Annotated in this window: 48 protein-coding genes (1 of these 48 running past the window's edge); 31 read left to right on the plus strand and 17 right to left on the minus strand. The window is 60.1% G+C overall.

Features of this window, described 5'->3' with window-relative positions:
* The 10 genes from ACA073_RS18120 to ACA073_RS18165 all read left to right on the plus strand — a co-directional run.
* Window positions 1-70: the final stretch of a VOC family protein gene (locus ACA073_RS18120; protein WP_253430141.1), read on the plus strand. Its footprint begins 389 nt before the window's first position; 70 of the gene's 459 nt are visible here — the last part of the coding sequence; its start codon lies off the left edge, out of view; the stop codon is at window positions 68-70.
* A 215-nt stretch (window positions 71-285) separates the two neighbouring features.
* On the plus strand, window positions 286-1,161 hold the full coding sequence (locus tag ACA073_RS18125; protein ID WP_497398325.1) for an alpha/beta fold hydrolase: 876 nt from the start codon (window positions 286-288) through the stop codon (window positions 1,159-1,161).
* A 320-nt stretch (window positions 1,162-1,481) separates the two neighbouring features.
* A complete protein-coding gene (locus ACA073_RS18130; protein WP_497398327.1) occupies window positions 1,482-2,684 on the plus strand; it encodes a PepSY-associated TM helix domain-containing protein in 1,203 nt (400 codons plus the stop codon).
* Window positions 2,681-3,223 carry a PA2404 family protein gene (locus ACA073_RS18135; RefSeq protein ID WP_497398329.1) on the plus strand — a complete coding sequence of 181 codons (543 nt, stop codon included), beginning with the start codon at window positions 2,681-2,683 and terminating at the stop codon, window positions 3,221-3,223. The genes ACA073_RS18130 and ACA073_RS18135 overlap by 4 nt, the downstream gene beginning before the upstream one ends.
* Window positions 3,220-3,549: a hypothetical protein gene (locus ACA073_RS18140; protein ID WP_497398331.1), complete on the plus strand. Its 330-nt coding sequence runs from the start codon at window positions 3,220-3,222 to the stop codon at window positions 3,547-3,549. The genes ACA073_RS18135 and ACA073_RS18140 overlap by 4 nt, the downstream gene beginning before the upstream one ends.
* Window positions 3,546-4,118, plus strand: coding sequence for a DUF6162 family protein (locus ACA073_RS18145; RefSeq protein ID WP_497398333.1), 573 nt, complete (start codon window positions 3,546-3,548; stop codon window positions 4,116-4,118). Before ACA073_RS18140 ends, ACA073_RS18145 begins: the two co-directional genes overlap by 4 nt.
* A gap of 34 nt (window positions 4,119-4,152) precedes the next feature.
* Window positions 4,153-5,079, plus strand: a complete 927-nt coding sequence (locus ACA073_RS18150; protein ID WP_497398335.1) for a metal ABC transporter substrate-binding protein — start codon at window positions 4,153-4,155, stop codon at window positions 5,077-5,079.
* The gene (locus tag ACA073_RS18155) at window positions 5,076-5,921 is read left to right on the plus strand and encodes a metal ABC transporter ATP-binding protein (RefSeq protein ID WP_497398337.1); all 846 of its coding nucleotides are present in this window, start codon (window positions 5,076-5,078) and stop codon (window positions 5,919-5,921) included. Before ACA073_RS18150 ends, ACA073_RS18155 begins: the two co-directional genes overlap by 4 nt.
* Window positions 5,921-6,820 (plus strand): metal ABC transporter permease, encoded by a 900-nt coding sequence (locus ACA073_RS18160; protein ID WP_497398339.1) that lies wholly within the window; start codon window positions 5,921-5,923, stop codon window positions 6,818-6,820. Before ACA073_RS18155 ends, ACA073_RS18160 begins: the two co-directional genes overlap by 1 nt.
* Complete coding sequence (locus ACA073_RS18165; RefSeq protein ID WP_497398341.1) at window positions 6,821-7,723, plus strand: metal ABC transporter substrate-binding protein; 903 nt, start codon at window positions 6,821-6,823, stop codon at window positions 7,721-7,723. It begins immediately after the preceding gene.
* Between the two features lie 450 nt (window positions 7,724-8,173).
* Here the strand turns inward: ACA073_RS18165 and ACA073_RS18170 are convergent, their stop codons facing one another.
* The 5 genes from ACA073_RS18170 to ACA073_RS18190 all read right to left on the minus strand — a co-directional run bounded on the left by ACA073_RS18170 (window position 8,174) and on the right by ACA073_RS18190 (window position 12,682).
* Entirely contained in the window at window positions 8,174-8,401 is a 228-nt protein-coding gene (locus ACA073_RS18170; protein ID WP_497398343.1) for an MbtH family protein, read from the minus strand.
* A gap of 81 nt (window positions 8,402-8,482) precedes the next feature.
* Complete coding sequence (locus ACA073_RS18175; protein ID WP_497398345.1) at window positions 8,483-9,895, minus strand: aspartate aminotransferase family protein; 1,413 nt, start codon at window positions 9,893-9,895, stop codon at window positions 8,483-8,485.
* A 41-nt stretch (window positions 9,896-9,936) separates the two neighbouring features.
* Window positions 9,937-10,458: a GNAT family N-acetyltransferase gene (locus tag ACA073_RS18180; protein ID WP_497398347.1), complete on the minus strand. Its 522-nt coding sequence runs from the start codon at window positions 10,456-10,458 to the stop codon at window positions 9,937-9,939.
* Between the two features lie 218 nt (window positions 10,459-10,676).
* A complete protein-coding gene (locus ACA073_RS18185; protein ID WP_497398349.1) occupies window positions 10,677-12,002 on the minus strand; it encodes an ATP-binding protein in 1,326 nt (441 codons plus the stop codon).
* The gene (locus ACA073_RS18190) at window positions 11,999-12,682 is read right to left on the minus strand and encodes a response regulator (RefSeq protein WP_497398351.1); all 684 of its coding nucleotides are present in this window, start codon (window positions 12,680-12,682) and stop codon (window positions 11,999-12,001) included. The genes ACA073_RS18185 and ACA073_RS18190 overlap by 4 nt, the downstream gene beginning before the upstream one ends.
* A gap of 280 nt (window positions 12,683-12,962) precedes the next feature.
* On the opposite strand from ACA073_RS18190, the gene ACA073_RS18195 reads away from it, so the two are divergent.
* The 6 genes from ACA073_RS18195 (at window position 12,963) to dsbG (ending at window position 19,274) form a co-directional block, all read left to right on the plus strand.
* Window positions 12,963-13,685 carry a hypothetical protein gene (locus ACA073_RS18195; RefSeq protein ID WP_497398353.1) on the plus strand — a complete coding sequence of 241 codons (723 nt, stop codon included), beginning with the start codon at window positions 12,963-12,965 and terminating at the stop codon, window positions 13,683-13,685.
* A 143-nt stretch (window positions 13,686-13,828) separates the two neighbouring features.
* Window positions 13,829-14,563 (plus strand): hypothetical protein, encoded by a 735-nt coding sequence (locus ACA073_RS18200; protein ID WP_497398355.1) that lies wholly within the window; start codon window positions 13,829-13,831, stop codon window positions 14,561-14,563.
* Between the two features lie 252 nt (window positions 14,564-14,815).
* Window positions 14,816-15,769 carry an SEL1-like repeat protein gene (locus tag ACA073_RS18205; RefSeq protein ID WP_497398357.1) on the plus strand — a complete coding sequence of 318 codons (954 nt, stop codon included), beginning with the start codon at window positions 14,816-14,818 and terminating at the stop codon, window positions 15,767-15,769.
* Between the two features lie 156 nt (window positions 15,770-15,925).
* The gene (gene dsbD / locus ACA073_RS18210; protein ID WP_497398359.1) at window positions 15,926-17,662 is read left to right on the plus strand and encodes a protein-disulfide reductase DsbD; all 1,737 of its coding nucleotides are present in this window, start codon (window positions 15,926-15,928) and stop codon (window positions 17,660-17,662) included.
* On the plus strand, window positions 17,662-18,528 hold the full coding sequence (locus tag ACA073_RS18215; RefSeq protein ID WP_497398361.1) for a prolipoprotein diacylglyceryl transferase family protein: 867 nt from the start codon (window positions 17,662-17,664) through the stop codon (window positions 18,526-18,528). Before dsbD ends, ACA073_RS18215 begins: the two co-directional genes overlap by 1 nt.
* Complete coding sequence (gene dsbG, locus ACA073_RS18220) at window positions 18,504-19,274, plus strand: thiol:disulfide interchange protein DsbG (protein ID WP_497398363.1); 771 nt, start codon at window positions 18,504-18,506, stop codon at window positions 19,272-19,274. Before ACA073_RS18215 ends, dsbG begins: the two co-directional genes overlap by 25 nt.
* 121 nt (window positions 19,275-19,395) lie before the next feature.
* Here the strand turns inward: dsbG and ACA073_RS18225 are convergent, their stop codons facing one another.
* Together ACA073_RS18225 and ACA073_RS18230 are read right to left on the minus strand one after the other, a co-directional pair.
* Window positions 19,396-20,208, minus strand: a complete 813-nt coding sequence (locus ACA073_RS18225) for an alpha/beta fold hydrolase (RefSeq protein WP_497398365.1) — start codon at window positions 20,206-20,208, stop codon at window positions 19,396-19,398.
* A 193-nt stretch (window positions 20,209-20,401) separates the two neighbouring features.
* Entirely contained in the window at window positions 20,402-33,400 is a 12,999-nt protein-coding gene (locus ACA073_RS18230; protein WP_497398367.1) for a non-ribosomal peptide synthetase, read from the minus strand.
* Window positions 33,401-33,804: 404 nt separating this feature from the next.
* On the opposite strand from ACA073_RS18230, the gene ACA073_RS18235 reads away from it, so the two are divergent.
* The gene (locus ACA073_RS18235; protein ID WP_497398369.1) at window positions 33,805-34,353 is read left to right on the plus strand and encodes an RNA polymerase factor sigma-70; all 549 of its coding nucleotides are present in this window, start codon (window positions 33,805-33,807) and stop codon (window positions 34,351-34,353) included.
* A 125-nt stretch (window positions 34,354-34,478) separates the two neighbouring features.
* Here the strand turns inward: ACA073_RS18235 and ACA073_RS18240 are convergent, their stop codons facing one another.
* From ACA073_RS18240 to ACA073_RS18255, 4 genes are all read right to left on the minus strand, one after another.
* Window positions 34,479-35,483: a GNAT family N-acetyltransferase gene (locus tag ACA073_RS18240; protein ID WP_497398371.1), complete on the minus strand. Its 1,005-nt coding sequence runs from the start codon at window positions 35,481-35,483 to the stop codon at window positions 34,479-34,481.
* 80 nt (window positions 35,484-35,563) lie between these two features.
* A complete protein-coding gene (locus ACA073_RS18245; RefSeq protein WP_497398373.1) occupies window positions 35,564-36,397 on the minus strand; it encodes a sugar-binding protein in 834 nt (277 codons plus the stop codon).
* A gap of 174 nt (window positions 36,398-36,571) precedes the next feature.
* Entirely contained in the window at window positions 36,572-37,366 is a 795-nt protein-coding gene (locus tag ACA073_RS18250; protein ID WP_497398375.1) for a substrate-binding periplasmic protein, read from the minus strand.
* Window positions 37,367-37,455: 89 nt separating this feature from the next.
* Window positions 37,456-38,082: a TetR/AcrR family transcriptional regulator gene (locus ACA073_RS18255; RefSeq protein ID WP_497398377.1), complete on the minus strand. Its 627-nt coding sequence runs from the start codon at window positions 38,080-38,082 to the stop codon at window positions 37,456-37,458.
* A 175-nt stretch (window positions 38,083-38,257) separates the two neighbouring features.
* On the opposite strand from ACA073_RS18255, the gene ACA073_RS18260 reads away from it, so the two are divergent.
* The 8 genes from ACA073_RS18260 (at window position 38,258) to ppnP (ending at window position 47,579) form a co-directional block, all read left to right on the plus strand.
* Complete coding sequence (locus ACA073_RS18260) at window positions 38,258-40,048, plus strand: acyclic terpene utilization AtuA family protein (RefSeq protein ID WP_497398379.1); 1,791 nt, start codon at window positions 38,258-38,260, stop codon at window positions 40,046-40,048.
* 12 nt (window positions 40,049-40,060) lie between these two features.
* Entirely contained in the window at window positions 40,061-40,945 is an 885-nt protein-coding gene (locus ACA073_RS18265) for an SDR family oxidoreductase (RefSeq protein ID WP_497398381.1), read from the plus strand.
* A 3-nt stretch (window positions 40,946-40,948) separates the two neighbouring features.
* Entirely contained in the window at window positions 40,949-42,565 is a 1,617-nt protein-coding gene (atuC, locus tag ACA073_RS18270) for a geranyl-CoA carboxylase subunit beta (RefSeq protein ID WP_497398383.1), read from the plus strand.
* 24 nt (window positions 42,566-42,589) lie between these two features.
* Window positions 42,590-43,747 (plus strand): citronellyl-CoA dehydrogenase, encoded by a 1,158-nt coding sequence (gene atuD, locus ACA073_RS18275; protein WP_497398385.1) that lies wholly within the window; start codon window positions 42,590-42,592, stop codon window positions 43,745-43,747.
* Window positions 43,744-44,541 carry an enoyl-CoA hydratase/isomerase family protein gene (locus ACA073_RS18280; RefSeq protein WP_497398387.1) on the plus strand — a complete coding sequence of 266 codons (798 nt, stop codon included), beginning with the start codon at window positions 43,744-43,746 and terminating at the stop codon, window positions 44,539-44,541. The genes atuD and ACA073_RS18280 overlap by 4 nt, the downstream gene beginning before the upstream one ends.
* A gap of 108 nt (window positions 44,542-44,649) precedes the next feature.
* Window positions 44,650-46,611, plus strand: a complete 1,962-nt coding sequence (locus ACA073_RS18285) for an acetyl/propionyl/methylcrotonyl-CoA carboxylase subunit alpha (protein ID WP_497398389.1) — start codon at window positions 44,650-44,652, stop codon at window positions 46,609-46,611.
* A gap of 71 nt (window positions 46,612-46,682) precedes the next feature.
* Window positions 46,683-47,225, plus strand: coding sequence for a 3'-5' exonuclease (locus ACA073_RS18290; RefSeq protein WP_497398391.1), 543 nt, complete (start codon window positions 46,683-46,685; stop codon window positions 47,223-47,225).
* Window positions 47,226-47,294: 69 nt separating this feature from the next.
* Window positions 47,295-47,579: a pyrimidine/purine nucleoside phosphorylase gene (gene ppnP / locus ACA073_RS18295; protein WP_497398393.1), complete on the plus strand. Its 285-nt coding sequence runs from the start codon at window positions 47,295-47,297 to the stop codon at window positions 47,577-47,579.
* Window positions 47,580-47,650: 71 nt separating this feature from the next.
* On the opposite strand, the gene ACA073_RS18300 is transcribed toward ppnP, so the two are convergent.
* Together ACA073_RS18300 and ACA073_RS18305 are read right to left on the minus strand one after the other, a co-directional pair.
* Window positions 47,651-48,457, minus strand: coding sequence for an MOSC domain-containing protein (locus tag ACA073_RS18300; RefSeq protein WP_497398395.1), 807 nt, complete (start codon window positions 48,455-48,457; stop codon window positions 47,651-47,653).
* 185 nt (window positions 48,458-48,642) lie between these two features.
* The gene (locus tag ACA073_RS18305; RefSeq protein ID WP_008030297.1) at window positions 48,643-49,578 is read right to left on the minus strand and encodes a chemotaxis protein CheV; all 936 of its coding nucleotides are present in this window, start codon (window positions 49,576-49,578) and stop codon (window positions 48,643-48,645) included.
* 464 nt (window positions 49,579-50,042) lie between these two features.
* Between ACA073_RS18305 and ACA073_RS18310 the strand changes: the two genes are divergently transcribed.
* The 3 genes from ACA073_RS18310 to ACA073_RS18320 all read left to right on the plus strand — a co-directional run bounded on the left by ACA073_RS18310 (window position 50,043) and on the right by ACA073_RS18320 (window position 52,402).
* Window positions 50,043-50,513 carry a hypothetical protein gene (locus ACA073_RS18310; protein ID WP_497398397.1) on the plus strand — a complete coding sequence of 157 codons (471 nt, stop codon included), beginning with the start codon at window positions 50,043-50,045 and terminating at the stop codon, window positions 50,511-50,513.
* Window positions 50,514-50,852: 339 nt separating this feature from the next.
* Window positions 50,853-51,746 carry a sensor histidine kinase gene (locus ACA073_RS18315; RefSeq protein WP_497404140.1) on the plus strand — a complete coding sequence of 298 codons (894 nt, stop codon included), beginning with the start codon at window positions 50,853-50,855 and terminating at the stop codon, window positions 51,744-51,746.
* Window positions 51,743-52,402, plus strand: coding sequence for a response regulator (locus ACA073_RS18320; protein WP_497398399.1), 660 nt, complete (start codon window positions 51,743-51,745; stop codon window positions 52,400-52,402). Before ACA073_RS18315 ends, ACA073_RS18320 begins: the two co-directional genes overlap by 4 nt.
* Here ACA073_RS18320 and yegS read toward each other — a convergent pair.
* Entirely contained in the window at window positions 52,386-53,303 is a 918-nt protein-coding gene (yegS, locus tag ACA073_RS18325) for a lipid kinase YegS (protein WP_497404141.1), read from the minus strand. The genes ACA073_RS18320 and yegS overlap by 17 nt on opposite strands.
* Before the next feature lie 226 nt (window positions 53,304-53,529).
* On the opposite strand from yegS, the gene ACA073_RS18330 reads away from it, so the two are divergent.
* Complete coding sequence (locus ACA073_RS18330; RefSeq protein ID WP_497398401.1) at window positions 53,530-53,838, plus strand: hypothetical protein; 309 nt, start codon at window positions 53,530-53,532, stop codon at window positions 53,836-53,838.
* A gap of 66 nt (window positions 53,839-53,904) precedes the next feature.
* On the opposite strand, the gene ACA073_RS18335 is transcribed toward ACA073_RS18330, so the two are convergent.
* On the minus strand, window positions 53,905-55,092 hold the full coding sequence (locus ACA073_RS18335) for a molybdopterin molybdotransferase MoeA (RefSeq protein WP_497398403.1): 1,188 nt from the start codon (window positions 55,090-55,092) through the stop codon (window positions 53,905-53,907).
* A 22-nt stretch (window positions 55,093-55,114) separates the two neighbouring features.
* Window positions 55,115-55,654: a molybdenum cofactor biosynthesis protein B gene (gene moaB, locus ACA073_RS18340; RefSeq protein WP_461953826.1), complete on the minus strand. Its 540-nt coding sequence runs from the start codon at window positions 55,652-55,654 to the stop codon at window positions 55,115-55,117.
* A gap of 81 nt (window positions 55,655-55,735) precedes the next feature.
* Here moaB and mobA point away from each other — a divergent pair, with 81 nt between their 5' ends.
* Window positions 55,736-56,338: a molybdenum cofactor guanylyltransferase MobA gene (gene mobA, locus ACA073_RS18345; RefSeq protein WP_497398405.1), complete on the plus strand. Its 603-nt coding sequence runs from the start codon at window positions 55,736-55,738 to the stop codon at window positions 56,336-56,338.
* Between the two features lie 78 nt (window positions 56,339-56,416).
* Window positions 56,417-56,638, plus strand: a complete 222-nt coding sequence (locus tag ACA073_RS18350; RefSeq protein ID WP_461953824.1) for a YgdI/YgdR family lipoprotein — start codon at window positions 56,417-56,419, stop codon at window positions 56,636-56,638.
* A gap of 71 nt (window positions 56,639-56,709) precedes the next feature.
* On the opposite strand, the gene ACA073_RS18355 is transcribed toward ACA073_RS18350, so the two are convergent.
* Window positions 56,710-57,600, minus strand: coding sequence for a pseudouridine synthase (locus tag ACA073_RS18355; RefSeq protein ID WP_497398407.1), 891 nt, complete (start codon window positions 57,598-57,600; stop codon window positions 56,710-56,712).
* Between the last annotated feature and the right edge of the window lie 71 nt (window positions 57,601-57,671).

Here is a 57,671-nt window from a genome sequence, read left to right on the forward strand (position 1 = left end):
CACGCGCAAGGAGGATTTGACTCAGGAGCAGATTGAGCAGCGGGCGAAGGAGATGTTTCAGCAGGGTTGAGATCTTCGGTGGATATCAGGGCCTCTTCGCGGGCAAGCCTCGCTCCTACAGGATCGCGTGTTATTCGCGAACGACACATAACCTGTAGGAGCGAGGCTTGCCCGCGAAGAGGCCTCCGAAACAACACACTTCATGAACAAGCGCACCACGCTTTGCGCCTTGCCGTAACCGCTGAACACTTTCAGGATGCAGGCAACTACAACAAGGAGACCTCCATGTTCGCCGGATTCCTGAAAGACCAGCGCCACGTCAACGGTGTCGACATTGCCTACAGCATCGGCGGCAGCGGCCCGGGCCTGCTGTTGCTGCACGGCCACCCGCAGACCCACGTGATCTGGCACAAGGTCGCCGAACAACTGGCCGAGCACTTCACCGTGATCGCCGCCGACCTGCGCGGTTACGGCGACAGCGCCAAACCGCCGGCCAACGATCACCACACCAATTATTCCAAACGCGAGATGGCCAAGGATGCCGTGGCGCTGATGAACGCCATGGGCTTCGAGCAGTTCTCGGTGCTGGCCCACGACCGCGGCGCCCGTGTGGCCCATCGCCTGGCGCTGGATCATCCGGACGCCGTGCAACGCATGGTCCTGCTCGACATCGCCCCCACGCTGTCGATGTACGCACAAACCAACGAAGCCTTTGCCCGCGCCTACTGGCACTGGTTCTTCCTGATCCGCCCGGCGCCGTTGCCGGAAACCCTGATCGAAGCCGACCCCGAGTCCTATTTGCGCAGCGTGATGGGCAGTCGCAGTGCCGGATTCAAACCCTTCACCGCCGAAGCGTTTGGCGAATACCTGCGCTGCCTGAAACTGCCGGGCACTGCGCGCGGAATTTGCGAGGATTACCGCGCCAGCGCCAGCATCGACCTGGAGCACGACCGCGCCGACCTCGACGCCGGCCACCATCTGAACCTGCCGTTGCTGGTGTTGTGGGGCGCCGAAGGCACGGTCGGGCGCTGCTTCGAACCGCTCAAGGAATGGCAACAGGTCGCCACCGACGTGCGCGGCAAAGCGCTGCCCGCAGGACATTACATCGCCGAAGAAGCCCCCGAATTGCTGCTGGCCGAAGCGCTGGCTTTCCTGCGCTGACACCCGCACCTCGCTCACTGAAATCTGTGCCCGATGAAGATCAACTGTGGGAGCGGGCTTGCTCGCGAAGGCGGTGTGTCAGTCGACATTTTCTTTGACTGACACACCGCCTTCGCGAGCAAGCCCGCTCCCACAGGGGTTTTGCGTTCGCAGGAACGCGAAACATTTACTTTCATATCCCGGTTCGGGATTTCTGATTCTCATTCGTCTTATATAGATGCAGTCGGTTCGCGTAGGCAAAAGCCACGACCGTACTTTTCATGGACCCCACGCTGGGAAGCCCGCAGCAGAGGCCCTCTCATCGATACAAGACTTGAATCATGTCGAAGAAATCCCGTTCAAAACTCTGGTTTCTGGTCCATAGCTGGCTGGCACTGCCCATCTGGTTTTTTGTGCTGATCGTCTGCGTAACCGGCACGCTGGCGGTGATCAGCCAGGAAATCGTCTGGCTGGCCAACCCGCAGATGCGCGCCAGCCAACCCGCCGACGATGCGCCGCTGTTGAGCTATGACCAGCTCATTGCCGCGATCAAGCAGGCCGAGCCGCAGATCCTGGTCGAGAGCATCAGCCGACCTGACGAAACGCATTTCGCCCTGGACGTGGAAGTCACCTACCCCGACGGTCGCTCGGTGGTGGTCTACGTCAATCCGTACAGCGGCGTGATCCAGGGCACGGCTCCGCAATTCAACTTCAGGGCTTTCACCCGCGCCTTGCACGGTTGGTGGCTGGTGCCGTTCACCAATGGCTACAGCTGGGGCTGGTACCTGGTGTCGTTCCTCAGCCTGCCTTTGCTGGCGTCGTTGATTACCGGGCTGGTGGTCTATAAGCGCTTCTGGAAAGGGTTCCTGCGACCGACCTTGCGCATACGTCATGGCGCGCGGATTTTCTGGGGCGACTTTCACCGCCTCAGCGGTATCTGGTCGATCTGGTTCATCGCGGTGATTTCCGTGACCAGCACCTGGTTCCTGATCCAAGCGTTCATGTTCGATAACCAGATTACGATTTCCACCGCCCCGGTGGCGCCCGTGGTCCCGCGGGAAAGCGTGCCCCTCACCGCCGATGGTTCGCCAGCGCCGATGATCAGCCTGGAAACGGCGATCCGTGAAGCGAAGGCACGCATTCCCGGCCTCGAAGACAGCTTCATCAGCCTGCCCGCCAATGCCTACAGTTACCTCTCGGTGGGCGGCCGCAGTTGGTATCCGCTGATGTTCCAGACCGCCGAGATCAACCCGTACACCGGCGATGTCGCCGTGACCCGCCTGCTCTCGGACCGCTCGGGCCTGGAGCTGGTGACCGAATCGATGCGTCCGCTGCACACCGGTGATTTCGGCGGGATCTGGATCAAGCTGATCTGGTTCTTCTTCGGCCTGCTCCTGAGCATGATGGTGCTCAGCGGCCTGCTGATCTGGACCAAGCGCACCGCCCTGGCCACCGCTAACGCCCTGAAGCGCAGCAACAAACGTCCGCGCACTGCCGATGCCGCTCAAGCCACCAGCCGCAACACCACGGAGGTCAGCCAATGAGCCTGTTCGCCGCCGAAAAACCGGGTTCAAAACTGAGCCGCTTCTGGCACAAATGGCGCTTCCACATCAACGTCCTGCTGTTGCTGGTGCCGCTGGGCTTCATGCCTAAATACTTCGCCGATGCCGCGCTGTTTCGCGGGGACACCGGTCTGGGTGAGCGGGAAATCGGTGAAGTTCAGGTCGGGCCGTGGAGCCTGCGCCTGGCGGAATTTCGCAACGAAGCACCGCAGCTCGATGGCCCGGCCGGTTACATGAAGAGTTTCAATGCGGCGTTGTGCGACAGCTGCCGCGAGCAGGTCAAGGCGACGTACCTGCGCATTGGCAAACCCCGCAGCCTGCGCGCCGCCGGGGTGATTTTCTTTGGCACGCCTTACCGCATGGGCGCGATGCTGCCGATTCCGGAAAAAACCAGGGCCGACGCCGAGCTGTGGATCACCATGGAAGGCTGGGACGGCGCGATGCATCAAGCGTCCATTCCCCTGAGCCAGGCATCCCCCGCCACCCTTGAGTGGCTGAACGAACAAGGAGGCAAACCATGAGCAACGCATTTCGCCCTCTGCGCGCCGTTCTGCTGGTGCTGTGCGCCGGCTTCAGCGCCAGCGCCCTGGCCCACAACCCGATGTGCGAGTGCAAGGCCATCGACGCCGAGCAGATCCAGTGCACCGGCGGCTTTTCCGACGGCAGCGGCGCACCGGGCGTAACCCTCGATGTGATCGGCTACGACGAAACCGTCCTCGTGCCGGGCAAGCTCGGTGCCGATTCCAAACTGACCTTCAAGAAACCCAGCGCCGAGTTCTACGTGCTGTTCGACGCCGGCCCCGGCCACGTCGTCGAGATCGACCAAGCGGACATCCAAGCCCCATGAGTACGCCTACTACGCACGTCGTCCGCCCGGCCGGTGCCGGCCATGAAACCCTCTATGTGCTGCTGTTGTGCCTGATGATCCTGGCGGTCGCCGGCTCGGTGGTCGCCTGGCGCCATGAGTCCCAGGAGATCAGCAACGTCAGCAACCATCAACTGGATGCGCGCCGTGATCTGAGTGCCTCCGAGCAAGGTATCTACGCCGATTTGCGGGTGACGCTCGACGAGATTCACCTGCTGCGTCAGGAGCAGCAAACCCTGCCGACGCCTGAAGTTCTCGCCGACGAGGGCTTTGCGCCGTTCGCCCAGGACGCCAGTTCCGTCAGCCGTGGCGGCCATGCCTGGCAATTGCTCGACGCCAAGGGTTACTTCGGTCAGAGCCAGGCGCCCACCGTGGCCGGATCGTTTCTGATGCGTCTGACCGCTGAGGATGATGCCCCGGACATCTGGCTCAACCGTGCCACCGACCTCAAGGCCCCGACCGACATGGCCGACGCCGCGCTCGAAAGCGCTGGCTGGCAGCAGATCGTCGCGCAATTCGATGCTGGCGTGACCCGCCAGCACCGGCACTGAACCTCGCCTTCACCCGAGAGAAGACCGCTTTCCCATGCCTATTTCATCTCAACGCTCATTCCTGCGCCCGCTGCTGATCGGCCTGTTTGCCTTGCTGCTGACAACACTGGCCAGTGCCGACGACTCCAAGCGCCTGCGCATTGGCATCACCCTTCACCCTTATTACAGCTACGTGGCCAACATCGTCGGCGACAAGGCCGAAGTGGTGCCGCTGATTCCCGCCGGTTTCAACCCGCATGCCTACGAACCTCGCGCCGAAGACATCAAGCGCATCAGCGGGCTGGACGTGATCGTGCTCAACGGCGTCGGTCACGACGACTTCGCCGACCGTATGATTGCTGCCAGCGAAACGCCGAACGTGCCGGTGATCGAAGCCAACGAAAACGTACCGTTGCTGGCCGCCACCGGTGTCGCCGCGCGCGGTGCCGGCAAGGTCGTGAACCCGCACACCTTCCTCTCGATCAGCGCGTCCATCGCCCAGGTCAACAACATCGCCCGTGAACTGGGCAAGCTCGACCCGGCGAACGCCAAGACCTACACCCAAAACGCTCGCGCCTACGGCAAACGCCTGCGACAGATGCGCGCTGACGCCCTGGCGAAACTGACCCAGGCGCCGAACGCCGAACTGCGGGTGGCCACGGTTCACGCAGCTTACGACTACCTGCTGCGTGAATTCGGCCTCGAAGTGACTGCGGTAGTCGAGCCGGCGCACGGCATCGAACCGAGCCCGAGCCAGTTGAAAAAGACCATCGATCAACTGCGTGAACTGGACGTGAAAGTGATCTTCTCGGAGATGGATTTCCCGTCCACCTACGTCGACACCATCCAGCGTGAATCCGGGGTGAAGCTGTACCCGCTGTCGCACATTTCCTATGGCGAATACACCGCTGAAAAGTACGAAAAGGAAATGACCGGCAACCTCAACACCGTGGTCCGGGCGATTCAGGAGTCAGGCGCATGACGGCTAAAGAAACCATCACCACCCACTCCGAAACCCCTGTGGGAGCGGGCTTGCTCGCGAAGAGGGAGTATCAGTCGACATCAACATTGACTGACCCATCGCTTTCGCGAGCAAGCCCGCTCCCACAAAGTGCCGGGCCCACGCTGGATTTTGCGGAGGTCAGCCTGACGCTGGGCCGCACGACGATCCTCGACAAGGTGACCTTCCAGGTCCAGCCCGGCAGCGTGCATGCACTGGTCGGCCCCAATGGTGGCGGCAAGAGTTCATTGATCAAGACCCTGCTCGGGCAGATACCGCATCAGGGTCGCTTGAGCCTGCAATGGCCGGGCGAACCCGGCACCATCGGCTACGTGCCGCAAGCCCTGGAGTTTGATCGCGGCTTGCCGATGACCGTCGACGATTTCATGGCCGCGATGTGTCAGCGGCGTCCGGCGTTTCTCGGTTTGAGCAAGCATTACGCGGCGGCGATTGGCGAAGCGCTGGAACGGGTCGGCATGCAGGACAAACGCAAACGGCGCATGGGCGCGTTGTCCGGTGGTGAGCGTCAGCGCGTGTTGCTCGCGCAGGGGCTGATTCCGGCACCGCAGTTGCTGGTGCTCGATGAACCGATGTCGGCACTCGATGAGGCGGGCATTCAGGTGTTTGAACGGTTGCTGGGTGACTGGCGCCAGAGCGGGATTACCGTGCTGTGGATTGAGCACGATCTGGAAGCGGTCGGACGGCTGGCGGATCGCGTCACCGGGCTCAATCGCCGGGTGTTGTTCGATGCCACGCCGAAACAGGCACTGACGCCAGAACGCTTGTTGACGCTGTTTTCCTCCCATCCACGGAGCGCTGCCTGATGAGTTACGAAGCCTTTCGTTTGATGGTTCAGAGTTGGGCATCTTCAGGTTATCTGCCTGAAGCGCTGGCCTATGGATTTGTGGTCAACGCGCTACTCGCCGGTTTGCTGATCGGCCCGGTGCTGGGCGGTTTGGGGACGCTGGTGGTGGTCAAGCGCTTCGCGTTTTTCTCCGAAGCGGTGGGTCACGCGGCATTGACCGGTGTCGCCATCGGCATTCTGCTCGGTGAACCGTACACCGGGCCTTACGGCAGCCTGTTCGGTTACTGCCTGTTGTTCGGGATTCTGCTCAACTACCTGCGCAACCGCACGGGCCTGGCGCCCGATACGTTGATCGGCGTGTTCCTGTCGGTGTCGTTGGCGCTGGGCGCGAGTCTGCTGCTGATTCTGGCGGGCAAGATCAACGTGCACATTCTGGAAAACGTGTTGTTCGGCTCGGTGCTCACGGTCAACGGCAATGATTTGCTGGTGTTGGCCATCGTCGGTTCGCTGGTGATGGCGCTGGCCTTGCCGCTCTACAACCGCATCATGCTCGCGAGTTTCAACCCGCAACTGGCGGCGGTGCGCGGCGTGGCGGTAAAGACCCTGGATTACCTGTTTGTGATTCTGGTGACGCTGATCACCGTGGCGGCGGTGAAAGTCATCGGTGCGATTCTGGTCGGTGCCCTGTTGGTCATTCCGGCGGCAGCGGCGCGCTTGCTCAGCCAGTCGCTCAAGGGTTTCTTCTGGTGCTCGGTGCTGATCGCTACTGTCAGCACACTGTGCGGGATTCTTGTGCCGATCGTGTTCGACCTGCCTATCCCGTCCGGCGCCGCGATCATTCTGGTGGCCGGTATCGCCTTCGCCCTCGCCGCCATTGCGCGCGGCGTCGTCCCAAGTCTGAAAGGGAACCTCGGATAAATGTCATTTTCTCTGCGTCAACTGAGCCTGGCCGTCGCCCTCTGCGGTCTGGTCCACACCTCCTTCGCGGCGGACAGCGCCAAACCGCTGCATGTGCTGGCGTCCCTGCCGATCACTTACGGTCTGGGCGAAGTGTTGCTCAAGGGCACTAACGTCAATCTTGAACGTGCGGCGCCGGCGAATCTGCCTGGCAGCCGACAGACTGCTTATTTCACCGGGCGGGGTGCGCCGGCATTGGCGAAACTGGCGACCGACGCCGATGCGGTGATTGGCCTGCGTTCGCTGTGGGCGGATGATCCGCTGTACCCGATCTCCCGGCGCAGTAACATTCGCATCGTCGAAGTCGACGCCGCGCGCCCGGTGGACGGTGCCCTGCCCGGTATCGCCGTGCAGCCGGGCAACAAGGTGGATGGCTTGAACAGTCAGCCGTGGTTTTCCAGCAACAACATGGGGCGCATGGCGGATGTAATGGCTGCGGATCTGGTGCGTCTTGCACCCGAAGCCAAGCCGAAAATCGACGCCAATCTGGCAGCGCTCAAGCAGCGCTTGCTCAAGTTCAGCGCCGACAGCGAAGCGCGGCTGACCAGTGCCGACAACCTGAGCGTGATGAGCCTCAGCGATCACTTTGGCTATCTGATTGGCGGGCTCAATCTGGAGCTGATTGGCCTCGATGCGCGGCCGGATGCCGAGTGGACGCCGGAAGCGTTGAGGCAATTGGGTGCGACGCTGAAGGACAATGATGTAGCGGTGGTGTTGCATCACCGGCAGCCGTCGGATGCGGTGAAAGCGGTGATTACCGAGGCAGGGAGCCGGTTGGTGGTGTTGAGTGTGGACGCGGCGGATCCGGTGGCCGAGCTGGAAGGGAATGTGGATTTGGTGATCAAGGGGTTGAGCGGCGCGTAGCCGACCATTTTCTTTCGGGTGTACATATCCGTTTTTGCGGTAACGGCGGCTATTGGTTTCGCCCTTACGGCGAGTCACTTTCGAAAAGCGCGAAAGTAACCAAAGCGCTTTTGCCCCTTTCGTTCGGTGCCTCGCTAAGGCTCGGCATGCCCTCGCTCCGGTCCTGCTGAGCCACAGCGAGGCACCGTACGTCAGGGGCGCTGGCGCTTGGTTACTTGGCGCTCTTCCAAGTGACCCGCCGTAAAGGCGGAACCATTAGCCGCCGTTACCGCAGCAACAGATATGTACACCATCAAAAAATCGTCGCCTGATACACAGCCATCGCGGGCAAGCCCGCTCCCACAGGGATTAAGGCTGACTCACAAAGACCGTGCCAGGCAATAAATCGTCCAGCCCCAAAAAAGCCCGCTGACCTTACCGATCCAGCGGGCTTCTCTTTGCGCGAAGACTTTAGTGAGCCACAGCCGCCTGCTCTTCCATCTTCTTGCGCAAGCTCAACGGACGCATGTCCGTCCAGATTTCTTCGATGTAAGCCAGGCATTCCTTTTTCAGGCCGCTCTTACCGACGGTGCGCCAGCCTTCCGGCACGGCTTTGTAGTCGGGCCAGATCGAGTATTGCTCTTCATGGTTGACCACGACCTGAAAGAGGATGTCCTCGCGGTCGAATACTGACGTCATGGTGTCTCTCCATCGCTGTAAGGTGGGCTGCACTGCGTGCGCAGCCGTTATGTAGAAAGAACGTTCCGGGGCCCGGAAAATTTAGAGGCTGGCGGTAGCAGCGGCCATGGCCCGGCCGAAAATCTCCGCGACCCGATCGATTTCCGCGGCGGTGATCACCAGTGGCGGCAGGAAACGCACCACGCCGCCATGACGGCCGCCCAGTTCAAGAATCAGCCCACGCTTGAGGCATTCACGCTGCACCAACGGCGCCAGACGAGCAAAAATCGGCGGATGTCCCTGAGCATCCAGCGCGCCTGTCGGATCGACCAACTCCACACCAAGCATCAAACCGCGACCGCGAATATCGCCCAGTTGCGGGAAATCACGCTGCAGGATGCGCAGGTGTTCGCTCAAGCGGTCGCCCATGGCGGCAGCGTGCTCGCACACCTTGTGCTCGACCAGATAACGCATCACCGCCGAGCCCGCGGCCATCGCCATTTGATTGCCGCGGAAGGTGCCGGCATGGGCACCCGGCAGCCAGGTGTCGAGCCAGTCGCGATACACCACCACTGCCAGCGGCAGGCTGCCACCGATGGCTTTGGACATCACCACCACGTCCGGCATGATCCCGGCGTGCTCGAAGGCGAACATCTTGCCGGTGCGGGCAAAACCGCTCTGGATTTCGTCAACGATCAGCGCCACGCCCGCCTTCTCGGTGATGCGCCGCACGCCGCGCAACCAGTCAAGGTCAGCCGGGATCACCCCGCCCTCGCCCTGCACGACTTCCACGATCACCGCGGCTGGCAATTGCACGCCGGCCTCGGGATCGTTCAGCAAATTGTCGAGATAGTTGAGGTTGACCTGCACGCCCTGCGCACCACCGAGACCAAACGGGCAGCGGTAATCGTAGGGATACGGCATGAACTGCACGCCGCTGCTGAGTAACGCGCCCAAGGGTTTTTTCGGCCCCAGGCTGCCCATGAGGCTCAGCGCGCCCTGGCTCATGCCGTGATAACCGCCCTGGAACGACAGCACGATGCTGCGTCCGGTGGCGGTGCGCACCAGTTTCAACGCGGCTTCCACCGCGTCGGTGCCGGTCGGGCCGCAGAACTGGATTTTGGCTTCAGCGGCCAAGGCCGGCGGCAGCAGACCGAACAGGTCCTGAACGAACTGGTCCTTGACCGGGGTGGTCAGGTCGAGGGTGTGCAACGGCAGTTCATCGGTCAGCACTTGCTGGATCGCTTCGATCACCACCGGATGGTTATGCCCCAGGGCCAACGTCCCGGCGCCGGCCAGGCAGTCAATGAAACGGCGGCCTTCGACGTCTTCGACATAAATGCCCTTGGCACGCTTGAGGGCCAGGGGAATGCGTCGCGGGTAGCTGCGGGCATTCGACTCCTGCTGACGCTGGCGTGCCAGCAATGGCGATTCGTTGAACTGATAAAGCGTCTCGGCCGGCGCCGGAGTGATCCGGGCCGACTGATCTTCCATAAGGCTGGTAGCGACTGACATCTCTCGACCCCTCAATAAGGTTTTCCTGTTCTGGAAACGCATCAGCGCGCCGAGGATTTAGACCCTTGATCAGCTTTCCATGAAGGTGGTGTCAGTGCCTTGTGCATGGGGATGGCGTGGAGCCCGGCGACGGTGAAGGTTTCGGCGCAGGGCTGATAACCCAGATGACGGTAAAAGGCTTCGCTGGTTCGGGTGCTGTTGAGTCGGGCCTTGGTCAGGCCGTTGCCCATCAACCAGCTTTCGAGGTCGTGTACCAGCGCCTGCCCTGCACCGCGCCGGAACCATTCCGGTTGCACGTAACAGAACGCGACCTTGCCACTGACTGCCGCCATTGCTACGCCCACCGGTTTGTCCTGCAACAGGGCGATATTCAGGTACAACCGTGGGTCGCTCAACCATGGGTGAATATGCTCGACGGTTTTGTTGTGAGTCCAGGTGGCGACGGTTCGCGGGTCGTTGCGATGGTCGAGCGCACAGCCGACGCGGATCGAACGCTCGACGATCCGACTGATGATGCCTGCGTCGGCGGGGGTTGCCTTGCAGATATGTAAAGGTGCATCCATGGCGCTGTTACCTCAATCCATTGAGAAAAAGCTGTCGGGGACGATAGCGCTGGTGAGGACAGGAACGCCAATGGAGAGAGGTTACATTTGATGTGCAACACAAATCTCCTGTGGGAGCGGGCTTGCTCGCGAAGGCGTCAGGACAGTCAACATTGAAGTTGAATGTTATGACGCCTTCGCGAGCAAGCCCGCTCCCACAAGGGGTTTTGTGGTGTTGGTTAGATGGGTTGCAACGGCATGCTCAACTCAACCCGTAACCCATCCGGCCGACTGTCGAATTGCAGCGTGCAGCCACACCGCTGAACAATCGCCTGGACAATCGCCAGGCCCAGCCCGCAGCCGGTGCTCTGGCCGTTACGCCAGAAGCGTTGGGTCAGGTGTTGCAGATCGTCTTCGGCAATGCCCGGTCCATGGTCGCGCACCACGAACTGTACGCGGTTGCCGGTGGTTTCCAGGCTCAGTTCCACTGGTCCGTCGTTCGGCGTATGGCGCAGAGCGTTGTCCAGCAGATTGCGCAGCGCGGCAATCGACAGCACGGCGGGCATTTGCACCGGCGCGTGGGAGATCTTCGGGGGCACCTTGAATTTGATCCGCTGACGATCACCGCTGGCCGCGTCCTGAATCGCCAGTTTGGCCACTTGCTCGGCGCTGCATTGCACGCCGTCATCGAACGACAGACTGCCTTCGACCCGCGCCAGCAATAGCAATTGTTCAAGGGTGCGGTGCAGGCGGTCGGCGCCCTCCTCGGCGCGGGCCAGTGACTGATCACGTGCCGCGCCGTCGGTCATGCGTGCCACTTGCAGGTGGGTCTTGATCGCCGTCAGCGGGCTGCGCAGTTCGTGGGCCGCGTCACCGGTCAGCCGGCGTTCGCGTTCGATGGTCTTGCCGATGCGCTGGAGCAACTGGTTCTGGGTATCCAGCAATGGTTGCAATTCGCTGGGCAGCGGCTGGATCTGCAAAGGTTCGAGCGAGTCGGCGCTACGGCGCATCAAGGCATCGCGCATGCGGTTCAGCGGCGCCAGTCCCTGGCCGATGCCCAGCCAAAGCAGACACAGGCAACCGAGCAACGCCACGCCGACCGGCACCGAGGCGGCCAGCAGGATCGACATGTTCAGGGCTTCACGCTCGATCTGCCGATCAGCGGTGGTGATGCGCAGATCGCCACGGGCCAGCGTAAAGCTGCGCCACGGCGCGCCGTCGATCATCTGATCGTGGAAGCCCATTTTCTCGGCTTCCAGGGTTTGTTGCGGATCGGTGTGACTGCGGGCGAGGATTTCACCGCGCAGCGAGCTGACCTGACACGCCATGCCGCCCGGAATGTTCAGTTGTTCCGCGCTGAAATGGGTGCCTTCGCCCTTGGTCGGCAATGCCGGCAATTGCTCCATCAGGCCGGCGACCATCCGCGCCGAAGCCACCAGCCGCTGGTCGAGGGAAAACATCATCTGGTTGCGCAGGTCGCTGAGCATCCAGGCTGCCGCCAGGGCCCAGATCAGCGCAAAGGCGGCGCCGAGCGTCAGGCTCAGACGCAATCGCAGGCTCATCACTTTTTCAATTCCTCTGCGCCATCGGCCGGCCCCAGGCGATAGCCCAGGCCGCGCACGGTCTCGACAATGCCATTGCCGAGTTTGCGCCGCAGGTGATGGATGTGCACGTTGAGCGCGTTGCTTTCCAATTCGTCGTTGAAACCGTAGACGCTGTCTTTCAATTGCTCGGTGGACAGCACTCGGCCACGGTTATGCAGCAAGGCTTGCAGCAGCGACTGTTCGCGACGGGAAAGGTCTATCGGTTGACCGCCGAGCATGGTTTCCCGGCTGCTCGGGTCGTAGGTCAGCCGGCCGTGTTCGATCAGGTTGACGCTGCGCCCCGCCACCCGTCGCAACAGGGTGTGCAGGCGTGCGGCGAGTTCACGCAAGTCGAACGGCTTGAGCAGGTAATCGTCGGCGCCGGCCTGCAAACCATCGACGCGGTCAGTGACCGAATCCCGCGCAGTGAGAATCAGCACCGGGATTTCCAGACCGCTGTGGCGCAGCTGCTGCAACAGCTTTAAACCGTCTTCATCGGGCAGACCGAGGTCGAGCACCATCACGTCGAACTCGGCGACCTTGAGCATCGCCCGGGCAGCCGAGGCTGTGGCCACGTGCTCGACCGTCAGACCCTGAGCGTTGAGGCCGGCAACGATGCCGCTGGCGATCAACTCATCGTCTTCGCAAACCAGTACGTGCATGCGGGAGCTCCCTGAGCAAAAACGCGAGTCAAACAGGTGAGGATTAAGGCGCAATTATGTCAAACGCACCCGGTAACGAACAGCACTGCTTTCATGCACTACTTAGATCAAACAAGCTCGTACAACCTAGTTGCAAACCGAAACACTCAACCATAAAAAAACCCTATAAAAAAACCCACGCACACCTATAAGATTTGTTCCACACCAAAACAAATAACCCACCAAATCCAACAACTTCAAATCACAACAAAAACCCATCAAAAACCAAACGGAAAGAGTCATGTCCAAACTAAATAATTTCGTCGCCGTCGACTGGCGCTCGGGAAAAGATCGCTGCTATTTTTTCTTCAAAGACACAAACACCTTTTCACGATACGACAATAGCGAAGATAACGTTCCATCGAACTACCCCGCTGCGGTAAACCAAAACAGCTGGGGAGCATTCCATCCGCACGCAAAAAACTTGCGCTTCGGATTTTCCACAGACCGGATAGTTGGCAGCGACAGGCTTGGATGGGACGCTGATGTTCTCTGGTTATTTTATTACGATAAAAACACACCCATGGTGTGCGAATACGATCAGGATTCAGATATCCCTGTAAGTTTCACGCCAGTCAGTGACTCGATATGGAGCATACTACTGCCCTACTTCGATAATATTATTGCAGGCACCTTCTGGCAACGACCGTTTAGATTCACCGGCGAAACCATTTTCCGGTTCATTTTAAACAATGGCAAATACCTGCACCTTGACTGGCATAGTAAAAAAATCGTTCTCGACGAGATAAACAACACCACCTGGCCGGGGCTTGCATCGTATGCCGCTTATGCAGATCAATTTATCACCGCCGTACAGATTGATGGCGACGCACTTTCGCACAGCTATCTATATATCTTCATGACCGGAGATGTATACCTGAAATACAATATTAGTAACGAACGTCTGGAGGGCGGGGGTGTAAAAAATGTTGCCGATCACTGGAGTGGTTTGCTCCGCGGTTGAATTGACTCATATCGCTCGAAGCCTGAGAGGTCAATCATCGATTGATCGCGTCCCTATGCGCACCTCAGCACTAAAGCTAATCTTAAATAGTGCCTTAGTGCTAATACCCATTTAAAACCCTGAAAAACAGAAAGGAATCTGATATGCCAGCACTTAAAAATTTTGTCGCGGTCGATTGGCGCGCCGGCAAAGATAAAATTTATTTCTTCTTCAAGGACATCAACAAATATTCTCGTTTTGATCTTGCTGTCGCTGCCGTCGAACCGGGATACCCCAAAGATATCAACGCCAGCAACTGGCATGACTTTCACTCGCACGCCAAGGACCTGCGCTTTGGTTTCACGACGACCGGATTTCATTCGAGAATAGACGGTTCGCACACTGAGAGTTCACTTGACCAAGATGTTTTATGGCTCTTTTATTACGTGGACGACACACCAACGGTCTGCCGATACGATCAGGATCTGGACAAAGTCATTAGCGTGCAGCGCGTGGAAGACTCGAAATGGCATCAGTTGCTTCCCTATTTCGACCGAATCGTTGCCGGCACATGGTGGTATCCACTTCATCACCCTCACGCATTTCGATTTTTCTTGAACGACGGCACATTCCTCAACCTTGAACTCATCTACGAAGGAGTCTACAAGTTTCCGAAGATCAACCACGCCCCCATCACTGACAATTCCTATCCCGGACTGGAACGCTACAAAAATCGAATCATTGGCGCCGTACAAAATGATCAGCCGACTTTTAACCGTTATTACTATATTTTCCTGACAAACAACCAGTGCATCAGATACAACATCGGTGACAACAAAGCCGAGACCGGCCCGGTCAAAATTGACGACGAATACTGGCCGGGGTTGTTGCGCGACTAAAATGAATGTCGTGGTGACATTACAGCAACAAGTGCCTGGGCGCGGTTAGTCATCGGTTAATCGACGCCGCCACTGTGCACCTCACCTGCACAGGAACAAGGCTTACCTGTCGTCTGTTTGTTTTTTCGCCCCCTTGATCTCGAGCATGGACTTCATCAACGCAATACATATATACCGCACATAGGGGTGCACTGTTCAATAGTCTGGATCGGCAACAATCAATCCAAGCCAACTTTTAAACAGGTATTAATCATGTATTCCCATGCAAGCGTTTTAGCGACCCTATTCAACCTCTGTACAACTCTGAACGGCCACGTGGCCCAAATTAAAGACCAGACGAAAGAAGCGATCACCAAAGGCCTGGCTTTGTATAACCTCGGCGAGTTTGACCAAGCGAAAACTTATCTGACGATTGGTGCCATCGCCGGCGACAGTGCCTCGCAATACGCGCTGGGGGAGGTCACAAGGCGCAAGGCAGGTAGCGTGACCGAAGAAGCAAAAAAATGGTATCAACTGGCTGGCGCCCAGAACCACATTTACGCCCTGTTACGACTGGCTGATGCCGATTCGCTCAAAAAAGCCAAGGACCTGGCACAGGCAAAAGCCGACAAGGGCAATGCTGAGGCCATGCTTGAATTGTACGAACTGGATCAAAAAATCGAAACATTGAAAAAAGCCGCGGACGCCGGTTCCATGGAGGGCAAGTACATCCTTGCGGTGAAATATGACAAGGACCAAACGCTGATTGCCGACAGTTCATTACGTCGAACAACCATCGATACACTGTTGCAAACCGCCGCGGATGCCGGTTTTTCGAAAGCGATCCACTGGTACGCAAACCGTCCCCCTGTCAGCCTGAATCTTCCTGTCAGGCGTGAATGGATGGAAAAACGCGCAGCGCTCAATGACGTCAACGGGGTGTTGGAATACGGGTATGCACTCGGCGGTGTCTACGCAAATGACGACGGCGTCGATGCCCAATACGGAACCACTCAAGACCTGGTCAAAGGTTATGGCTTGATCTGGCTGGTTATCGAAACGACGCGAGAGTTTCGTCGACACACCGAAGCAAGAGAGAACCTCGCGGTTATCGCCGAGGATATGACAGCGGAACAAATCACCGCCGCTAAAGCCTTCGCAAAACAATGGGAGATGTCTCATCCTCCAATGTCCGAATTCAGGCTGACTTACAACGACGTTGGATGATCCGACCAAGAGTCTGCCTCGTTGCTGCACGTTGCGAACGACACTGAGTTTGCATCAGCTTTAAAGCACGTTGATGCAAGCGGAGGCGCGCGGTTAATCATCGGTTAATCGCCGCCTCCCATTGTGCCCTCACCTGCACAGGGATAAGGCTTACCCATGCGTCGTCTGTTTTTGTTTTTTGTTCTCTTGATCTCGGGTGTGGCCCAGGCAGGGACTAATCCGTTCGATACCAAACCTGAATTCTTGCCGGTGGAAAAGGCATTCGTCTTCACCTCCGAACGCCTTGAGTCGGGTGAAACACAGCTCTACTGGCAGATCGCCGACGGTTATTACCTTTATCAGAAACGCCTGAAGTTCAATGATTTGTCCGCCGACCACCAGCCCGTGTTGCCCGAGGGCGAATCCCACAGTGATGAGTTCTTTGGCGAACAGCCGGTTTATCGTCAGGGCCTGGAGCTGAAGATTCCGACCGGCGCCACCGGCCAGATCAAGGTCGGTTTCCAGGGCTGCGCCGATGCTGGCCTGTGTTATCCGCCGCAAACCCAGGTGGTGGATCTGGGCGGTAGCGCTGCCACTTCTGCGACGACCGAAGCCCCGGATCAAGCCCTGGCCAGCAGCCTGCAACAACGGGCGCTGGGCTGGAGCCTGCTGGTGTTCTTCGGTTTGGGCCTGCTGCTGGCCTTTACCCCTTGCTCACTGCCGATGCTGCCGATTCTCGCCGGTTTGATCGTGGGCAGCGGTGCCACGCCCAAACGCGGTTTTGCGCTGGCCACCAGCTACGTCGTGAGCATGGCACTGGTGTATGCGGCGATGGGCGTCCTCGCCGCGTTGCTCGGGGCGAATTTGCAGGCGCTGTTGCAAAATCCCTGGTTGCTGGGCAGTTTCGCTGCGGTGTTTGTGTTGCTGGCCTTGCCGATGTTTGGTTTCTTCGAGTTGCAACTGCCGGTGGCGGTACGTGATCGACTGGAAAACGTATCGCGCAGTCAACGTGGTGGCAGCCTGATCGGCGCGGGAGTGCTGGGCGCGATGTCCGGTTTGCTGGTCGGTCCGTGCATGACCGCCCCGCTGGCCGGCGCCCTGCTCTACATCGCGCAAAGCGGCAATGCGCTGCACGGCGGGTTGATTCTGTTCGCCATGGGCATCGGCATCGGTGTGCCGCTGCTGTTGCTGGTGACGGTCGGCAATCGCTTCCTGCCCAAACCCGGCGCCTGGATGAACCTGCTCAAAGGTGTGTTCGGTTTCCTGTTTCTTGCCACTGCGCTGCTGATGTTGCGGCCGGTGCTGAATGAATCGTTGTGGATCGGTCTGTGCGGTGCGTTGTTGCTGATTGCCGCCTACAGCGCCTGGAAACAGTCGGAAGGTTTCGGGCGCGTCGCGCATCTGTTCGGTGCCAGCTCATTGCTGCTCGGCGTGTGGGGCAGTCTGTTGATGATCGGTGCGGCGGGCGGCAGTGATGACCTGCTGAAACCGCTGCAGGTCTATAGCGCTGCCAATGCGGGCAACGTCGCCCGCCCCGTCGGCCACGACGCCTTCACCACGATCAAGGACCCGGCCGCTCTGCAACGGGAACTCGATGCGGCAAAGGCTCAAGGCCAGTGGGTGTTGCTGGACTACTACGCCGACTGGTGCGTGTCGTGCAAGGTCATGGAAAAACAGGTCTTCGGCCAACCCCGTGTCCTCGACGCCTTGAGCGATGTGCGCTTGCTACGGCTGGACGTGACCGCCGACAATGCCGCCAGCCGCGACCTGCTTGGCCGTTATAAAGTGCCGGGGCCGCCGAGTTTTCTGTGGATCGGCGCCGACGGCGAAGAACGTCGCGGCCAGCGCATCACCGGCGAGGTCGATGCCGACACCTTCCTGCAACGCTGGACCCATACCCGAGACGCCCGTTAATGCTGACTTTTACCCTCGGCACGTTTGCCATCGCGCTTAACCATCTGCTGCTGATCAGTGCCCTGGCGCTGGCGACGTTTGTCGGCTGGCGGGCGGCCAAACGGGGTGGAGAGAATCCCGAGTCGGCGCTGTTCAGCCTGTTCCTGATCGGCATGCTGGCCGCCCGGATCAGCTTCGTGGCGCTCTACTGGGCGCACTATCGCAATGATCCGTGGCAAGTCATCGACCTGCGCGACGGCGGTTTCCTCGCATTGCCCGGGGTGATCGTGTTGCTGCTCGCCGCGTTGTATCGCGGCTGGCGTCGCCCGGGCTTGCGCCGTCCGTTGGGCTTCGGCGTGGCCAGCGGTCTGGCGTTCTGGTTGCTGGCTACGTTCTCGCTAACGATTTACGAACAAGGCACGCGCCTGCCGGAGATTGCGCTGCGCAATGCCGCCGGTGAAACCGTGCAACTGACGGATTACAAAGGAGGCCCGCTGGTGATCAATCTCTGGGCGACCTGGTGTCCGCCGTGCCGTCGGGAAATGCCGGTACTGGAAAATGCCCAGCAACACCGCCCGGACCTGACCTTCCTGTTCGTCAATCAGGCCGAGAGCATGCAAAGCGTCAGCACCTTTCTGGAAACCCAGGGCCTGAGCCTGTCCAACGTGCTGTTCGACGGCAGTGGCCGGTTGGGCCAGGCCGTCGGCTCGATGGCGTTGCCGACTACGCTGTTCTATAACCCCGACGGTCGCCTGTTGGGCAGTCACTTGGGCGAGCTGTCGGAAGCCAGCCTGGCTCGCGCCCTGGAAAACTTCGATACCCCGAATCCGGCCACACCCTCCACTTCTTCAAGGAAACTGCCATGCCCCGCCTCCGCCACCTGCTGACGCTGACCCTGGGCGCCGCCCTGCTGCACCTGCCGTCAGTGCAGGCTGCCGAAGAACTGCCCGAGGCGATCAAGAAGATCGAAGCCAAGGGTGCCAGAATTGTCGGCCAGTTCGACGCACCCGACGGTCTGCGCGGTTATGCCGCGCAGTACCAGAATCGTGGCATGGCGCTGTACCTGACGCCGGATGGCAAACATGTGTTGCTGGGCAATTTGTACGACGCCGACGGCAATGACCTGAGCAGCGCGCCCTTGCAGAAACTGGTTTACGCGCCGATGGCCAAGGAAGTCTGGGGCAAGATGGAAGCCAGCAACTGGATCGGTGACGGCAACAAGGACGCACCGCGCGTGGTGTACCTGTTCAGCGATCCGAACTGCCCTTACTGCAACATGTTCTGGGAACAGGCGCGACCGTGGGTGAAGGCTGGCAAGGTGCAGTTGCGGCACATCATGGTCGGCATCATTCGTGAGGACAGTCCGGGCAAATCCGCGGCGCTGCTGGCGGCCAAGGATCCGCAGAAAGCCTTGCAAGAACACGAAGGTGCCGGCAAGGCCAGTTCGCTCAAGGCCCTGAAAGAAATACCGCCGGCGATCAAGGCGAAACTGGCGGCGAACATGCAGTTGATGGAGGATCTGGAGTTGCAGGCGACACCGGCGATTTTCTATATGGACGACAAAGGCGAGTTGCAACAACAGCAAGGCGCGCCTTCGCCGGAGAAGTTGGTGAAGATTCTCGGACCCAAGTGAATTCACTGGCCTCTTCGCGGGCAAGCCTCGCTCCTACAGGATTTATGTCGATCGCAATTATTGTGATCAACACATGTTCTGTAGGAGCGAGGCTTGCCCGCGAAGACGTCAGTACAGACAACTAATTTCTCTGGGTCAGAAACTTCAACAGCACCTCAGTCACAAACCGCGGATTCTCCAGATTGGAGATATGCCCCGCCTCCGGCACCAGCACATGCGGGCAACCAATCAGCTCAGCCATTTCCTTCGCCTCCGACGGTGGCCGCGGCGTGTCCTGGTCACCGCACATCACCAGCGTGGTGGCAGCATTCAACTCGCCCAGACGCGACAACAAGTCATCCCGCCCAAACGTGATCCGGCCCATCGGTACGACGCTTTCGCGCAACCGATCCGCGGGTAACGCTGCCAGCGAGGCACGGAAACCCTGATAAAGCGCCGACTGCGGATCGATACCGGGACGAAAAAAGATCGGCACCGCGATATCCAGCAACTGTGGCGTTATCTCACCGGCGTCTTCGATCTGCTTGAGCAACGAGAAATAATAGTCGCGGGTCGGCTCTGGCTCGCTGCCGAGATAGGTGTCCATCAGCACAAGACCGTTGATTCGCTGTGGCGCCGACAAGGCTAGGCGCGTGCCCCACATGCCGCCGACCGAAAGTCCCACCAGCGTGACACGGTCGATGTCCAGATGATCAAGCAACATCAATTGCTGACGTGCGATGTCATCCAGCGACGTGGTGCCTTCTGGCAATGGCCCGGATTCACCGTGACCCCACAGGTCCGGGGCGATCACCCGATAATGTTGCGACAGGACAACAATCTGCGGCGCCCACTGGGCGTGGTCCCACAGGTAACTGCCGGCCAGTAGCACTGCCGGGCCTGTGCCTTGATCGATGTAGTGGAGTTTTTGTCCGTCAATCGTAAGGAAGGGCATTGACTGTTTCCTCTGGCAGAAAGGGAGGAAGCAGACTGGAGCTGGAAGGACTTGGCGGTCAACGCGTTAATTGTCGCAAAATTCACTGACGCCTTCGCGAGCAAGCCCGCTCCCACAGGGGATTTGCGTAACGCCGCAGATCCAATGTGGGAGCGGGCTTGCTCGCGAAGAGGCCGTTCCAGACGCTAGAGAATCAAAACCCCTCCAACTCCGCCATCAAGTCATTCAACCGATCCACCTTCTCCTCGGTGATGTCACTCGCGGCCAACCCGTCGATGTACTCCGCCAGTTCCTCCACCGTGCTGCACTCGAACATCGCCCGCAGCGGCACATCCCGTTGCAGGGCTTTTTGCACCCGCGACGCAATCTGCGTTGCCAGCAGCGAATGCCCGCCCAGCTCAAAGAAATTGTCGCGAATCCCCACCTTCTCGACCTTCAACACCTCGGTCCAGATATCCGCCAGGGTCTGCTCAAGTTCATTGCGCGGCGCCTGGTAATCCTGGCTTTGCAACTGGCCGATCTCCAGCGCCGGCAGTGCCTTGCGATCCAGTTTGCCGTTGGCATTGAGCGGCATCCGCTCCAGCCACAACCAGTGCAGCGGCACCATGTATTCCGGCAGCTCGGCGCGCAGTCGTTGCTTGATGCGCTCCAGTCGCTCGGTCGGACTGAGTGAAGCATCAGTCGCGACCAAATAGCCGACCAGATACTTGCCACTCACGCCTTCCTGCACCCCGACCGCCGCTTCGCGGACTTCCGGTTGCTCATGCAGACGCGCTTCGATTTCACCCAGTTCGATGCGGTAACCGCGAATCTTCACTTGATGGTCGATGCGGCCAACGTACTCCAGCACGCCGTCACTGCGACGGCGGGCCAAGTCGCCAGCGCGATACAGACGATCACCCGGCTCGCCAAACGGATTCGGCACAAACACCTGCGCGGTGCGCAGCGGGTCGCTGACATAACCGCGTCCGACGCCGGTGCCGGCCACGCACAACTCACCCACCGCACCCAACGGCACCAGGTCCAGCGCGCCATCGAGCAGGTACAAACGGTTGTTGTCGGTCGGCGTACCGATCGGCAAATAACTGCCGCGGGTCGAGGCCATGTCGACGCGGAAGAACGCCACGTCGTCCGAGCATTCCGCCGGTCCGTAAGCATTCACCAGCCCGATGTCCGGGTAGCGCAGCAACCATTGGTGCGCGAGTTCCGGCGGCATCGCTTCACCCGTCGGCAGCATCCAGCGCAAGCCGTCGAGTCTCATGCGTTCCTGGGCGAGCATGCCCTGAATCAGCGAAGGCACGCTTTCCAGCACGGTGATGCCCTGGGCCGACACATGCGCCAGCAAACCCTGTGGATCGTGGGCGATGGTGTTCGGCACGATGTCCACCCGCGCGCCAAACAACGGCGCGGCGAGGAACTGCCAGACCGAAATGTCGAAGCTTTGCGAAGCGGTCTGCGCGATCACATCGGCCTCGCTGAGATTCAGGTACGGGACCTTGCTCAACTGGTTGTTGAGCATGCCGCGCTGTTCGACCATCACACCTTTCGGCAGCCCCGTCGAACCCGAGGTGTAGATCACGTAGGCGAGGTTATCCGGGCCGCTGTAGACACCCGGATTCGCCACCGACACATTGCTCGCCTGAACCTCTTCCCACACCAGCAACTTCGGCCGATTGGCACAACCGAACTCCTCCAGCAGCGCCACCGCTTGTTCGCGACAGGCCTGCGTGCAGACCAGCAACGGCGTGCGGCTCAGATCAATGATCCGGCTCAGACGCTGACTCGGCAGCCCCGGATCCAGCGGCAGATAACCCGCGCCGGCCTTGAAGCTGCCGATGATCATTCCGAGCAGGTCGAGGTTACGTTCGGCCAACAACGCCACCGGTTGATCCAGTCCGACGCCGGCCGCGATCAACGCATGGCCGAGACGGTTGCTACGCTGGTTCAGCTCAACGTAACTGTGTTGCTGATCAAGGCAACTGGCGGCGATCCGTTGTGGATGCAGCGCAACCTGCGCTTCGAACAACGCAACGTAGCTCTGCTCCAGCGGGTAATCGTGTTCGCTCTGGTTGCAGCCATGAATCAGGAAGTCTTGTTCCTCTGCACCGAGCAATGGCAAGTCCGCCATGTCGCCATGGAAGTCTTCCACCAGCGCCAGCAACAAACGCTTGAACTCACCCAACATGCGCTCGACGGTCGACTCGTCGAAATAACGTTGGTCGTAAGACAGGTGCAAGCCCAGGTCATCGCCCGGATAACACACCGCCGTCAGCGGGAAGTTGGTGTGGGTCCGGCCCGAATCCGAGGTCGCGTTGAGGCTCTGCGCGCGGTCCAGTACCGAGACTTCCACCGGGGCGTTTTCGAACACGAACAGGCTGTCGAACAACGGCTGGCCCTTAGGCAGTTCGCTGTTTTCCTGAATGATCACCAGCGGCAGGTATTCGTACTCGCGCAGCTGCATGTTGCTGTCGAGCAAACCGCTCAGCCATTGACGAACGCTGCACCGCTGGTCGTCCTCGGGCATCTTCACCCGCAGCGCGATGCTGTTGATGAACAGCCCGACGGTGCGTTGCATCTCCGGCATTTCCACCGGGCGCCCGGCCACCGTAACGCCGAACAGCACGTCGCGATCACCGCTCAAACGCCGCAGCACCAAGGCCCACGCCGCTTGGGCGAAGGTGTTGATGGTCAGTTGATGAGCCTGCGCCAGTTCACGCAGTCGCGCACCGTCACGGGCATCGAGCCGGGTGTAGCGGTCGCCGACGATCATGCCGCCGCTGTCGCCGGCATGTTCACGCAGGAACGGCCGGTCGCTCGGAATCGGCGTGGTCCGTTCGAAGCCTTGCAGGTTGGTTTTCCACCACTGTCGAGCCTCGGCCAGACTCTGGCGTTGCAGCCAGCCGATGTAGTCGCGATAACGGGTTGGCACACCCAGTCGGGCTTCGCGACCGTCACCCAGCGCAGTGTAGATTTCAAAGAAATCCGCCATCAACAGCGAGCGGCACCAGGCATCGATGAGGATGTGGTGGTTGCTCATCATGAACCAGTAGCGCGCCTCGCCCACCCGGATCAGACGCAGATGGAACGGAGCCTGGTTGAGCAGATCGAACCCGGCTTCGCGCTCGCTTTTCAGCAATGCTTGCAACTTCGGTTCTTGCTCGGCCTCGGCGATGGCGGTCCAGTCGAGGTATTCGATCGGCGTGCTGCCCGGCTTGTGGATCACCTGCAGCATGTCTTCGCCGACGTTCCAGCAGAACGACGCACGCAAGGCTTCGTGACGGGCAATCACCGCTTGCCAGGCTTCGGCGAAACGCTGCGGATCGAGCTCGCTGTTGATGCGGTAGCGGTCCTGCATGTAGTAGAGGCCTGTACCCGGTTCCAGCAAGGTATGCAGCAGCATGCCTTCCTGCATCGGCGTCAACGGGTAGACGTCTTCGATGGAGACGGCCGGAATCGGCAGTGCGTCGAGTTGCGGCTGGGTCAGCTTCGCCAGCGGGAAGTCCGACGGTGTCAGGCCGCCCGCCTCGTCGCGCAGGCAATGCTCAATCAGGCTCTGCAATTCGCCGAGGTAGGCGTCCGCCAGTTCGCTGATGGTTTGCGTGTCGTGGCGTTCGGCGCTGAAGGTCCAGCGCAGTACCAGTTCGCCGCCGTAGACCTGACTGTCGATACTCAGCTCATTGGGCAGCGGCGCACGCGGATCATGGGCGGCGCCGACGATTTCATCGAGCGGACGGAACAACGCGTCCGCGCCGAAGCTCTGGTCGAACTGGCCAAGGTAGTTGAAGGTGATCGGCGCCACCGGCAGCGCGGCCATGGCTTCACGGCACGGGTTATCGGCGAGGTAACGCAGCACGCCATAACCCAGCCCTTTGTGCGGAACGCCACGCAGTTGTTCCTTGATCGCCTTGATCGACGCGCCCTGCCCAGCGGCTTCTTCGATGTTCAGCGGCGTCAGGCGCAGCGGGTAAGCACTGGTGAACCAACCGACGGTGCGCGTCAGGTCGATCTCATCGAACAAGGTTTCGCGACCGTGGCCTTCGAGTTGAATCAACGCCGATGCATGACCGCTCCAACGGCACAGCACGCGAGCCAATGCCGTCAGCAACAGATCGTTGACCTGAGTGCGATAGGCGCTCGGTGCCTGCTGCAGCAGTTGCCGGGTGTACTCGCTGTCGAGGCGCACGCTGACGGTTTGCGCATGACGATTCTGCCGGCCACCCTCAGGCCGGTCACACGGCAATTCGGCGCTCGGCCCGGCCAGCTGCGACTGCCACCAGCTCAGCTCTTCACGCAGGGATTCGCTGTCGGCATACGCCTGCAAGCGGGCCGCCCAATCCTTGAAGGCGCTGGTTTTCGCCGGCAATTTGACCGACTGTTCAGCCGCCAGTTGGCGATACACCGTTTGCAGATCGTCGAGCAATACGCGCCAGGAAACGCCGTCCACCACCAAGTGATGGATCACGAAGAACAGCCGTTGCTGGCCTTCGGGACCCTCGACCAGCAGCGCACGCATCAACGGCCCTTGTTCGAGGTCGAGACTGCGCTGAGCATCGGCAAACAGTGCCGCGCATTTATCCATCGCCGCCACACGCACTTGCCACAGCACCGGCACGCCTCCCACCTTCTGGTGCGCCGCCGTCCATTCGCCTGCGGCTTCGGTGAAACGCAGGCGCAAGGCGTCGTGCTGTTCGATCACCGCCAGCAGCGCTTGCTCCAGACGATGAGGTTCGAGCGCAACGGCCGGTTCCAGCAACAACGCCTGGTTCCAGTGCTGACGCTCGGGAATGTCGGTGTCGAAGAACCAGTGCTGAATCGGCGTCAAACGCGATTCGCCGGTGAGCAAGCCTTGCTCGGCCGTGACCTGTTCGGTGCGGCTCGCCACAGCGGCCAGCGTCTGCACGGTCTGGTGCTGGAACAGGTCACGCGGGCTGAAGTGAATGCCCTGCTGCCGCGCACGGCTGACCACCTGGATCGACAGGATCGAGTCGCCGCCCAGCTCGAAGAAGTTGTCGTTGAGACCGACCTGCGCGACGTTCAACACTTCGCACCAGATCTGCGCCAACGTCAGCTCAAGCTCATTGCTCGGCGCCACGTAGTCCTGACGATTCAGTTCCGGGTTCGGCGCCGGCAGTGCGCGGCGGTCGAGTTTGCCGTTGGCGGTCAGCGGCATGCTGGCCAGCAGGATCAGGTGCGTCGGCACCATGTAATCCGGCAGTTGCGATTTCAGGTGAGTCTTAAGGGTTTCGCGCAGTGCGGCTTGTTGCACTTCGTCTTGCTCAGCGACGTCGGTAACAAGATAGCCGACCAATTGTTTGCCGCTCGGTGCGTCCAGTGCCAGGACCACGGTTTCACGGATCGATTCATGTTCCAGAAGACGGGTTTCAATCTCGCCCAGTTCGATGCGGAAACCGCGAATTTTCACTTGATGGTCAATGCGCCCGAGGTATTCCACCAGACCGTCGGCACGCTGACGCACCAGGTCGCCGGTGCGGTAAATCCGCCCGCCATCGGCCGCAAAGGGGTTGGCCACGAACCGCTCCGCCGTGATCCCCGGACGGTCGTGATAACCCTGCGCCAGACCGGCGCCGCCGACATACAACTCACCGGTCGCGCCTTGCGGCACCAACGCGAGATCAGCGTCGAGGATGTACGCCACACGCGCACCGATCACGCTGCCGATTGGCACACTGCCCAACCCTTCTTCAAGCTGTTCCGGCGCGAGACTCGCCAACGGCATGACCACGGTTTCAGTCGGGCCGTAGGCGTTGAAGAACAGGCTCGGTTTGAACGCCGCGCGAATCCGCTGTAAATGTTCGCCAGTCAGCGCTTCACCACCGGTGATACACATGCGCACCCGCAAGGTTTCGCCCTGAGTCGCCAACCACTGCGCCAGTTGGCTGCCGTAGCTCGGGGTGAAGCCGAGGATGTTGATGTTGTGGCGACGGATCAGCCCGCAGATTTCCTCCGCGTCCCACTGGCCCTGGGCGCGCAATACCACTTGTGCACCGCTCAACAACGGCACCAGCAGACGTTCAGTCGCGGCGTCGAAGTTGATCGAATAGAAGTGCAGTTCACAGTCGTCCGGGCGCATGCCAAAGCGCTCGATGACCGCGCGGCAGTGCATGGCGATTTCACCGTGGGACACCACCACGCCTTTCGGCTTGCCAGTGGAGCCGGAGGTGTAAATCAGGTACGCCTGATGCTGCGGCAGGCTGATAAAGGGCAGCTCGGTGGCCGGGTAGTTGGCCAGTTCCGTAGCGTCGTCCTCCAGGCACCAGCGGGCGACAGTGGATGGCAGATCACCGAGGGCGTTGAACATCGCCGCATCGCTGAGCAGCAAACCGACGCCGCTGTCTTCGATCATGTAGTGCAGACGATCAAGCGGGTACTCCGGATCGAGCGGCACGTAGGCGCCGCCCGCCTTGAGGATCGCCAGCAGGCCGATGACCATCTCCAGCGACCGCTCAAGCGCCAGACCGACGCGGACCTGCGGACCAACACCGCGCTCGCGAAGCATCCAGGCCAGGCGATTGGCACGGCTGTCGAGCTCGGCGAAACTCAGGGTTTCACCGGCGAACGTCAGCGCCGGCGCATCCTTGCGCGCCAAGGCTTGCTCGCTGAACAGGTGATGGATGCACTGATCCAGTCGATGTTCGCCCGGCTCGACGCCGAGACTATTCAGCAGCTTTTGCTGTTCAGCGGCTTCTAGCAACGGCAGTTCACTGAGGCGCTGTTGCGGATCGGCCAGCAGCGCTTCCAGCAGATTGCGCCAGTGCCCGGCCATGCGCGCAATGCGCGGTTCGTCGAACAAATCGGTGCTGTAAGTCAGGCAGCAACCGAGACGATGATCGAGGTCGGTGACTTCCAGGTTGAGGTCGAACTTGGTCGCGCGCGCATCATTGGCCAGATACTCGACGGTCATGCCGGCGAGCGTGCGGCTTTGCTGGAATTCCCAGCGCTGCACGTTGCACATCACCTGGAACAGCGGGTTGTACGCGGTGCTGCGTGGCGGCTGCAAAGCCTCCACCAGATGATCGAACGGCAGGTCCTGATGGGATTGGCCTTCGATCACGGTGTGACGCACCTGCTCGAACAACTCGCTGACCGACATCTGCCCGTTGAGCTGGCAACGCAGCACTTGAGTATTGAGGAACGCACCGATCAGTCCTTCGCTTTCCGGACGAATGCGGTTGGCTACGGGTGCGCCGATGCGCAGGTCGGTCTGGCCGCTGTAGCGGTAAAGCAGCACGGCCAGCGCGGCGGTCATGGTCATGAACAGGGTCAGGCCGTTTTGCGCGTTGAAGGCGCGAACCCGTGCGGCGAGGTCGTCGCTCAGGTCAAAACGGAACAGCTCGCCCTGATGGCTTTGCACCGGCGGTCGCGGACGGTCAGCAGGCAATTCCAGCAGCGGATGTTCGCGGCCCAGTTGCGCGGTCCAGTAGTCGAGCTGACGCTGACGCTCGCCGGATTCCAGCCACTGACGCTGCCAGACGCTGTAATCGAGGTACTGCACTGGCAGCGGCGCCAGCGGCGATTCCCGGTCATCGACAAACGCTTCATAGAGCGCGCTGAGTTCCCGGGCGAAAATGTCCATCGCCCAGCCTTCGGTGACGATGTGGTGCAGGGTCAGCAGCAGGTAATGTTCCTGCTCGGCGGTCTTGACCAGGCAGGCGCGCAACAAGGGTCCGGTTTCCAGATCGAAGGGTTTATGCGCTTCGCTGTCGGCCAGTGCCTGCACCCGCTGTTCGCGCAGGTCAGCCTCCAATGCCGAGAAATCCTCCCAGTCCATGCGCATCCCGGTTTCCGGGTGCACTCGCTGTTGCGCCACGCCGTCGATGCTCGGGAACGTGGTGCGCAGGGTTTCGTGCCGCATGATCAGCGCTTGCAACGCGGTCTCGAAGCGCCCGACATCCAGCACCCCGCGCAACCGCGCCATGCCGCCGACGTTGTAGGCCGGGCTGTCCGGCTCCATCTGCCAGAGGAACCACATGCGCTGCTGGGAATAGGACAGCGGCACCGGTCGGCTGCGGTCGACTTTCTCGATTGGCGGTTGCTTGTTGGTACTGCCACTGGCCTGAATCTGTTGAATCTGCTCGGCGAATGCCCCCAGTTCGCTGTTTTCGAACAGTGCGCGCAGCGGCAACTCGACGTCGCAAGCCTGACGGGTGCGGGAGATGATTTGCGTGGCCAGCAGCGAGTGACCGCCGAGGGCGAAGAAGTCGTCGCGCAGGCCGATCTGCTTCAAGCCCAGCACTTCAAGCCAGATCGCGGCGATCTGCTGTTCAAGTTCAGTGACCGGCTCAACGTGTTTGCGGACTTGCCACTGAGGTTCGGGCAAGGCGCGACGGTCGAGTTTTCCACTCGGGCTTAGCGGCATTTCTTCCAGGCGCATCAGTTGCGCCGGGACCATGTATTCCGGCAGCTCGGCCGCCAGTGCGGTTTTCAGGCGTGCGGTTTGCGCCTCTTCGGTTTCACTGGTTTCAGTGGCGGTGTAGTAACCGATCAGTTGACCGCCGGCCGCTGTTTCGCGCACCAGCACCACGGCTTGAGCGACGCCGTTCTGGGCCAGAAGACGCGATTCGATTTCTTCCGGTTCGACGCGGAAGCCGCGCAGTTTGACCTGCTGATCGAGACGGCCGAGGTATTCGATCACGCCATCGGCGGTCCAGCGTGCACGGTCGCCGGTGCGATACAGACGTGCGCCCTGCTCGCTCAACGGATCGACGACAAAGCGTTCAGCCGTCAGCCCCGGACGACCCAAATAGCCACGGGCCAGACCGATACCGCTGATGCACAACTCACCCGGCACACCGGCCGGCACCGGGTTGAGTTCGCTGTCGAGTACCCGACAAATGACGTTGCCCAACGGACGGCCAATCGGCGAGCGTTCGCCATCGACCGTGCTGCAATGCCAATGGGTGACGTTGATCGCGGTTTCGGTCGGGCCATAGCGGTTGTGCAGATGTACGGCCGGCAGTTGCTCCAGCACGCGGTTGCGCAGCTCCGCCGGCAACGCTTCACCGCCGGAGAACACGCGGCGCAGGCTGGTGCATTCGGCGGTGAGCGGTTCGTCGATGAACAATGAAAGCAGTGGCGGCACAAAGTGCAGCGTGGTCACGCCGTACTGTTGAACCAGCTGCGCGATGCGGTGCGGATCGCGGTGTTCACCGGGACCGGCGATCAGCAAGCGCGCGCCTGTGATCAGCGGCCAGAAGCATTCCCACACCGAGACGTCGAAACTGATCGGCGCTTTTTGCATCAGCACGTCGGAGTCGTTCAGGCCATAAGTGCTCTGCATCCATTGCAGGCGTTCGGCGAGGGCCGCGTGGGTGTTGCCGACACCCTTCGGCTGGCCGGTGGACCCGGAGGTGTAAATCACGTAAGCGAGGTTGTCACCGTACAAATGCAGACCCGGCGCCTGGCTCGGCCAGTTCTCAAGATGCAGCGCATCCATGGCGATCACGCTGACGCCGTCGGTGGTCGGCAGTCGGTCCAGTAATTGGGTTTGGGTCAGCAGCAATTCCACGCCGCTGTCGCTGAGCATGTACGCCAGGCGCTCGGCCGGATAATCCGGGTCCAGCGGCACGTAGGCGCCACCAGCCTTAATGATTGCCAACAAGCCGATCAACAGTTGCGGGGAACGCTCGGCGGCGATGGCCACGCACACGTCCGGGCCGACGCCTTTGTCGCGCAGGTAATGGGCCAGACGGTTGGCCTGGGTGTGCAGTTCGGCGAAGTCCAGACTGCCGCCGTCCCACATCAGCGCGATGCGCTCCGGGGTCAGGCGTGCCTGTTCGTTGAGCAGTTCCGGCAGCCATTGGCTGGCTGGTGTGCACGGTGCGGCGCTCCACGATGCTTGCTGATCGTGCTCGCTCGACGCCAGCAATTGCAGGTCGCCGACGGCCGTGGCCGGCTGCTCGCAGATGGCCCGAAGCAGGTTACTGAAATGCTCGGCCAGCCGATCGATGGTGGTGGCGTCGAACAGTTCGCTGGCGTAGTCGAAGGACAGGCTCAGGCGACCGTTACGGTCTTCTTCGCTGTGCAGTTGCAGGTCGAACTTGGCTTCGCGGCTGTGCCACGGCAGTTCTTCGGCGAGCAATCCGGGCAGTCGACGCAGTGCGCTCAGGTCCCGTTGCTGATGGTTGAACATGACTTGGAACAGGCCTTGCTCGCGAGCTTGCGGGAAGGCTTCCAGCAGTTGTTCGAACGGCAGGTCCTGATGCGCTTGCGCACCCAAAGCCGCCTGGCGGGTTTGCGCCAGCAGCTCGATGAATGGCAGCCGCGAATCCACCTCGGCACGCAGCACCTGGGTGTTGATGAAGAAGCCGATCAGGCCTTGGGTTTCCAGGCGCGGACGGTTGGCGTTCGGCACGCCGATGCGAATGTCGCGTTGGCCGCTGTAGCGATGCAGCAGGCTCTGGAACGCCGCGAGCAACAGCATGAATGACGTGGAATCGTAGGCCTGGGCAGTCTGGCGAACGGCATCGCTGAGGGTCGCATCCAACCGTACGGTGTGGCGTGCGGCGCTGTGCAGGTGTTGCGCCGAACGGGGGTGATCGGTGGCGAGGCTCAGGGTCGGATGCTCATCGCCCAGCTGCGTTTTCCAGTAGGCCAGTTGCCGTTCGCCCTCGCCTTGCGCCAGCCATTGGCGCTGCCAGCTGCCGTAGTCGGCGTACTGAGTCGGCAATGGCGCGAGCGTTGCCGTTTGCCCTTGGGACGCAGCGGCGTACAGGCGCGAGAACTCGTCGATCAGCACATTCAGCGACCAGCCATCGGCGATGATGTGGTGCAGCGTCACCAGCAATTGGTGATCTTCATCATCGAGGCGCACCAGCGTCACCCACAACAGCGGGCCTTTCTCCAGATCGAACTGGGTGTGCGCTTCGTCCTCGCGGATTTGCTGCGCGCGGGCTTCACGTTCGGCGACCGGCAAATCACTGATGTCGATCCGTTGCAGGTTGAATTCACCCGCGACATCGACCTGTTGCAGCGCCACGCCGTCACGCTCGAAGAAGCGTGTGCGCAGGGATTCGTGGCGCTCGATCAGTTGCTGGAAGCAGGCGCACAAGGCGTCTTCGTCCAGTTCGCCGCGCAAACGCAAGGCGCCAGGAATGTTGTAGGCGCTGCTTTGCGGGTCGAGCTGCCAGGTGATCCACAGACGGTTTTGCGCGAGGGATTGCGGCAGCGCTTCGCTGCGCGACAGCGTGGTGATCGCGCCTTGGGCCAGGCCGCCGTCCTGTTGTTGCTGCGCGACCGCAGCGGCAAATGCGCCGAGGGTCGGCGCTTCGAACAGCAGGCGCAGGTTCAGCTCCAGACCGAGCTCTTCGCGCAGGCGCGCAACCACTTGAGTGGCCGCGATGGAGTTGCCGCCGAGCAGGAAGAAGTGGTCGTCGGCGTTGACTTGTTTCACCTGCAATTGCTTGGACCAGATCTGGCCGATCAGGGTTTTCAGCTCGGAATCCGACTCGGTTTTTGCTTCGTTTGCAGTGGCTGCCGACGGGAACACCGCGTAGCCGTCGAGGCTGCCATCCGCGAGGCGATTGCGGCACGCCGAGCGTTGCAGTTTGCCGCTGGAGGTCTTGGGCAATGCGCCCGGATTGAGCAACACCACCACGCTCGGCGCTTCCTGATACGCCTCGGCCACGGCTTGACGAATGGCTTTGATCAGCGCCTCGGGCGGCAGGATTTTCTGCACGCTGCGGCTGATTTCCGCGGCGATGCCGATGCCCTCCTGACCGTCGATGTTCACCGCGAACGCGGCGACGCGACCTTTGCGCACCACCTCTACTTCACGCTCGACGGTCTGCTCGAGGTCTTGCGGATACAGGTTGTGACCGCGAACGATCAGCATGTCTTTCAGGCGCCCGGTGATGAACAGTTCACCGTCGCGCATGAAACCCAGGTCACCGGTGCGCAGCCAGGTTTTTCCGGCGTACTGAACGAAGGTCTTGGCGCTGGCCTCGGGGTTGCGCCAGTAACCGTGGGCGATGCTCGGCCCGGTGGCCCAGACTTCGCCGACCGCGTTGTCGGCCAGTTCGGTAAGCGCCAACGGGTCGATAATCAGGACCGCATGATCCGGCTGGCTGATGCCGCAACTCATGATCGCGCTGCCCTCACCTGCCTTCGCACGGTTTTGCGCCAACGCTTGATCGTCCACCCGCAAATTACCGATGCCTTGGCCACGGGTTGTACCGGCAACGAACAAGGTGGCTTCCGCCAAGCCATAGGACGCCATGAAACTGTCCGGGGTGAAACCGCAGCTCGCGAACCTCTCGGCGAAACGGTCCAGGGTGTCGAGGCGAATCGGCTCGGAACCGGAATACGCCACGCGCCAGCCGCTCAGGTCGAGGCGTTCCAGCGCCGATTCGCTGACTCGCTCGCTGCACAATCGATAGGCAAAATCCGGCCCGCCGCTGATGGTGCCGCCGTACTCGCTGATCGCCTCCAGCCAGCGCAACGGCCGGCCAAGGAAGTACGCCGGCGACATCAACACGCACGGCACGCCGCTGAAAATCGGTTGCAACAGACCGCCGATCAAACCCATGTCGTGGTACAGCGGCAGCCAGCTGACGATCACGTCGTCAGGGTTCAGGTCGATGCCGAAACCGTGGCGGATCAGCAACTCGTTGGCGACCAGGTTGCCATGGCTGACTTGCACGCCTTTTGGCAACGCGGTGGAGCCCGAGGTGTATTGCAGGAAGGCGATGTGGTCGTCTTCGAGATTCGGTTCGATCCACTTTGCGGCCAGTGCACCGTCGAGGGTGTCAACGCACAACAGCGGCGGTGCGCCTTCGATTTGCAGCAAGGCGTCGCGCAGGCCAGCGCTGGTCAATAACAGACGCGGTTCGGCGTCGCTGATGATCGACAGCAGACGCTCCTGATGATGACGCTTGGCCGACTCCGGCGGATAAGCCGGCACCGCAATCACGCCCGCATACAAGCAACCAAAAAACGCCGCGACGTAATCCGGGCCGCTGGGAAACAACAGCACCGCGCGATCACCAAAACCCGTCTCGGCCTGCAATGCACCGGCAATGGTGCGCGCCCGTTGATCCAGCTCGCGATAACTGAGCACCACCGCCTGATCCGGGGTTTCGGCGAGAAAACGCAAGGCCACCCGATCCGGCGTCAGGGCTGCGCGGCGCTGAAGGGCTTGGACCAGTGTGCCAGGTATTTCGAACGCGTCAGTCATGAGGTTTCCTGCCTGAATTCGGCTGTAGGAGCGAGCTTGCTCGCGAAAAAAAGGAGAACGCCGCGGGGTGTCAGGCGCCCATCGCCATCGTTGACGACCATCGCGAGCGATCGAGCGTCGACCGGCTGCTCCTACAGGGTGATGAGGATTGCGCTGTTCCATTCACCAATGAGAACGGATGACGTCTTTAAATAATTAGTCGGCCGGCGTGATCGTCAAAGGGGGCGGCTGCCTCATGCGCGTGCGACAGCGTGTCGCAGTTCTCACTTCTGCACCAATGAGAAGCATTAGTTCTCTTTCTCAATTGACAATAATTATCATTCAGAATAATTTGTCGCTCGATGTGTAGGACGGCTCCTCTTCTCCTGTCGTCCCACGACCCCATTTGCAGCAAGGTGATTTCCATGACGGAACAAGTATCCACAAGCAGGTGCGATTCACCGCTACTTCAGGCATTCGTCGACAATCGACTGATTCTGGTCAAGATTGCTGCCCGTATAACCGGCTGCCGGTCACGTGCCGAAGATGTGGTTCAGGATGCGTTCTTCCGCCTGCAATCGGCGCCGCAGATCACGTCCTCGATCAAGGCTCAGCTCAGTTACCTGTTCCAGATCGTGCGCAACCTGGCGATTGATCACTACCGCAAACAGGCGCTGGAACTGAAGTATTCGGGGCCTGAGGAGGAAGGGTTGAACGTGGTGATTCAAGGCGCTTCGCCGGAAACCTCGCACATCAACTTCTCGACCCTGGAACACATCGCCGACGCGCTGACGGAGCTGCCGAGCCGCACCCGCTACGCCTTTGAGATGTACCGTTTGCACGGCGTGCCGCAAAAGGACATCGCCAAGGAGCTCGGTGTTTCGCCGACCTTGGTGAACTTCATGATTCGTGATGCGTTGGTGCATTGCCGCAAGGTGTCGGGCAGTCGCGCGGATAGCTTTGCCCGTCGATAAGATCCTAGACCTTATTGCCTCATTCGCGAGCAAGCCCGCTCCCACAGGGTTAGCGCTGAACCTGTGGGAGCGGGCTTGCTCGCGAAGGCTGACTCAAGACCGCAACGGATCTTGAGCCATAAGCATCACGCCAACACACACCGCTCAAAAAACCGCTCCCGCCCCAGCACCATCAACGCCGCGCGCTTGTGCGGGAAGTCGAACTCTTTCTCGCAGTAAAAGCGCTGACCCTGCATATACCCGATCATCTTCGCGTTATCGGCGCGCGGCTCGGCGACCACCCGTTGGGTGCGGGGATCGTCGAGAAACAGGTAATGCGTCAACGCGGATAACCAGCTCGCCACCTTGTGCGGGCCGCGATGGTTTTCCTCGCCGACCAGCATGTGAATGCCACGATCGTAATCACCCGCCTCATAAAAAGGCGCAATGCGGTCTTCCTTGGCCCAGTACGCTTCGAAATAGGCAAACGGCTGATCATCGAAACAGCCGATCAGCGTCAGGGTGTGCGGATCGGCGTCGAGTTTGCCCAGGTACTCGCGATGCTGTTCGAGGCTGCCCTCTTCCTGCCAGAAACTCGCCACCCGCGCGCTGTTCTGCCAGCGGTTGAACCGCGCAAGGTCGAGGTCGATATCCACCGTTTGCAGGGAAATCCACGCGCCCAACCGTGCATCGAAACGCCGATACACTTCACCGCGCGGCTTCACTGGCCGCAACGGATGACGTTTGCCGCCGCTGATGACCCTCTGCTGCGGATAGCTGCCGGTCAGCGACGCCCCCAGCCAAGGCTGCGGCAACTGCCAGAACAACGTGCGCTCGCAGCGATACTGGCCGGCGATTTCGGTCCGGACCAGCAATCCGCTGAGCAAGGCTTCGACGGGAGCTTCTTCGAGGTGCCAGGTCAGGTGCTGGCAGGCCGGATCACGGGCAAACAGCCAATAACTGGCGGCCCACAATGCCTGAGTGTCGATACGTGTCTCGGGACGCACCTGCAGCTGCGGTTCGCGCATCAGGTGCAGCGTAATCAGCGGCTGCGCGTCGAGACTCAGGCTCAGTCGGCTTTCGGTTTCATCAGCGACAAGACGACTGCCGATCGGCAACGCCAAGGCAGTCAGGTCATTCAGATTGGGCATGGGTCAGGCTCACGATTCGTCGACAGTTAACTGAGGAACGTGAGCCATACTTGGAAATTTAGCGACGAACAACGCAAACCTCAGGATGACTTAACCACGATTTCGGTGATGATGTAGTCATTCCCTTTACCGGAGGCGACATGACTGACGATCTCCAACACCTCCTGCGATGAGCTTGCCGTAAACGTGCCTTCCAGCCATGCCTGAGATGTAATAGGGGTCTCGGGAGCAATAACTTGCGCTCCGGAATTGAGTGAGAGACGGGGAGTTTCATGAAAGAAAACATAACGGTGCACGCTTACTCCGAAGGTGTAACTCCGTCCCACCTCCAAATCCAGGAAATTCTTCCAGAGCACAATCCCAGCAGATTGGTGGGTAAATGTATTGTTATACAGTGCATATTTATTTCCATCCGGCTGGACAACCAGATCTCGGGGGTCCGCACCAGCCGCCCCCCTCTTCCAGCCATTCCAGTCATTTTTCCCGTCTTGCGCACTGAACGTAGTTCTATCTTCGTATTCCCACCGAATCTCAAGATTCAGCGGCGGAAACAATTCCGCGCAAGCACATTCAGCGTCCTCCAGCACGGCCTGGAAAACAAACGTGATGTCACTGCCGTGTTCCAGCTCCTGCAGTTGCTCCCAATTAATGATTCGACACCAACCAGCCTCAGCTTCTTCCTCCGTAAGAGGCTCGCCGTCAACGATGCGCAGCATAATTATCGAGCCGTCGGAAGCGTGCCCACAGACATGTAAAGTGGTCAGCTGACCGAACGCAATATTCCGCCACCGCGCCACTTTAACGGTGATACCGGGTGCTCCATCCTGTTTACGCAGGGTCAGTACCTTGCCGACAGCCTGCGGAACAGAAGGAAGTGGAAGGCGCGGCACAGACTTCAATGGGTGATTAGACATGGCAGATGCCTTTTCTGAATGAGGTGCCAACCATCAACGGGTCCAGCACTGAAAAGTCATCTAACCGTGAGCTCATTCGAACGTCTACTGTCATAACTGACAGTGTGATCACCTGAAAGCAGGAATTACGACGAATGGGTGACGGCTTCTTTCATGGAGTGGAAGCTTTCTCCGTCAATCCTGGTGAACCGGCACCACCGCGATCTTGTAAGGGTCGAAAATCTTCAGCATCTGGCCGTTGTCGCGCAATCCTTGCAGCAACTTGCCGAATGCCTCGCCTTTGATCGGTGCCTCGGGACGAAGAATGGCGTAGTGGTGATAGACCTGATCGATGCGCTGGGACACCAGCAACTGGTCAGCGACTTTCTCGTTGCGCAGCAGGTAATCGCTCAGGTAAGAGCGTGTCACCAGGGCAATGTCGGCACGCCCGCGCAGCACCATCAGCAGGTTGCTGTCGTGGGAATAGGTCAGCGTGGCGTTGTAGTTTTGTGCGAGGACTTTCGGGTCGGCATTGAAATTGGCGAATTCATAGTGATAGCCGCTGAACAACGCCAGCCGCTTGCCGGTGAGGTCGGCAAAATAGTTCTGCTGACGATTCGGTTCACGTTGTGCGACAAAAATCTCGGCGTCCTCCAGACCCATGTCGACGCTGGTGTGGGGAATGTCCTTCCAGCCCCAGCCCGGGTTCTCGAAAATTGCCATGTCCACCCGCCCCTGCTTGAAGTCACCGAAGCGTCGCGGAATGGAAGTCGGCACCAGCACGAACTGATAGTCGTTTTGCAACGCATTGAGCGCTTCGACCAGCTGCGGCAACAGACCGGTGTCGGCACCGGATTCCGGGCGCACGGTATAAGGCGGGAAATGCGCGGCACCGACCCGCACCAGCTGCGCAGCCGGGGACGGCAATACCCACAACGCCGCAAGCGCCGCCAGCAAAAGCCGCGAGGCCATCCGAATTGGCGAAGACATCAAACTACTCACTCCCCAAAAAATACGCATCAATCCATTCAAGCTAGGCGGTTTCGGCCACTTAGCCAGTTTTCTGCAGTCCTGCGCCACTATTGTTCTTCTTCCAGCACCAGAATCAACGCCTCATCGGCCAATTGATCGAGGTTCATGCTGCCGTCCGCGCGATACCAGGTCGTGGTCCAGGACAGCGCACCGGTCAGAAAACGGCGGGTGATGAACACGTCCCCGCGGATGAATCCCGCGTCCTTGGCTTCCCCCAGCACCTTCAGCCAGATGTCTTCATAGATGTCGCGCAGTGCCAGGACCCTTGCCTGGCCGTCTTCGGACAACGAACGCCATTCATACACCAGCACCGCCATGGCCTCGCCGCTGCCGCCCATGATCGACTGCAATTCGCAGCGAATCAACGCCAGCACGCGCTCGCGCACGTTATCGGCTTCGGCGATCGCGGCACGCATCAACGCGGTGTTGTAGCGAATGGTTTCCTCCATCACCGCCCGCAGGATCTCGTCCTTGCTTTTGAAGTGATGAAAAATGCTCCCCGACTGTATGCCCACTGCGCCGGCCAGATCGCGTACCGTGGTGCGCTCGAAGCCTTTATTGCGAAAAAGGTGAGCCGCGAATTGCAGCAGTTTGCCACGGGCGCTGTCCGGATCGGTCAACTGGCCGCTGTCAACCAGTTCGCGCATGACCTTCAGGGCTTTTTGCTCGTCCACCCGTTCTCTCCTACAGTCCTATTCACCGCTAAAACAGCGGGGTTGCGCGGGCAATTTAAGCTGACAATGGCAACCAAGCAAGCGCTCGGGCCGAAGATATTTCAGTCGTTTACAAACCAAGCGCTTGCTTGGTAGTCTCGATACGCATCTGTCGGAGGTGGCTATGGAAAGGGCTGTGCCTGGAACGATTCGCATCGGTTGCGCCAGCGCCTTCTGGGGCGACACCTCGACCGCCGCCGCGCAACTGGTGGAAGGCGGGCATCTGGACTACCTGGTATTCGATTATCTGGCCGAGATCACGATGTCGATCATGGCCGGTGCGCGGATGAAAGACCCACAGGCCGGCTACGCCAGCGACTTCATCGAAGTCCTCAGCCCTCTGCTGGGGCCACTCGCCGAACAGAAAATCCGCGTCATCAGTAACGCGGGTGGCGTCAATCCACACGCCTGCGCCGCCGCGCTGCAAGCGGCTTGCGACACGGCCGGCGTGTCGCTGAAGATTGCCGTGCTGCTGGGCGATGATCTGCAACCGCAGTTCAAACAGCTGAGCAGCCGCGGCCTCCACGAAATGTTCAGCGGCGCCCCTTTGCCGCCGATGTGCGTTTCCACCAACGCCTACCTCGGCGCGCCGGGCATTGTCGAAGCCTTGCGTCTGGGCGCGGACATCGTGATCACCGGGCGCGTGGTCGACAGCGCCGTGGTCAGTGCTGCGCTGGTGCATGAATTCGGCTGGTCCTGGCACGACTACGACAAACTTGCTCAAGCCGCCCTGGCCGGCCACATCATCGAATGCGGCGCCCAGTGCACCGGCGGCAATTTCACCGACTGGCGCGACGTGCCCGATTACGAACACATTGGTTTTCCCATCGTCGAAGTCAGCGCCGATGGCCAGTTCATTGTCAGCAAACCCGAAGGCTCCGGGGGCCTGGTTACGCCCCTCACCGTCGGCGAACAAATGCTCTATGAAATCGGCAACCCGCAGGCTTATCTCTTGCCCGACGTGGTTTGCGATTTCACTCAGGTCAAACTTCAGCAACAAGGCAGGAACGCGGTTCGGGTGCACGGCGCCAAAGGTTTGCCGCCGACCGGTCAGTACAAGGTCAGTGCCACGTATCCGGACGGTTTCCGCTGCACCGCCAGTTGCCTGATCGCCGGGATCGATGCGGTCGACAAGGCCCGTCGTGTCAGCGAAGCGATCATCAACAAGACCTCGGAAATGTTCAGCCAGCGCGGCTGGGCGCCCTACAGCGAAGTCAATATTGAACTGCTCGGCAGCGAGGCGACCTACGGCCCGCATGGCCAGCGTCAGGACAGTCGCGAAGTGGTGATCAAACTCGCCGTGCGCCACCCGAACAAGCAGGCGTTGATCGTGTTCTCGCGGGAAATCGCCCAGGCCGCCACCGGCATGGCACCGGGGCTGACCGGGATCGTCGGCGGGCGGCCGACGGTGTATCCGCTGATCCGGCTGTTCTCGTTCCTCATCGACAAAAGCGCCTGCACGCTGGACATTGATCTGAACGGTCAGCGTCACCCGTGCGCCCTGCCCGCCCTCGACGCGCTCGTCACCGCGGACCTGCCAGTGCCGTTCGACCCACCGAAACCCACGGGTCGCGCCGATGCCAGCGTTGCGCTGATCAAACTGGCGGTCGCGCGCTCCGGTGACAAGGGCAATCACAGCAACATCGGGGTCATGGCCCGCGAGCCGGAGTACCTGCCGTGGATCGCCGAAGCCTTGACCCCGGAAGTGATCGTCGACTGGATGAGCCACGTGCTCGACCCGGTTCACGGCCGCGTCGAGCGCTGGTATCTGCCCACGACCCACAGCCTTAATTTTCTGCTGGAAAACGCCCTGGGCGGGGGCGGCGTGGCCAGTCTGCGGATCGATCCGCAAGGCAAAGCCTTTGCCCAACAACTGCTGGACATCCAGATTCCGGTGCCTCAGCGCATCGCCGACCAGGTCAACTAGAGGATTGCCGCCGTGGCCTACGATTCGATTTTCAAAGCCGATCTGTTTGCCGGCCAAAACATCATCGTCACCGGTGGCGGCAGCGGCATCGGCCGTTGCACCGCTCATGAACTGGCGGCGCTCGGTGCCCATGTGCTGTTGATAGGGCGCAATGCCGACAAACTGAAATCCGTGACTGCCGAAATTGTCGAGGATGGCGGCAAGGCCGATTGGCAGACCTGCGATATTCGCGACGAAGACGCAGTCATGCATCTGGTCAGCGAACTGATCCGCAAGCACGGCCCGATCCACGGACTGGTCAACAATGCCGGCGGCCAATTCCCTTCGTCGCTGGCCTCGATCAATCAGAAGGGTTTCGAAACCGTGATGCGCACCAATCTGGTGGGCGGTTTCCTGATGGCCCGGGAAGTCTTCAACCAATCCATGAGCCAACACGGCGGCGCCATCGTCAACATGCTCGCCGACATGTGGGGCGGCATGCCCGGCATGGGCCACTCGGGCGCGGCGCGCTCGGGCATGGACAACCTGACCAAGACCGCTGCGTTCGAATGGGGTTACGCGGGGGTGCGGGTCAACGCGGTGGCGCCGGGCTGGATCGCTTCCAGCGGCATGGACACTTACGAAGGCGCGTTCAAAGCGGTGATTCCGACCTTGCGCGAACACGTGCCACTGAAACGCATCGGCACCGAATCGGAAGTCAGTGCGGCGATCGTTTTCCTGCTCAGCCCGGCTGCGGCGTTTGTCAGTGGCAGCACCTTGCGCATCGACGGTGCCGCCAGCCTTGGCGGTCGGGCATGGCCGATCCACAAGGCGACGAACAGTGAGTCGTACAACGGTTTCCACCGCGCCTATTTACCAGAAGTGCTTAGACCCGAAGTGCTCAAGGACAAGGAATAAGTCATGCCGGTGATTCAGTCGCAAGTCGACCCGTTGAGCGAACAGTTCGCCCAGAACCGTGCAGCGATGCTGGCCGGTATCGAGCAGGTTCGGCAGCTTGAACAAAACCTGCTGAACAAAGCGGCCGAAGCCAAACCCAAGTTTGACAAGCGCGGGCAATTGCTGCCCCGTGAGCGCCTTAACCTGTTGCTCGACCCCGGTGCGCCGTTCCTTGAACTGGCAAGCCTGGCCGGCTACAAATTGCATGACGACAAAGACGGCAGCTCGGCGGGCGGCGGCTTGATCGCCGGGATCGGTTATGTGTCCGGCGTTCGAGTGTTGGTCGTAGCGAACAACAGCGCGATCAAGGGCGGGACCATTTCTCCCAGTGGCTTGAAAAAGTCCCTGCGCCTGCAACAGATCGCCATGGAAAACAAACTGCCGGTGATCACCCTCGCCGAAAGCGGTGGCGCCAACCTTAATTACGCAGCGGAGATTTTCGTCGAAGGCGCACGCTGCTTTGCCAATCAGGCGCGGCTGTCGGCGATGGGCTTGCCACAGATCACCGTGGTCCATGGCTCGGCCACGGCAGGCGGCGCGTATCAGCCTGGACTGTCGGATTACGTGGTGGTGGTGCGTGGCAAAGCCAAGCTGTTTCTCGCCGGTCCGCCCTTGCTCAAGGCTGCCACCGGCGAGGTCGCCACCGATGAAGAACTGGGCGGCGCCGAGATGCATGCGCAAACCGCCGGCACCGCTGAATACCTGGCCGAGAACGATGCCGATGGCGTGCGTCAGGTGCGGGAGATTGTCAGGCTGTTGTCATGGAATGATCAGTTGTCCTGGTTACCCGAGCGCCAATGGGAAGAACCGTTGTACCCCATCGATGAACTGCTCGGGCTGATCCCGGATGACCCGAAAAAACCCTATGACGTGCGCGAAATCATCGCGCGAGTTGCCGACGGTTCGAACTTCCTCGAGTTCAAGAGTGAGTTCGATCAACAGACCGTCTGCGGTCATCTGCAGATTCAGGGTCGCGCGTGCGGGTTCATCGGCAACAACGGCCCGATCACGCCCAAAGGCGCAAGCAAGGCTGCACAGTTCATTCAGCTGTGCGACCAGAGCCGGACGCCGCTGCTGTTCTTCCACAACACCACCGGGTTCATGGTCGGCACCGAGTCGGAGCAACAAGGCGTGATCAAGCACGGCGCCAAGATGATCCAGGCGGTGGCCAATGCCCGGGTGCCGAAACTGACGATCGTTGTCGGTGGCTCTTATGGCGCCGGCAACTATGCGATGTGCGGCCGCGGCCTCGACCCGCGCTTCATCTTCGCCTGGCCCAACAGCCGCACTGCGGTGATGGGCGGTGCTCAGGCCGGCAAGGTCCTGCGGATCGTCACCGAGGCCAAACAGCTCAAGGACGGCCTGGTGCCTGACCCGAAAATGCTCGACATGCTGGAGCAGGTCACCGCGCAGAAACTCGACAGCCAGTCCACCGCGCTGTATGGCAGCGCCAATCTGTGGGACGACGGTTTGATTGATCCCCGGGATACCCGGACCTTGCTCGGTTACTTGCTGGACATCTGTCATGAGGCCGACGTGCGGCCACTGCAAACCAACAGTTATGGCGTAGCCCGGTTCTGAACCGGCCAGAGGAGAACAATAAAAATGATCTTCACCCAGGAACACGAAGCACTGCGCCGCACCGTTCACCAATTCGTCGAGCACGAGATCAACCCGCACGTCGGGGAATGGGAAAAGGCCGGGCGTTTTCCGATCCACGACATCTTCCGCAAGGCCGGTGAACTCGGCTTGCTGGGGATTTCCAAACCGGAAAAATTTGGCGGCATGGGGCTCGACTACAGCTATTCGATCGTCGCCGCCGAAGAGTTCGGCACCATCCATTGCGGCGGGATCCCGATGTCCATCGGCGTGCAGACTGACATGTGCACGCCAGCGCTGGCGCGTTTCGGTTCCGATGAACTGCGTGAAGAGTTCCTGCGACCGGCGATTAGCGGCGAACAGGTCGGTTGCATCGGCGTGTCGGAAGTCGGTGCCGGTTCCGACGTGGCCGGCTTGAAAACCACCGCCCGCAAGGACGGCGATGACTACGTGATCAACGGCAGCAAGATGTGGATCACCAACTCGCCGAGCGCCGATTTCATCTGCCTGCTGGCCAACACCTCGGACGACAAGCCGCACATCAACAAGTCGCTGATCATGGTGCCGATGAACACCCCCGGCATCAGCCTCAGCTCGCACCTGGACAAGCTCGGCATGCGCAGCTCGGAAACCGCCCAGGTGTTTTTCGACAACGTGCGCGTACCGCAACGCAACCGCATCGGTCATGAAGGCGCGGGGTTCATGATGCAGATGCTGCAATTCCAGGAGGAGCGTCTGTTCGGCGCCGCGAACATGATCAAGGGCCTGGAATACTGCATCGACAGCACCATCGAGTACTGCAAGGAACGCAAAACCTTTGGCAATGCACTGATCGACAATCAGGTCATTCACTTCCGCCTCGCCGAGCTGCAAACCGAAATCGAATGCCTGCGGGCACTGGTCTATCAGGCTACCGAGCAATACATCAAAGGTCAGGACGTCACGCGTCTGGCGTCGATGGCCAAACTCAAGGCCGGGCGCCTGGGCCGCGAAGTCAGCGACAGCTGCCTGCAATATTGGGGCGGCATGGGCTTCATGTGGGACAACCCGGTGGCCCGTGCCTACCGCGACGTGCGACTGGTATCGATTGGCGGCGGCGCCGACGAAATCATGCTGGGGATCATCTGCAAACTCATGGGCATCCTGCCGGGGAAAAAGAAATGAGCACCCTGCCGGTTTGCCAGACGTTATTGCTCGAACCGCATAACGGCGTGTTGCACATCACCCTCAACCGCCCGGAAAGCCGCAATGCCATGAGCTTGCAGATGGTCGCCGATTTGCGTTCGGTGCTGTCGGCAGTGCGCGATGACCGTGAGATTCGGGCCCTGGTCATTGGCGGTGCCGGCGGGCACTTCTGCGCCGGTGGCGACATCAAGGACATGGCCAATGCCCGTGCTCAAGGACCGTCGGCCTACCGCGATCTGAACCGGGCGTTTGGCGCGCTGTTGCAGGAAGTGCAACACGCGCCGCAAGTGGTGATCACGGTGCTGCAAGGCGCGGTGCTCGGCGGTGGTCTGGGGCTGGCGTGCGTCAGCGATGTCGCCCTGGCGGATCATCAGGCGCAATTCGGTTTGCCGGAAACCAGCCTCGGCTTGCTGCCCGCGCAGATCGCGCCGTTCGTGGTTCAGCGCATCGGTTTGACCCAGGCTCGACGGCTGGCACTCACCGCGGCGCGATTCGATGGCACACAGGCACGGCGCATCGGGCTGGTGCATTTTGTCGAGCATGACGCACAAGCGCTGGCCGAGCGTCTCGATGAAATTCTGGCCCATGTGCTGTGCTGCGCACCGGAGGCGAATGCGACGACCAAAAAGCTGTTGCTGGCGAGTGCAGGACAGCCGTCGGACGCGTTGCTGGATGAGGCGGCCGGGTGGTTCAGTGAGGCAGTGACCGGGCCGGAAGGCGTCGAGGGCACGATGGCTTTTGTGCAGAAGCGTAAACCGGGGTGGGCCATTTAATAGCTTCGCGGGCAAGCCTCGCTCCTACAGTCACCACCGTACCTGTAGGAGCGAGGCTTGCCCGCGAAAGGCCCTCAAATTCACCGAACAACCTGAGCGAAGCCCCTCATGCCCACCCTAAAAAAAATCCTCATCGCCAACCGCGGTGAAATCGCCTGTCGCATCCAGCGCACCGCCCAGGCATTGGGCTACCGTACCGTCGCCGTGTTCAGCGACGCAGATGCTGACGCGCTGCACGTACAGATCGCCGACGAAGCCGTCAACATCGGCCCGGCCCCGGTGCAACAATCCTATCTGAACATCCCGGCCATCCTCGACGCCGCCCGCCGCACCGGTGCCGACGCGATCCACCCCGGCTACGGTTTCCTCTCGGAAAACGCCGAGTTCGCCCGTGCCTGCCGAGACGTCGGCATGACCTTTATCGGCCCCAGCCCCGAAGCCATCGAACTGATGGGCAGCAAGCGCCTGTCGAAACTCGCCATGCTCGAAGCCGGTGTGCCGTGTATCAAAGGTTATCAGGGCGCCGGGCAGGATGATGCGACGCTGAGCCGCGAAGCCGAACGCATCGGCTTTCCGCTGATGATCAAGGCCAGTGCCGGCGGTGGCGGACGGGGCATGCGTCTGGTGCACGAGGTCAGTGATTTGCTGGCGCAGATCCGCACCGCACGCTCCGAAGCGCTGCATGGGTTTGGCAGCGATGAGCTGATCCTCGAACAAGCGTTGATCGACCCGCGGCACGTCGAGGTTCAACTGTTCGGCGACCACCAGGGCAACCTGATCTACCTCGGCGAACGCGACTGTTCGATCCAGCGCCGCCACCAGAAAGTCATCGAGGAAGCGCCCTGCCCGGTCATGACCGCCGAACTGCGTCAGGCCATGGGTGAAGCAGCGCTCAAGGCCGGTCGCGCGGTGAACTACGTCGGCGCTGGCACCGTGGAATTTCTGCTGGATGCGCGCGGACAGTTTTACTTTCTGGAAATGAACACCCGGTTGCAGGTGGAACACCCGGTAACGGAACTGATCACCGGCCTCGATCTGGTGGCCTGGCAACTGCACGTCGCCGAAGGGCTGCCGTTGCCGTTGCGCCAGGAGCAGGTGCAACTCACCGGCCATGCCATGGAAGTGCGCTTGTATGCCGAAGACCCGACCCGGGGGTTTCTGCCACAAACCGGGCGGATAACAGCCTGGGAACCGGCATCGCAGGGCGGTGTACGGATCGATCATGGCTTGATCGAAGGTCAGAACGTCAGCCCGTTCTACGACCCGCTGCTGGGCAAGATCATCGCCCACGGCGCCACCCGTGAAGAGGCCCGGCGCAAGTTGCTGCGAGCGGTGCAGGACAGCGTGCTGCTGGGCCTGGCGAGTAATCAGCGCCTGCTTGCCAGCCTGCTGGAGCATTCGCAATTCATCCGCGGCGAGTTCAACACCGGGTTCATCCCGACGTATTTTGCCGACCATCCCTGCCTGCACCCTCACGTACCCAGCGCCGAAGAACTGGCGATCGCTGCTGCGCTGTTCTACCAGGCTTCAGCGCTGGCTCATCCCGCCGCGCTCGCCGGTTGGCGCAATAACGCCAGTGTGCCGCTGCACTATCGCATCGGCCAGGAGGATCAGGACTGGCCGGTACAATTGAACGCGGTGCCGGGCGAACCGTACCGGATTCAAGTCGCCGGGCAGGCCTTCGAACTGAGCGTCATCCAGTGCGACGGACGCTGGGCCACCCTGGACATCGAAGGCATCCGCCAGCGTCATGCCTACCGTCTCGACGCCGGGCAACTCTGGCTCTTCACCCGTCCCGGAAGTCTGCGGCTGAAGGATTGCACACAGGCACTGGTCAGCAGCGAGGCCAGCGCCAGCTCCGGCACGCTCAAGGCACCGATGGATGGCGCCATCGTCGATGTGCTGGTGACTGAGGGCAGCCCAGTGAGCAAAGGCCAGCTACTGGTGGTGCTGGAAGCCATGAAAATGGAGCATCCGCTGAAATCAGGCATCGACGGCGTACTCAAGCGCTTGCAGGTCAGGGTCGGCGACCAGGTGAAAAATCGTCAGATTTTGTTGGAGGTCGAATAACCCGCTAGGCGGATCCGCCGGGTTTGGCTACGCTCAAGCCCTATCAGGATGCGGATACCAGGAACCCTGCAATGCCTCACTGGCTGGTGATAGATCTGGAAGCCACCACCGATGAAGGGGGTTGGCCGGTTACGGAAATGGAAATCATCGAAATCGGTGCCACGCTGGTGGACCGCCAAGGTCGGGAGCTGGATCATTTCCAGCGCTTCGTGCGCCCGTTGCGCCGGCCCCTGCTCACGCCGTTTTGCCGGGAGCTGACCCGCATCACACAGGCCAATATCGACAGCGCACAGCCGCTGACCGAGGTCTGGCCGGCCTTCGAGCGCTGGCTCGGCCAGCATCATTCGCGGCTGGAAGGCTGGGCCAGTTGGGGCGATTACGACCGTAAACAACTGCTCCAGGAATGGCAGCGCCTGCAACTCGACAGCCAACTGAGCCGCGTGCCGCACATGAACCTCAAGCAGCGCTTTGCCAAGGCCCGACGCCTGGAACGCCCGCTGGGGCTCAACGGTGCGCTGCAACTGGCGGGCATGCAGTTCACCGGCCAGCAGCACCGGGCGCTCGAGGATGCGCGCAATACAGCGCGTCTGTTACCGCTGGTTCTGCCCTTCTAGAGAGGTGACGCCGCCAAGAGCCTTGTGCATACTGGCCGGCCCTTTTTAGCCCTTTTCGAGGAATCGCCCATGTTTAAAGTCAACGAGTACTTCGACGGCACCGTCAAGTCGATCGCCTTTGGCACCGCTGAAGGTCCGGCGACCATCGGCGTCATGGCTCCGGGCGAATACGAATTCGGCACCAGCCAGCGTGAAATCATGCACGTGGTGACCGGCGCCCTGACCGTCAAACTGCCGGACAGCACCGACTGGGAAACCTTCACCGCTGGCAGCCAGTTCAACGTGCCTGCCAACAGCAAGTTCCAGCTGAAAGTGGCCGTCGACACCGCTTACCTGTGCGAATATCGCGGCTAAAACCCCGGGTTTTCACAGCGCAAAAAAAATGCCCGTGTTCAAGGACACGGGCATTTTTCATTCTGAGGCGTTTATTCCAGGATCGTGACCGGCATGCCGACTTCAAGCTGGCCATTGCCATCGTTGACCAGATTCTGACCGAACATCGCGCCCTCTGCCTGAGCACGGTATTTCTGCAAGGTCGCGAGCGGTTCACGATCATCGCTGCGTTCGCCGGTTTGCGGATCGATGGTGGTCAGAATGCAGCGCGAACACGGCTTGACCACGCGGAACTCGACATCGCCGATGCGGATACGCTTCCAGCCATCCTCGGCGTACGCCTCACTGCCCTCGATGACCAGATTCGGTCGAAAGCGCAGCATCTCCAGCGTGCGGCCGACTTTCAGCGACAAGTCTTCAAGAGACGCCTGCCCGATCAGCAATAACGGGAAACCATCGGCGAAGGCCACCTGATCGTCATCCTTTCCGTACCCCGCCTGTGTGGAGCGAGCGCGATCCAGCGGTACTTGCACAAGGCGTGTCGGTTTGCCGATGAATTCACTGACCCAGGTCCCCGCCTCGTCACCGGCATCGGGTACGCGCAGACTGTCTTTGAAAATCGTCACACCGCGTAGTTCAGCGTCGCTGGCGGGCAAGGCAATATCGATCGGCGAGTGGCCTGGAGCGCTGAGGGTCAAGCCACCGCCAGCGTTCCACAACGCCGACAACTGACTCATCTGCCCCACCACACGCTGGGTAAGAAAGCGCCCGCTGGCCTCGTCCACCAGCATCCAGCGTCGATCTCCGTCCAGACCCAGTTTGTCGAGGCCGACCTGTTGCAAAGGCTCGCCCTTGCAGGATTTCAACGGAAAACGATAAAGCGCGCTCAGACGCAGCATGGCCAGCTCCCTGGTAGGCAAAACGCCACCCTATACGAGCTTGCTCATTGAATCAAAGATCAAAATCCTCTGTAGGAGCGAGCTTGCTCGCGATGGTCGTTAACGATGACGCGCCCTCTCTGACTAAACGCGGTGCTTTCAAGACCATCGCGAGCAAGCTCGCACCTACAAGGACTGTAGCGTGATCAGGCTGGCACTTCGTCGAGCATCAAACGCTGGCGCACCACGTCGACCAGTTTGTCCGGCTGGAATTTGGAGAGGAAGTTGTCGCAACCGACCTTCTTCACCATCGAGTCGTTGAAGCTGCCGGACAGCGACGTGTGCAGCACGACGTAAAGTCCGCGCAGACGCGGATCGTTACGGATCTCGGTGGTCAGCCGATAGCCGTCCATTTCCGGCATTTCTGCATCGGTGAAGATCATCAGCAGTTTGTCGGTCATGTTCACACCGGTATCGGCCCAGCCCTTGAGCATGTTCAGCGCTTTCAAGCCGTCGCTGGCGATGTGCATCTTCACGCCCAACTGGCCGAGGGTGTCGCGCAATTGCGAAAGCGCCACATTGGAGTCGTCCACCAGCAGCACTTCGCGGCCACGGGCGCGTTCCAGTACCGGATCGTCGAGCTTGTCGCGGGACACCTTGGCGTTGTACGGGACGATTTCGGCCAGGACTTTCTCGACGTCGATGATTTCCACCAACTGATCGTCGACCTTGCTGATGGCGGTCAGGTAATGCTGACGACCGGCGCTGGTCGGCGGCGGCAGAATGGCTTCCCAGTTCATGTTGACGATGCGGTCCACGCCGCCGACCAGGAACGCCTGCACCGAACGGTTGTACTCGGTGACGATGATTGTACTGGTCGGGCTCGGCACCAGCGGACGCATGCCGATGGCCTGGGACAGGTCAATCACCGGCAACGTCTGGCCACGCAGGTTGACCACACCGCAGACAAACGGATGGCGCTGGGGCATCAAGGTCAGCTTCGGCAGCTGCAACACTTCCTGTACCTTGAAAACGTTGATCGCGAACAATTGCCGCCCAGCCAGCCGGAACATGAGAATCTCCAGGCGATTCTCACCCACCAGTTGCGTGCGTTGGTCTACCGTGTCGAGAATGCCGGCCATCAATGACTCCTGGGCTTGTTCTTATGAATTCACTAAAAAGGGTTATCGGCCGCTTTTTCCGGACCTTGACCCCCGTACAAAATGCCACGCGCAGGCATTGATGTCACATTAACATCATGTTTTACTGGCCCACCTCGATTTCATCTGCTTCAATCCCTGCGGCGCGACCACGGTCGGCACGACAGGTTCCCGTGCGTAAGGGATTCCCCTAGTAACAATCAGGCCCAACCTGATATTCGCGATATCCAATAGCCATTAATGTGACGCCATTCTCATTGCATGAACGGAGTCAGGCTTTTGTGTGCGATCGCAGGTCAGTGGCCATCCACCCTCTCGAACTCCCTCGTCCGCATCCGGGCCGGCCGGAGCGCGATCTCACAACGGGACTGCAACGCCGGGCCCCTGATCGTCCTCGCCGACACACACGACATTCCCTCATTTGACATGACGTTGTGGAGATAAGCATGCCGAACGACCGTAAAGAGTGGGCCCAGCGGCTCCCGGAATTTCTCGTCGAGGCTGAAACGCTCCTGGCCAAATCCGAGGAATGCCTGAGTCATTTGCAACTGATCAACAACGACAAGGACGCCATCGACTGCATGATGAGCACCCTGCTCAAACTGGCCAGCAAGGCCGATGCCCTCGCGCTGCTCGCGGTTTCGGAGTTTTCGCTGCACATTCATGGCCTGCTCAATCATGCCCAGAATCATGTAGACCTGCATGATCAGGCGCTGAGCGCGCTGAAAGACTGTTTCACCTTGATGGCGTGGCAGCTCGAACTGATCGATCAAAACACCGGCCAGCTCAGCCTGGATGACAGCGAACAGACATCGCTGATCGAGGCCTTTGCCTTTCAGGTCGGACAAAGCCGGTTTCAGCCACCCGCACATTCAAAACCGTTCAGGCTCGTTTCTTTTTCGGAACGCCAAGCTTAATTTTCCTGATAACTATGCGATGGCTCGTATTCTTATTGTCATGAAGCACTCTGTAACTTGAGCACGCTCATGTCGCAATTGAATACTTCATATCTGTTAACGACAACCCAATACAAATAACCCTCCCCTGCCAGCAAACTTTTCCATTGTGGAACTGATGCCCAGATCCTTTATTTCCTGACTGTACGGACATATATACCGAACGCGACCAACGGTATCTTAAGTGGTATTATGCCGACCATTAGTTGACGTCAATTAATGGCAGAGTGAGTCAGACAGAGACCCGTCAGTCAAAATGACCGGTCTGCCCGCAGCGAACATCCATTGGCTCCATCCGCTATGTACGCCAGCCTCAAGTCAATCACCATATGGCCACCCTCCCGAGAAAACGCGCGCCGGTTCACGCTGTTGCTGTGCACCTGCTCGGCGCTCGGCAGTCTGGCAATCTATTGCCTGTCCACTCGACTGCCACTAAGTCTGCTGCTGCTCAATATTGCGGCGCTGGCTTGCGTCCTGGTGCAGCATTGCCTCTCGCGCAAGTCTATAAAGTTCGAACCCCAGGAGCTGGCCGACCGATTACTGAAGGTTCAGGAAAACGAACGTCACCGGCTCAGTCGGGAACTGCATGACGATATCGGCCAGTTACTGACCGCGGCAAAACTTCAAAGTGAATGGCTCAAACGCCGTATGCCCGAAGAGCTGCAAGATCAATGCGCGACGCTCTGCGACACGCTGGAAGAAACCCTGACCAAAGTTCGTGATGTATCGGCCATTCTCAATCCCAGGCAGCTGACCAGCCTTGGGCTGGAAGCGAGCCTGCGTGCGCACTTGCTCAAGACACTGAGCAATACGCCGGTGCACTGGAGCCTGGAGTGCCATTCACGATTGACCGGTATACCGGAAGAAATGGCCGTGGCGGCCTTCCGAATCACCCAGGAAGCGGTGACCAATATATTGCGCCATGCCGAAGCGAAAAATCTGTTGGTACGCCTGCAACGCCAGCCTCAAGGCCTGACGCTGTTGATCAGCGATGACGGCCTGGGTTTCGCGCCGGCGACAGATCCCGGCCGTGAGGGACAACGTGGAATGGCCGGGATGTCGGAACGGATCGACCAGTTGGGCGGCACCCTGCGCGTGACCAGCGAGCCGGGTAAAGGCACTCAAATCGAAGCTCTTTTCCCGTGGGCGCCACGTGCGCTGGAACGGGCCAGTACGAATAAGGTTATGCATTGACTTGTAACTTACTTCTGGTGGATGACCACTCGCTGATCAGGGCTGGCGTGCGCGCTCTGGTGCTGGATATTCCCGGCTACGCGGTAATCGGTGAAGCCAATGACGGCTCGCAGTTGCTCGAGATGGTCAAGCTACTGTCCCCGGACATCGTGCTGCTGGATATTTCCATGAAGGAAACCGGAGGCCTTGAAGCCTTGCAGCAACTCAAGCGAGTACGCCCGCAAAGCAAAGTGCTGATCCTTTCGATGCACACCGACCCGGCGCTCATCATGCAGGCACTGGAATCCGGCGCCCACGGCTACCTGCTCAAGGACACAACGGCCACCGAACTTGAACATGCGCTGGAGGCCCTGCGCAATAACGAGCGCTACCTGAGCCCGGCCATTGCCCATACCGTTATCAACCAGGCGCTGACCCGGAACCAGAAGCACCAGCCGGAACCCGCCGACTCGCACAACCTGACAGCGCGCCAGCTGGAAATCCTGCGGCTGATTGTTCGCGGAAAATCCACCCGGGAAATCGCCAACGGCCTGGCCCTTAGCATCAAGACGGTTGAAACCCATCGCTCGCAGATCATGAAACGCTTGCAGATCTACGATGTGGCAGGCCTGGTCCTGTTCGCCGTGCGTGAGCAAATCATCAGCCTGGACGATTGATCGCTGCCGGAACACTCAGCAGCGGCGAATTCTCGGGCAAATGCACCCGCAGTGCCGCCCGGCGCGCCGTGAAGCGCAGGCTCTCACCTTCCAGCGGTTCGCCATCAAGGTTGATGAAGAGGCCTTCCGACACCTTGATCTCGACCCATGGCAAGCGGGCGCGCACAAACATGCTGTCGATACCGAAGCCATCGGCGAGCAAGCTTTTCAAGGTCCCGACCACTTCCTGTGGTGCAGGCAGAATGCTGATATCCAGCAGACCGTCATCTGCCAGTGCGTGCGGGCACAGCACATGACCACCGCCCGCCTGTCGGCCGTTGCCGATGCCCAATGCCAGCAGCTCGCCACTCCACTGAAAATCCGGGCCATGCAGCTCACCATAGGCTGCATGCAACTCGCTGAAGCGTGACAAGCCGGTGAACAGATAAGCCGCGCTCCCCAGCACTTTTTTCAAGTCTTCCGAGGTGTTCGCCGTGACCTGGCTACCGAAACCGCCCGTGGCCATGTTCAGGAATACCTGTCCTCCGACCTCGCCCAGATCAATGGCACGCGGTTCGGCGTCCAGAAGATTCAAGGCTTGAGCGGGTTCCAGAGGCACACCGGCAGCGCGGGCGAAATCGTTGGCGGTGCCCAATGGCATCAACACCAGACTGGTCTGCGTCGAATGCGCCGCCATGGCCTCGGCAATATCGCGCAACGTCCCGTCACCACCGCCGGCGATGAGTTGCGTATAGCCTGCCGCCAGCGCTTCATCGACCAATCGCTGTGCGTCGCCGGCCTCCCAGGTCAGTCGAACAGCCAACTCCCAGCCCTGTGCGCGCCGTTCTTCGACGGCTGCCCGGACTTCCTCGTTGAGCGCTTGCTTGCCGTGCAGGATCAACAGTGCCTTGCGTTCGCCCATTGTGATCACTCCCATGATTGAATTCCGTTTGGGAAATGTGACCCCGTTGGGCCCTATAAAAGTCGAAAAAAAATGAATTATTTCAAGTCGAGCGGCATTGAGGTCCTACAAGGCGGGATTTTTTCTTACAAAACCTGAGGAATCGGCTCAATTGACCCCCCACTCTGATTGGTACAACTTGACGGTACGGTTTATCAGTCTTCAGCAGGAACTACAGGGACGTATCATGCAAAGCCATGACATCAGGTTACCGGTTACTCCGGTCACACCGCTCGCAGAAAGGCGGGCCAGCTATCAAGCCGAATTCAATAAATGCGCAAAACCCACTGGAGAAGTTGAAATGGAACCTCGTGTCGTTGAGCTGGAAACGCACCTCAAGTACATCCGTAGAGACATGGAAGAAGTCCGGGGTGACGTCAAATCCATCAAACACAGACTCGCCTACTCAGCCGGCGGCACAGCCGTGGTTCTCGGACTTCTGGGATGGATCGCCAACAGCCGTTTTGACCAGTTGGTGGCACTTCTCGCTCGATAAGAGGACGCCATAATCGCAAAACCCGGCTCGATGAACCGGGTTTGTGTGACAGGTGTGCGGCAGGGATCAGCCCAGGACTTCGCTCAGCGGGATGAAGCCTACGCTGTCACCTTCCACCAGCGTGCAATCTTCCCGCACTTCGACCAGACCATCGGCCCACGCAGCGCTGCGCAGCACACCCGAGCTCTGATTCTTGTAAATGATTGCCCGGCCGTTCTCCATACGTCCTCGCAAGTACTCGCGTCGATTGCCTGCCTTGGGCCAGACAAATCCTGCCGGCACTCGCACCTTCAAGGGTTCAACGTCTTTTACACCCTGACGGCGCAAGAGATAGGGCCTCGCCAACAAGGCAAAGGTCACCAGGGTCGACGCCGGGTTACCGGGCAACCCGATCACCGGTACCCCACGAAAGTGTCCGAACGTCAGCGGCTTGCCCGGTTTGATCGCGAGTTTCCACAACGTGAGCTCGCCCTCTTCCCGCAGGGCAATGCCCAGAAAATCGGCTTCACCTACCGATACGCCACCGGTCGACAGTATCAGGTCGACATCCTTTAACTCGCCGAGGCGAGCACGAGTCGTCTCAAGGTTATCTGGAAGAATGCCGGCGTCGATCACTTCACAGCCCAAACGCTGCAACCAGCTGCAGAGCAACACTCGGTTGCTGTTGTAGATCTGGCCCGGCCCCAGCGCCTGACCCGGCTCAACCAGTTCATCACCGGTGGAGAGTACCGCAACGCGCACCTTGCGAATCACATCCAGCTCGGCGCATCCCAGTGATGCAGCAAGCCCCTGCTCGATCGGCCCAAGGCGTGTGCCCGCAGCCAGAATCAGCTCGCCGACAGTGGCTTCCTGGCCTTGTGGCCGAATGTTTTGTCCTGACGTGAGGGCCTCGATGAAACGTACTCGCTCATCGGCCAGGACCTCGGCGTTTTCCTGCATCTCGACACAGTCGGCACCTTCTGGAACAGGCGCACCGGTAAAGATTCGCGCGCAGGTGCCGGGCTTCAAAGGTTGCGGAGCGTTACCTGCAAAAATCTTCTGGCTGACTGACAACGGCTCTCCCGTCCAGTCGGCCATGCGCAGGGCGTACCCGTCCATCGCACTGTTGGGCCACGGTGGCAGATCAAGTGTCGAGACCAGGTCGGCGGCCAACACCCGGCCTTGAACCTGCGCCAACGGCAAGCGTTCACGCTCGGTAATCGGCGTGGCTTCCGCCGTTTCCAGCAAGCGCGCCAGTGCCACCTCGACGGCCATCAGGCTGCCTGTCTTGCCTGGCTTACCCGCGGGATTCACAGGGAGCCGCCTGTTTCAGATGAGCAACGAAATTGCACGGTCGGTGCCGGGAATCCAGTTGCTCGGCAAGAATGCCATCCCAGCCTGTGCGCACGGCGTTGGTCGAGCCCGGCAAGCAGCACACCAGCGTGCCGTTGGCGAGTCCGGCAAGGGCACGGGATTGGACAGTGGAGGTGCCGATATCCGCCACCGATATCTGGCGGAACAGCTCACCAAAGCCGTCGACCTGCTTGTCCAGCAGGCAGCTCACCGCTTCGGGGGTGCTGTCGCGCCCCGTGAAGCCGGTGCCGCCGGTGATCAACACGACCTGCACGACATCGTCGGCAATCCAGTTGGCCACTTGCGCGCGAATTTTGTAGAGGTCATCTTTTAACAGAACCCGGAAGGCCAGATTATGTCCGGCAGCGCTCAAGCGGTCAACAAAGACCTGGCCTGACGTGTCGGTTTCCAGGGTACGGGTATCGCTGACCGTCAGCACCGCGATGTTGAGCGGCGCGAAAGGTACATCAGCCTTGGCGTTCATAGGCTCGTCCAGTTGTAGGAGAAACAGCCCGGTGTTATATCACAGCGCCCCCTTTTTTTGCCGCCCCCATGGAGACCTGCCATGACCCTGAATACACAGTTGTCACCCTGCTCCATTCTGCTCCTGGCAGGTGGTCGCGGCCAACGCATGGGCGGTCAGGACAAAGGGTTGATCGAGTGGCAGGGGGAGCCGCTGATTGCACATCTTCATCGCAAAACCCGCTCGCTGAGCGATGACCTGATCATCTCCTGCAACAGAAACCTGGAAAAGTACGCGCCCTACGCCGACCGGCTGGTCCATGACGACGAAGGTGACTTTCCGGGGCCCTTGGCCGGTATCTGTGCAGGCCTGAAGGCCGCTCGCCATGAATATATGATGGTGTTGCCGTGCGATGTACCGCGCATCGATGCCGCGCTGCTCCACAGCATGCGCGAAGCTGCCAGCCAGCACCCGGACAAACCCATGATGTTGCGTCATGGCGAGCACTGGGAACCGTTGCTCTGCATCATCCCCGTGGCCCTGAGCGAAGCGTTCGAAAGGGCCTGGCAGGACGGCGAACGCAGCCCGGGTCGCCTCATGCGCAAACTGGGCGCTACGGCCCTGCAATGCCCTGACAACGATCCTCGCCTGGCCAACCTCAATACTCCGGAACTGCTGAGCGCTCACAACACCGTGTCAGATTGACACTAGCCAAGGAACTTGCGCGCGTTGTATACGTCTGACGGTCAGTAACCAAAAGAATTCCTATTCGGAGACACACCCATGACACACCGGACCCTCGCCTCTTTCATGCTCGCACTGGGCCTCGCGACCCTTGCAGGTTGCTCCTCGCCTGCTGTGATCACCTTGAATGACGGTCGCGAAATCCAGGCCGTCGACTCGCCAAAATACGACGACGACTCTGGTTTCTATGAGTTCGAGCAACTGGACGGCAAGAAAACCCGCGTCAACAAGGATCAGGTTCGTACCGTTAAAGAGTTGTAACTTTTACGGCGATACCGGATACAGAAAAGCCCGCTGTGAACGCGGGCTTTTTCATGGCTGAAAAACGGCCATCACCATTGCAGGGTGATGGTGCTTTCAAAGTCTCTTTGCTCACCGGTAACCGGATCCACAAACCGCAGCCCCTGAGCCAGAAGCTTCAACGGGTTGGCATAGTCGTCTTCGACATCCTTGAGCACGTGCGGATAGAACGGATCATTGCAGATACTGGCGCCCAGGGCCGTCATGTGTACCCGCAGCTGATGCTTCTTGCCCGTCACCGGGTAAAGCCCGTAACGCCAGAGATCACCGTTCTTCTCCCTGACTTCGACAGCCGTCTCGGTATTGCTGACGCCCGGTCCTTCCTGCATGCGGAAGAAAGGCTCGCCATCGATGAGTCGACTCTTGTGAACCAGGGGAAAGGCCCGTTCAGGTAATGCCCTGGCAATGGCTTCGTAGCGTTTTTCGATCTGCCGCGCAGGAAACAACGACTGGTAGGCGGAACGGCTCTGGGGGTTGGCTGAAAACAGCACCAGCCCCGCCGTATGGCGGTCTATGCGATGCAAAGGCACGAGATGCGGGTTATCGAGTCGGCGGATCAACCTCCGTAGCAGCGTCTGCTCTACGTATTCGCCCGCCGGCGTCACTGGCAGAAAATGCGGTTTGTCTGCCACTACCAGATGCTCATCCGCATACAGAATCGACTCGATCACAGGGATCGGTTTTTCGTCCGGTACTTCCCGAAAGTAGTGAATTCGCAGACCTTCCTTGTAAGCAAGATCAAGGGCAATTGGCACGCCTTGCCCGTCCAGTACGCGGCCACGAGCAATTCTGTCCAGCCATTGTTCGCGACCGATGGCACTGAAGTGTTCACACAAGCAATCGAGCACGGTCTGCCACGGCCCAGGCGGCAAGTAGAGTGTGCTGGCCTGGTTGTGTGCAGCAGAAAAAGATGAAGTGGACATACGAACGCTCTAACCCTCAATACAGGGCGGCATTATCCAGCAGTGGCTGGAACGAACCTAGAAGAGAATCC

The sequence above is a fragment of the Pseudomonas sp. LBUM1670 genome (assembly GCF_059695695.1).

Bases quoted from the DNA above. Each gene is read 5' to 3' on its own strand.
- ACA073_RS18125 (WP_497398325.1), top strand. From the start codon at position 286: ATGTTCGCCGGATTCCTGAAAGACCAGCGCCACGTCAACGGTGTCGAC.
- ACA073_RS18130 (WP_497398327.1), top strand. From the start codon at position 1,482: ATGTCGAAGAAATCCCGTTCAAAACTCTGGTTTCTGGTCCATAGCTGG.
- ACA073_RS18135 (WP_497398329.1), top strand. From the start codon at position 2,681: ATGAGCCTGTTCGCCGCCGAAAAACCGGGTTCAAAACTGAGCCGCTTC.
- ACA073_RS18140 (WP_497398331.1), top strand. From the start codon at position 3,220: ATGAGCAACGCATTTCGCCCTCTGCGCGCCGTTCTGCTGGTGCTGTGC.
- ACA073_RS18145 (WP_497398333.1), top strand. From the start codon at position 3,546: ATGAGTACGCCTACTACGCACGTCGTCCGCCCGGCCGGTGCCGGCCAT.
- ACA073_RS18150 (WP_497398335.1), top strand. From the start codon at position 4,153: ATGCCTATTTCATCTCAACGCTCATTCCTGCGCCCGCTGCTGATCGGC.
- ACA073_RS18155 (WP_497398337.1), top strand. From the start codon at position 5,076: ATGACGGCTAAAGAAACCATCACCACCCACTCCGAAACCCCTGTGGGA.
- ACA073_RS18160 (WP_497398339.1), top strand. From the start codon at position 5,921: ATGAGTTACGAAGCCTTTCGTTTGATGGTTCAGAGTTGGGCATCTTCA.
- ACA073_RS18165 (WP_497398341.1), top strand. From the start codon at position 6,821: ATGTCATTTTCTCTGCGTCAACTGAGCCTGGCCGTCGCCCTCTGCGGT.
- ACA073_RS18170 (WP_497398343.1), bottom strand. From the start codon at position 8,401: ATGACGTCAGTATTCGACCGCGAGGACATCCTCTTTCAGGTCGTGGTC.
- ACA073_RS18175 (WP_497398345.1), bottom strand. From the start codon at position 9,895: ATGTCAGTCGCTACCAGCCTTATGGAAGATCAGTCGGCCCGGATCACT.
- ACA073_RS18180 (WP_497398347.1), bottom strand. From the start codon at position 10,458: ATGGATGCACCTTTACATATCTGCAAGGCAACCCCCGCCGACGCAGGC.
- ACA073_RS18190 (WP_497398351.1), bottom strand. From the start codon at position 12,682: ATGCACGTACTGGTTTGCGAAGACGATGAGTTGATCGCCAGCGGCATC.
- ACA073_RS18195 (WP_497398353.1), top strand. From the start codon at position 12,963: ATGTCCAAACTAAATAATTTCGTCGCCGTCGACTGGCGCTCGGGAAAA.
- ACA073_RS18200 (WP_497398355.1), top strand. From the start codon at position 13,829: ATGCCAGCACTTAAAAATTTTGTCGCGGTCGATTGGCGCGCCGGCAAA.
- ACA073_RS18205 (WP_497398357.1), top strand. From the start codon at position 14,816: ATGTATTCCCATGCAAGCGTTTTAGCGACCCTATTCAACCTCTGTACA.
- dsbD (WP_497398359.1), top strand. From the start codon at position 15,926: ATGCGTCGTCTGTTTTTGTTTTTTGTTCTCTTGATCTCGGGTGTGGCC.
- ACA073_RS18215 (WP_497398361.1), top strand. From the start codon at position 17,662: ATGCTGACTTTTACCCTCGGCACGTTTGCCATCGCGCTTAACCATCTG.
- dsbG (WP_497398363.1), top strand. From the start codon at position 18,504: ATGCCCCGCCTCCGCCACCTGCTGACGCTGACCCTGGGCGCCGCCCTG.
- ACA073_RS18225 (WP_497398365.1), bottom strand. From the start codon at position 20,208: ATGCCCTTCCTTACGATTGACGGACAAAAACTCCACTACATCGATCAA.
- ACA073_RS18230 (WP_497398367.1), bottom strand. From the start codon at position 33,400: ATGACTGACGCGTTCGAAATACCTGGCACACTGGTCCAAGCCCTTCAG.
- ACA073_RS18235 (WP_497398369.1), top strand. From the start codon at position 33,805: ATGACGGAACAAGTATCCACAAGCAGGTGCGATTCACCGCTACTTCAG.
- ACA073_RS18240 (WP_497398371.1), bottom strand. From the start codon at position 35,483: ATGCCCAATCTGAATGACCTGACTGCCTTGGCGTTGCCGATCGGCAGT.
- ACA073_RS18245 (WP_497398373.1), bottom strand. From the start codon at position 36,397: ATGTCTAATCACCCATTGAAGTCTGTGCCGCGCCTTCCACTTCCTTCT.
- ACA073_RS18250 (WP_497398375.1), bottom strand. From the start codon at position 37,366: ATGTCTTCGCCAATTCGGATGGCCTCGCGGCTTTTGCTGGCGGCGCTT.
- atuC (WP_497398383.1), top strand. From the start codon at position 40,949: ATGCCGGTGATTCAGTCGCAAGTCGACCCGTTGAGCGAACAGTTCGCC.
- atuD (WP_497398385.1), top strand. From the start codon at position 42,590: ATGATCTTCACCCAGGAACACGAAGCACTGCGCCGCACCGTTCACCAA.
- ACA073_RS18280 (WP_497398387.1), top strand. From the start codon at position 43,744: ATGAGCACCCTGCCGGTTTGCCAGACGTTATTGCTCGAACCGCATAAC.
- ACA073_RS18285 (WP_497398389.1), top strand. From the start codon at position 44,650: ATGCCCACCCTAAAAAAAATCCTCATCGCCAACCGCGGTGAAATCGCC.
- ACA073_RS18290 (WP_497398391.1), top strand. From the start codon at position 46,683: ATGCCTCACTGGCTGGTGATAGATCTGGAAGCCACCACCGATGAAGGG.
- ppnP (WP_497398393.1), top strand. From the start codon at position 47,295: ATGTTTAAAGTCAACGAGTACTTCGACGGCACCGTCAAGTCGATCGCC.
- ACA073_RS18300 (WP_497398395.1), bottom strand. From the start codon at position 48,457: ATGCTGCGTCTGAGCGCGCTTTATCGTTTTCCGTTGAAATCCTGCAAG.
- ACA073_RS18305 (WP_008030297.1), bottom strand. From the start codon at position 49,578: ATGGCCGGCATTCTCGACACGGTAGACCAACGCACGCAACTGGTGGGT.
- ACA073_RS18310 (WP_497398397.1), top strand. From the start codon at position 50,043: ATGCCGAACGACCGTAAAGAGTGGGCCCAGCGGCTCCCGGAATTTCTC.
- ACA073_RS18315 (WP_497404140.1), top strand. From the start codon at position 50,853: ATGTACGCCAGCCTCAAGTCAATCACCATATGGCCACCCTCCCGAGAA.
- yegS (WP_497404141.1), bottom strand. From the start codon at position 53,303: ATGGGCGAACGCAAGGCACTGTTGATCCTGCACGGCAAGCAAGCGCTC.
- ACA073_RS18330 (WP_497398401.1), top strand. From the start codon at position 53,530: ATGCAAAGCCATGACATCAGGTTACCGGTTACTCCGGTCACACCGCTC.
- ACA073_RS18335 (WP_497398403.1), bottom strand. From the start codon at position 55,092: ATGGCCGTCGAGGTGGCACTGGCGCGCTTGCTGGAAACGGCGGAAGCC.
- moaB (WP_461953826.1), bottom strand. From the start codon at position 55,654: ATGAACGCCAAGGCTGATGTACCTTTCGCGCCGCTCAACATCGCGGTG.
- mobA (WP_497398405.1), top strand. From the start codon at position 55,736: ATGACCCTGAATACACAGTTGTCACCCTGCTCCATTCTGCTCCTGGCA.
- ACA073_RS18350 (WP_461953824.1), top strand. From the start codon at position 56,417: ATGACACACCGGACCCTCGCCTCTTTCATGCTCGCACTGGGCCTCGCG.
- ACA073_RS18355 (WP_497398407.1), bottom strand. From the start codon at position 57,600: ATGTCCACTTCATCTTTTTCTGCTGCACACAACCAGGCCAGCACACTC.